This window comes from Pseudothauera rhizosphaerae (genome assembly GCF_004801305.1).
Classification (GTDB): Bacteria; Pseudomonadota; Gammaproteobacteria; order Burkholderiales; family Rhodocyclaceae; genus Pseudothauera; species Pseudothauera rhizosphaerae.
Map to the genome: position 1 here is coordinate 114848 of NZ_SSOD01000010.1, position 43479 is coordinate 158326.

At 69.3% G+C, this 43479-nt stretch carries 36 protein-coding genes and 1 tRNA gene (1 of these 37 running past the window's edge); 16 read left to right on the forward strand and 21 right to left on the reverse strand.

The features are described 5' to 3' along the window. Window positions 1-552, reverse strand: partial view of a TIGR03013 family XrtA/PEP-CTERM system glycosyltransferase gene (locus E6O51_RS13640; RefSeq protein ID WP_136385545.1) — the beginning only. The gene continues 834 nt to the left of window position 1, outside the view; the window shows 552 of its 1386 coding nt (coding positions 1-552); its start codon is at window positions 550-552; the stop codon falls past the left edge of the window. A gap of 290 nt (window positions 553-842) precedes the next feature. Between E6O51_RS13640 and E6O51_RS21895 the strand changes: the two genes are divergently transcribed. From E6O51_RS21895 to E6O51_RS13675, 8 genes are all read left to right on the forward strand, one after another. Beyond that, on the forward strand, window positions 843-1001 hold the full coding sequence (locus E6O51_RS21895) for a hypothetical protein (protein WP_168735275.1): 159 nt from the start codon (window positions 843-845) through the stop codon (window positions 999-1001). Window positions 1002-1166: 165 nt separating this feature from the next. Further along, window positions 1167-1257, forward strand: a tRNA-Ser gene (locus tag E6O51_RS13645). Window positions 1258-1567: 310 nt separating this feature from the next. After that, window positions 1568-3496, forward strand: a complete 1929-nt coding sequence (locus E6O51_RS13650; RefSeq protein WP_136385546.1) for a DUF47 family protein — start codon at window positions 1568-1570, stop codon at window positions 3494-3496. Beyond that, window positions 3493-5115 (forward strand): PEP/pyruvate-binding domain-containing protein, encoded by a 1623-nt coding sequence (locus E6O51_RS13655; RefSeq protein ID WP_136385547.1) that lies wholly within the window; start codon window positions 3493-3495, stop codon window positions 5113-5115. The genes E6O51_RS13650 and E6O51_RS13655 overlap by 4 nt, the downstream gene beginning before the upstream one ends. A 103-nt stretch (window positions 5116-5218) precedes the next feature. Further along, entirely contained in the window at window positions 5219-6394 is a 1176-nt protein-coding gene (locus E6O51_RS13660) for an acyl-CoA dehydrogenase family protein (RefSeq protein ID WP_136385548.1), read from the forward strand. Beyond that, window positions 6391-7623 carry a CaiB/BaiF CoA transferase family protein gene (locus tag E6O51_RS13665; protein WP_136385549.1) on the forward strand — a complete coding sequence of 411 codons (1233 nt, stop codon included), beginning with the start codon at window positions 6391-6393 and terminating at the stop codon, window positions 7621-7623. The genes E6O51_RS13660 and E6O51_RS13665 overlap by 4 nt, the downstream gene beginning before the upstream one ends. 318 nt (window positions 7624-7941) lie before the next feature. Beyond that, entirely contained in the window at window positions 7942-8952 is a 1011-nt protein-coding gene (locus tag E6O51_RS13670) for an ABC transporter substrate-binding protein (protein ID WP_136385550.1), read from the forward strand. Between the two features lie 14 nt (window positions 8953-8966). Then, window positions 8967-9908, forward strand: a complete 942-nt coding sequence (locus E6O51_RS13675; protein WP_136385551.1) for a hydroxyacid dehydrogenase — start codon at window positions 8967-8969, stop codon at window positions 9906-9908. A 19-nt stretch (window positions 9909-9927) separates the two neighbouring features. On the opposite strand, the gene E6O51_RS13680 is transcribed toward E6O51_RS13675, so the two are convergent. Both E6O51_RS13680 and asd read right to left on the reverse strand, forming a co-directional pair. Continuing rightward, on the reverse strand, window positions 9928-10530 hold the full coding sequence (locus E6O51_RS13680; protein WP_136385552.1) for a class I SAM-dependent DNA methyltransferase: 603 nt from the start codon (window positions 10528-10530) through the stop codon (window positions 9928-9930). Between the two features lie 31 nt (window positions 10531-10561). Further along, the gene (gene asd / locus E6O51_RS13685; protein WP_136385553.1) at window positions 10562-11413 is read right to left on the reverse strand and encodes an archaetidylserine decarboxylase; all 852 of its coding nucleotides are present in this window, start codon (window positions 11411-11413) and stop codon (window positions 10562-10564) included. Window positions 11414-11609: 196 nt separating this feature from the next. On the opposite strand from asd, the gene E6O51_RS13690 reads away from it, so the two are divergent. Then, entirely contained in the window at window positions 11610-12224 is a 615-nt protein-coding gene (locus tag E6O51_RS13690) for a hypothetical protein (RefSeq protein ID WP_136385554.1), read from the forward strand. A 7-nt stretch (window positions 12225-12231) separates the two neighbouring features. On the opposite strand, the gene E6O51_RS13695 is transcribed toward E6O51_RS13690, so the two are convergent. Continuing rightward, window positions 12232-14430 carry a putative bifunctional diguanylate cyclase/phosphodiesterase gene (locus E6O51_RS13695; protein WP_136385555.1) on the reverse strand — a complete coding sequence of 733 codons (2199 nt, stop codon included), beginning with the start codon at window positions 14428-14430 and terminating at the stop codon, window positions 12232-12234. A gap of 215 nt (window positions 14431-14645) precedes the next feature. Between E6O51_RS13695 and E6O51_RS13700 the strand changes: the two genes are divergently transcribed. The 3 genes from E6O51_RS13700 to E6O51_RS13705 are packed head-to-tail and all read left to right on the forward strand — an operon-like array spanning window position 14646 to window position 16935. Beyond that, window positions 14646-15056, forward strand: coding sequence for a response regulator transcription factor (locus tag E6O51_RS13700; RefSeq protein ID WP_211091404.1), 411 nt, complete (start codon window positions 14646-14648; stop codon window positions 15054-15056). Window positions 15057-15082: 26 nt separating this feature from the next. Continuing rightward, window positions 15083-15250 (forward strand): hypothetical protein, encoded by a 168-nt coding sequence (locus E6O51_RS21900; RefSeq protein WP_168735276.1) that lies wholly within the window; start codon window positions 15083-15085, stop codon window positions 15248-15250. Next, entirely contained in the window at window positions 15250-16935 is a 1686-nt protein-coding gene (locus E6O51_RS13705) for a GspE/PulE family protein (protein ID WP_136385556.1), read from the forward strand. Before E6O51_RS21900 ends, E6O51_RS13705 begins: the two co-directional genes overlap by 1 nt. A 9-nt stretch (window positions 16936-16944) precedes the next feature. On the opposite strand, the gene E6O51_RS13710 is transcribed toward E6O51_RS13705, so the two are convergent. Continuing rightward, a complete protein-coding gene (locus E6O51_RS13710; protein ID WP_136385557.1) occupies window positions 16945-18432 on the reverse strand; it encodes a sensor histidine kinase in 1488 nt (495 codons plus the stop codon). A 276-nt stretch (window positions 18433-18708) separates the two neighbouring features. Between E6O51_RS13710 and E6O51_RS22100 the strand changes: the two genes are divergently transcribed. Continuing rightward, window positions 18709-19647 carry a pilin gene (locus tag E6O51_RS22100; RefSeq protein WP_211091405.1) on the forward strand — a complete coding sequence of 313 codons (939 nt, stop codon included), beginning with the start codon at window positions 18709-18711 and terminating at the stop codon, window positions 19645-19647. Further along, a complete protein-coding gene (locus E6O51_RS13720; protein ID WP_136385558.1) occupies window positions 19644-20072 on the forward strand; it encodes a hypothetical protein in 429 nt (142 codons plus the stop codon). The genes E6O51_RS22100 and E6O51_RS13720 overlap by 4 nt, the downstream gene beginning before the upstream one ends. Window positions 20073-20102: 30 nt before the next feature. Here the strand turns inward: E6O51_RS13720 and E6O51_RS13725 are convergent, their stop codons facing one another. From E6O51_RS13725 to acs, 6 genes are all read right to left on the reverse strand, one after another. Beyond that, the gene (locus E6O51_RS13725; RefSeq protein ID WP_136385559.1) at window positions 20103-22142 is read right to left on the reverse strand and encodes a sodium:solute symporter family protein; all 2040 of its coding nucleotides are present in this window, start codon (window positions 22140-22142) and stop codon (window positions 20103-20105) included. 141 nt (window positions 22143-22283) lie between these two features. Beyond that, window positions 22284-24476 carry a 3'-5' exonuclease gene (locus E6O51_RS13730; RefSeq protein WP_136385560.1) on the reverse strand — a complete coding sequence of 731 codons (2193 nt, stop codon included), beginning with the start codon at window positions 24474-24476 and terminating at the stop codon, window positions 22284-22286. Between the two features lie 3 nt (window positions 24477-24479). Continuing rightward, the gene (locus E6O51_RS13735) at window positions 24480-24851 is read right to left on the reverse strand and encodes a response regulator transcription factor (protein WP_136385561.1); all 372 of its coding nucleotides are present in this window, start codon (window positions 24849-24851) and stop codon (window positions 24480-24482) included. Between the two features lie 18 nt (window positions 24852-24869). Continuing rightward, window positions 24870-27638, reverse strand: coding sequence for a sensor histidine kinase (locus E6O51_RS13740; protein ID WP_136385562.1), 2769 nt, complete (start codon window positions 27636-27638; stop codon window positions 24870-24872). Between the two features lie 13 nt (window positions 27639-27651). Next, the gene (locus E6O51_RS13745) at window positions 27652-27849 is read right to left on the reverse strand and encodes a hypothetical protein (RefSeq protein WP_136385563.1); all 198 of its coding nucleotides are present in this window, start codon (window positions 27847-27849) and stop codon (window positions 27652-27654) included. A gap of 249 nt (window positions 27850-28098) precedes the next feature. Then, window positions 28099-30069, reverse strand: a complete 1971-nt coding sequence (gene acs / locus E6O51_RS13750; protein ID WP_136385564.1) for an acetate--CoA ligase — start codon at window positions 30067-30069, stop codon at window positions 28099-28101. 252 nt (window positions 30070-30321) lie between these two features. Between acs and E6O51_RS13755 the strand changes: the two genes are divergently transcribed. Further along, window positions 30322-31854, forward strand: coding sequence for a fumarate hydratase (locus E6O51_RS13755; protein WP_136385565.1), 1533 nt, complete (start codon window positions 30322-30324; stop codon window positions 31852-31854). On the opposite strand, the gene E6O51_RS13760 is transcribed toward E6O51_RS13755, so the two are convergent. The 9 genes from E6O51_RS13760 to E6O51_RS13800 all read right to left on the reverse strand — a co-directional run bounded on the left by E6O51_RS13760 (window position 31841) and on the right by E6O51_RS13800 (window position 41113). After that, entirely contained in the window at window positions 31841-32734 is an 894-nt protein-coding gene (locus E6O51_RS13760; RefSeq protein WP_136385566.1) for a hypothetical protein, read from the reverse strand. The genes E6O51_RS13755 and E6O51_RS13760 overlap by 14 nt on opposite strands. Next, on the reverse strand, window positions 32731-33909 hold the full coding sequence (locus E6O51_RS13765) for an MFS transporter (RefSeq protein ID WP_136385567.1): 1179 nt from the start codon (window positions 33907-33909) through the stop codon (window positions 32731-32733). The genes E6O51_RS13760 and E6O51_RS13765 overlap by 4 nt, the downstream gene beginning before the upstream one ends. Window positions 33910-33955: 46 nt before the next feature. Continuing rightward, window positions 33956-34345, reverse strand: coding sequence for a VOC family protein (locus tag E6O51_RS13770; protein WP_136385568.1), 390 nt, complete (start codon window positions 34343-34345; stop codon window positions 33956-33958). A gap of 114 nt (window positions 34346-34459) precedes the next feature. Next, window positions 34460-35488 (reverse strand): TRAP transporter substrate-binding protein, encoded by a 1029-nt coding sequence (locus E6O51_RS13775; RefSeq protein WP_136385569.1) that lies wholly within the window; start codon window positions 35486-35488, stop codon window positions 34460-34462. Window positions 35489-35540: 52 nt separating this feature from the next. Next, window positions 35541-36389 carry an HpcH/HpaI aldolase/citrate lyase family protein gene (locus E6O51_RS13780; RefSeq protein WP_136385570.1) on the reverse strand — a complete coding sequence of 283 codons (849 nt, stop codon included), beginning with the start codon at window positions 36387-36389 and terminating at the stop codon, window positions 35541-35543. Beyond that, window positions 36389-37588: a CaiB/BaiF CoA transferase family protein gene (locus E6O51_RS13785; protein ID WP_136385571.1), complete on the reverse strand. Its 1200-nt coding sequence runs from the start codon at window positions 37586-37588 to the stop codon at window positions 36389-36391. Before E6O51_RS13785 ends, E6O51_RS13780 begins: the two co-directional genes overlap by 1 nt. Before the next feature lie 19 nt (window positions 37589-37607). After that, window positions 37608-38969, reverse strand: a complete 1362-nt coding sequence (locus E6O51_RS13790; RefSeq protein ID WP_136385572.1) for an MmgE/PrpD family protein — start codon at window positions 38967-38969, stop codon at window positions 37608-37610. Window positions 38970-38989: 20 nt separating this feature from the next. Next, window positions 38990-40156 carry an acyl-CoA dehydrogenase family protein gene (locus E6O51_RS13795; protein ID WP_211091406.1) on the reverse strand — a complete coding sequence of 389 codons (1167 nt, stop codon included), beginning with the start codon at window positions 40154-40156 and terminating at the stop codon, window positions 38990-38992. Window positions 40157-40255: 99 nt separating this feature from the next. Then, on the reverse strand, window positions 40256-41113 hold the full coding sequence (locus E6O51_RS13800; protein WP_136385573.1) for an FAS1-like dehydratase domain-containing protein: 858 nt from the start codon (window positions 41111-41113) through the stop codon (window positions 40256-40258). Window positions 41114-41314: 201 nt separating this feature from the next. Between E6O51_RS13800 and E6O51_RS13805 the strand changes: the two genes are divergently transcribed. After that, window positions 41315-42247, forward strand: coding sequence for a LysR family transcriptional regulator (locus E6O51_RS13805; protein WP_136385574.1), 933 nt, complete (start codon window positions 41315-41317; stop codon window positions 42245-42247). 213 nt (window positions 42248-42460) lie between these two features. Here the strand turns inward: E6O51_RS13805 and E6O51_RS13810 are convergent, their stop codons facing one another. Next, window positions 42461-43405, reverse strand: a complete 945-nt coding sequence (locus E6O51_RS13810; protein WP_136385575.1) for an electron transfer flavoprotein subunit alpha/FixB family protein — start codon at window positions 43403-43405, stop codon at window positions 42461-42463. Window positions 43406-43479 lie beyond the last annotated feature (74 nt).

Genomic DNA, 43479 nt, shown 5'->3' on the forward strand with positions numbered 1-43479 from the left:
CGCCGGGTCCACCTGCGGTGCATCCCCGGCGTTGGGCAGATAGAAGCCCACCAGCTCCACGCCGCTGTCCGCCGGGCTGCTCAGAGCCTCCTCGACCGACAGCGCATCGGACCCGCCGCCCACGACCAGCGCGCGGCGCGTGAACAGCGCGTTGGCCTGGCGCCGGTTGAGCGCCCCGCGCATCGCCAGAACCGCGCCGAGCAGCAGCAACACCGTGACCTGGATCGCTTCCGAGGCGAAGTAATCCCACGGCAGCACATGGAACACGCCGTACGCCACCGGCACGCTCACCACCACGCCCAGGATCACCCGGATCAGCCAGTCGCGCGAAGAACCGCCCGCCGGCGAGCGATACAGCCCCAGCACGCTGTTGAGCGCGATCATCGTCACCGCGAACAGCATCGCCGAAGGTATCACCAACGGCCAGTCGGTCGTCCGGGCATCGAACTGGAAGGCGATGGCCAGAATGACGGCAAGGCAAAGCAGCACCGCGTCCGTGAGGACCTGGAACAGCGTATGCGATGGAAAATAATGGCTGAAGACCTTCAGCATGGCCCCCCCTCTCCGACCTGCAGCCTTGTGCCGTCGTCTGAACGTGAATGGCAACCCGATTGCCGACACCTTATATGACGCACTGCGGCGCCGATGTTAAACCCGTCACGGCCCGTCTCAGCCTTTGCAGGACACCCGGACGCAAAGCATCGCTACCCACATCGGGTAATTTCGCATACCCCTTTTCGCCGACTTGCGGACAGGTCGATTACTGTATATTCTTACACCACATCGGACGCCTGCTGCGCAGCGCCCGCAAACCTGGCTGACTCGATACGGAACCCCCCATCATGGAACGCTGGATCAATCCCATCCTCATGTCCTGCGGCTCGGCCTCCGGCCTGCTGTTCGGCACCGGCGAGACCGCCGCAGGCATCATCCTCGCCGCCGCGGGCATCGCCTTCGCCTGGGCCCTGCGTACCCAGCAACAGTGCGCGCCGGACACCTGAACGGCACGCACATCACGCCGTCCGGTCATTCTTGATAGCCGCTGCAGCGCGGATTGTCCCGCCCGAAACATCCGCCGCCGACAACACGGTCCGCCGCGCCTGCCCCGCAGCGGCCCTCAGGGCTTCCACTGGACAGGCTTTGAAGCTAGAATGCGCGCCTTCCACGGAGAGGTGGATGAGTGGTTTAAGTCGCACGCCTGGAAAGCGTGTTCAGGGTAATACCCTGACGCGGGTTCGAATCCCGCCCTCTCCGCCAGAACACCAGCATGAACGCGCCGCCCGGCGCGTTTTTCGTTTTCGGCCCACAACGCGTTTTCGGCCCACAACGGCCCGGGCGACATGGCCACGGCGGCCTCCGAAAGCTCTCGGCGAATCAGGACTCGAGCACGTAAGTCCCCGGCGCGGGGCTTGAGCCAGCCCATCCATTCCTCCCTCCAACTTCCGGTGTAGAGCCGAGCACGCTCGCGCCACTGGCCGGGCGGTCGGTGCGGTGGGCGGCGGCCCGGTTTGTGACATGCCTGTCACATTGGCCTTCGACAATGGGAAAAACGGCGCGGGAGTCCGCTGTGGAAAAAGTCGATGCGCTCGCCACCCTGGGGCAGGACGAACTCCTGAAACCGGCACGGGTCAAGGCCGCGCTGGCGGCCAACGACCGTCTCAAGCTCTACCTGAGCGTGCTGCAGGCCGCCGGCGAGCGTGCCGACAAGGCCGACGCCCCGCCCCTGGATCTCTCCTGCGAGCTCGCCGCCGCGGGCGTGAACGCGCCCTGGCTCGCCAACCTGCCGGCCGCCGCCTACCGGGAAGGCCGCACGCTGCACATCCCCGAACTCGCCCGCCTCGCCGGACTGCTGCGCGAGGACCTGCACACCATGGCGCGGCCGCTGGAAGGCGACGCGGACTTCGATACCCGCCTCGCCCACTGGACCGGATGGGTGGACGGACTGGCGCCGAACGAACTCTCCCCCGAGCAGTTGCACGCGCTGGTGAGCGGCAAGCGCGGCAAGAACGACAGCGTCCACCTGCTGATCATGGACCTGCACAAGGCGCTCAACCGCATGGCCGCCCGACTGTCCAGCGAGAACATCGACGGCGCCCACGTGTGGCAACTGGACGAGGCCGACCGGCCGCGGGTGGCCGCCTTCATGCGCGGCGTCAATGCCACGCGCGCCCTCAAGCTCGACCACCCCGGCCTGGATACCGCCGCCACCCGCGACGGCGTGCGCCTGCTGCTGCAGAACGACATCGGCACCAACGACGCCCACGTGCTGGTGATCCAGGTGGAGGACCTGCACGTCAGCCTCACCTATTCCGACCTGCACCGGCGCCGTTTCGACTTCTTCCGCACCCTGCTCGAAGCGGTCGGCGCGGAGTGGACCGAACCCCGGGCACGCGTCACTGCCGGCCTCAACGCGGGCGATGCCTACTACGTGGGCGTGGCCACCTTCGCCTGCGCCGACGAGGAACTGCTGGGGGCAGTACTCGAAGGCATAGGCGAGCGCATCGTGTTCCTGATCGACTGGAACCGGGCGCGCAAGCGGCTGGAACTCTTCGTGGGCAGGCCCGCCGCGCTGGAGGTGCTGACCGAGGCCGCCCGGCGCCGGATCGGCCACATGAGCTGGCTCACGGCCGGCGGCGAGAAGCTGGTCTTCGGCGCCATGGAGGCGCTGGGCCCGGACTACTTCCATCTGGGCGACCGCCTGGACGACGTCATGGGCGCCGAGCGGGCGGTGGAATTCCTGCTCGACGCCTTCGCGCTCGCCACCAAGGCCATGCAGCAGCATCAGCCGGCCGCGCTGATCGCCGACGACACGCGCCTGCTGCTGGCGCGTTACATGAGCCGCCACGACGAGTTCGACCTGCTGGCCGAACACGCCGCCTACTGCCACGCCCTGGCCGAAGGGCTGCGGGATGCGCTCGCCCACGGCCACGAGCGCGACCGGGAAGCCGCCCGCAGCTTCGCCGAGCGCGCCAAGGACTGGGAGCGCCGCGCCGACCAGTTGGTGATGGACGCCCGCGCCCGCGCCGAGGCCCGCCCGCGCTGGACCGGCTTCGCCAGGCTGGTGGAGGGTGCCGACGACGTGGCCGACGCGCTGGAGGAGGCCGCCTTCCTGCTGTGCCTGATCGCCGCCGGCCACCATCACGGCTGGCGCGGAGAAGTGCACCAGTCCATGCGCCTGCTGGCCGACGCCGTGCTCGGCGCGGTGCAGGACCACGTCAAGGCGCTGGCCATCGCCCGCAGCTTCGGCGAGGGCAGTTGCGCCGAGGACCACGAGGAGTTCGTCGCCGCCCTGTGGCGCGTGCTCAACGCGGAACGCCAGAGCGACATCCTGCTGCGGGAGGTGCGCCGCGCGCTGGCCGAACACGTGAGCGACGCCGCCACGCTGCAGTTGAGCACCGACTTCGCCCAGGCGCTGGAAGCGGCCACCGACGCCCTGCTCGCCACCGGCTACGGCCTGCGGCGGCTGGCCTTCAGCCGCGCGGGGGCGGGCGAATGAAGAAAGTCCCGGCCCCATCGCCTTCCGGCGCAGCCGAGACGCGCCGGACCGTACGCCTGATCCACGCGGACCATCCCCTCACCGCCACTGCAGGCCCGCAGGAACTCGGCTTCAAGGCCTGGAACCTGGCGCGCATGGCTGCCCTGGGCCTGCCGGTGCCGCCCGCCTTCGTGCTCGGCACGGGCTGGTGCGCACAATCCGCCGCAGTGGAGCGGGAGTGCTGGCTCCCCGCGCTGGTGGAACTGGAGCGGCTGACCCGGCTGCGCCTGGGCGACGTGCGCCATCCCCTGCTGCTGTCGGTGCGCTCCGGCGCGCCGGTATCCATGCCCGGCATGATGGACACGCTGCTCAACATCGGCCTCACCGCCGCCACCCTGCCCGGCTTCATCCGCATCGGCGGCCAGCCGCGCCTCGCCTGGGACGCCTACCGCCGCCTCATCAGCGGCTTCGGCGAAGTGGTCGCCGGCGTGGACGCGGGCCACTTCGAGGCGGATCTGGACAACCTGCGCGGCGATGCCGACGAACGCAGCCTGGACTTCGCCGACCTGCGCACGCTGGCCGCGCGCCACCTGGAAACCTACCGCCGCGAGGCCGGCGAGGCCTTCCCCCAGGACGCCCACGCCCAGCTCGAAATGGCCATCGCCGCCGTGTTCGCCTCCTGGAACGCCCCCAGGGCGCGCACCTACCGGGAACTGCACGGCCTGCCCCACGACCTGGGCACCGCCGTCACCGTGCAGGCCATGGTGTTCGGCAATGCGGGCGGCCTGTCGGGGGCGGGCGTGGGATTCACACGCGATCCGAGCAGCGGCGAAGCGAAGCCCTGGGTCGATTTCCTTTTCAACGCCCAGGGCGAGGACGTGGTCAGCGGCCGCCGCAGCGCGCTTGGACACGAGGAACTGGCCGCCGTCGCGCCCCACGTGTGGGAGGCCCTGCTGCAGGCCGCCGACCGGCTGGAACGCGCCTTCGGCGACATGCAGGACTTCGAGTTCACCGTGCAGGACGGCCGCCTGTACCTGCTGCAGACGCGGGAAGGCAAGCGCACGCCGCTCGCCGCCGCACGCATCGCCCTCGACCTGTACGAGGAAGGCCGCATAGATGCCCGCACCGCCCGCGAACGCACCGCCGGGCTGGACGCCCAGTCCCTGACCCAGCGCCGAATCACCGCCGCCGACGGGGCCGTGCTCGTGCCCCTTGCCCACGCGCCCAGCGCGGCGAGCGGCGTGGCCTGCGGCGAGATCGCCCTCGACGAGGCCCGCGCCCGCGAGCGCACCCGCGCCGGCGCGGCCGTCGTGCTGGTGCGCAACGACGCGGAGACGCGGGACATCGCCGCCCTCGACCTCGCCGAAGGCTTGCTGACGCGGCGCGGGGCGCGCACCTCCCACGCCGCGGTCGTCGCCCGCCAGCTCGGCAAGGTCTGCCTGGTCGGCTGCGACGGCCTGCAGATCGACGAGGCCGCGCGCACCATCCGGCTGGGCGACACCACGCTGCGCGAGGGCGACCTGCTGACCCTGGACGGCAACACCGGCACCCTCTACGCCGGCCGCGCCCAGGTCGTGGAGACGGTGCCCGAGGCGCTCATGGAACGGCTCCGGGCCCTGCGCACGGCCGAACGGGCCTGAACGCCCATCCGCGTTTTCCCGATAAGGTACGAAGAAAAGCATCGTTCGCATTCCCTGCCCCGCTTCATAGACTTCCCGGTTTTTCTACCGGGAAGGGCCGGACATGGATTTCAGCCTGAGCAGCGAACAGCAGGTCCTGGTGGAGCTGGCCGACCGTCTGGGGCGCGAGGTCTTCGCGCCCAAGGCGGCGCGCTGGGACCGGAACCACGAATACCCCCACGAGAACGTGGAGGTGCTGCGCCAGGCCGGCCTGCTGGGCATGACCATCCCGCGCCGCTTCGGCGGCCAGGAACGCCCGCTGATCGACGTGGCGCTGGTCATCGAACAGATCGCCCGCTACTGCGGTGTCACCGCCCGCATCGTGGTGGAGACCAACGTGGGCGCGCTGGGCTGCATCATGGCCTACGGCAGCGAGGCCCAGCAGCGCGAGACCGCCCGCCGCATCCTCGAAGAGGGCGACAAGCCGGTCATCGCCATGACCGAGCCCGAGGCGGGCACGGACCTGACCGCCCTGCGCACCACCGCGGTGGAGCAGGACGACCACTACGTCATCCACGGCACCAAGCACTGGATCACCGGCGGCGGCATCGCCCGCACCAACTTCGTCTTCGCCCGCATCGTGGACCGCGGCGGCCGCGACCAGGGCATAGGCGGCATCCTGGTGGACAAGGGCACGCCGGGCTTCCGCTTCGGCCGCGTGGAGGACGCCATGGGGCTGCGCGGCATCCCGGAGACCGAGCTGATCTTCGAGAACTGCCGGGTACCCAAGGAAAACCTGGTGCCGGCCGACCCGCGCGACCGCTTCAAGAAGCTGATGAACGGCTACAACGCCCAGCGCATCGGCGCCTCCTGCGTGGCCCTGGGCATCGCCCGCGGCGCCCACGAGCTGGCGGTGGACTACATGCAGCAGCGCACTTCCGGCGGCCGCAAGCTGGCCGACTACCAGGGCCTGCGCTGGATGGCGGCCCACGGCGAGGCCAGGCTGCAGGCCGCCCGCCTGCTGATCCACCGCGCCGCCTGCAACGCCCGCCACCTGCCCAACAACGTGATGCTGCCGGACATGGAGGAAGCCTCCATCGCCAAGGTGTTCACCGCCCACAACGCCTTCGACGTGGTCAGCGAATCCCTGCAGATGTTCGGCGCCGCCGGCTACTCGCGGGACCTGCCGCTGGAACGCATGCTGCGCGACGTGCGCATGTTCCAGATCGGCGGCGGCACCTCCCAGGCCCAGCTCAACATGATCGCCCGCTGCATCTTCCCCGACGCGGGGCGCCCGTGAGCGGCGGGCCGCTGGCGGGCGTCCGCGTCCTCGACCTGTCGCGCATCCTGGCTGGCCCGAACTGCGCCCAGTTGCTGGGCGACCTGGGCGCGGAAGTGATCAAGGTGGAAAAGCCCGGCGAGGGCGACGACACCCGGCGCTGGGGGCCGCCCTTCGTGCGCGACCGGCACGGCAAGCCCACCGGCGAGAGCGCCTACTATCTGTGCGCCAACCGCAACAAGCGCTCCATCGCCGTGGACCTCTCCCGCCCCGAAGGCCAGTCCCTGGTCCGCCGGCTGGCCGCGCGCAGCGACGTGCTGATCGAGAACTACAAGGTCGGCACGCTGGGACGCTACGGCCTGGACTACGCCAGCCTGCACGAGACCCTGCCCGGGCTGATCTACTGCTCCATCACCGGCTTCGGCCAGACCGGCCCCTACGCCACGCGCAGCGGCTACGATTTCCTGATCCAGGGCATGGGCGGCATCATGAGCCTGACCGGGGAACCGGACGGCCCGCCCATGAAGACCGGCGTGGGCATCGCCGACGTCATGACCGGCATGTACGCCGCGGTCGCCATCCTCGCCGCCCTGCGCCACAAGGAGCATACGGGCGAAGGCCAGCACATCGACCTGGCCCTGTTCGACACCCAGCTCGCCTGGCTGGTGAACGCCGGCACCAATTACCTGCTCTCGGGCCGCGACCAGCCCCGACTGGGCAACGCCCACCCCAACATCGTGCCCTACGAGGTCTTTCCCGCCCGCGGCGGGCATTTCATCCTGGCGGTGGGCAACGACGGCCAGTTCCGCCGCCTGTGCGGCCTGCTGGAACGGCCCGGACTGGCCGACGATCCGCGCTACGCCACCAACCCGGCGCGCCTGGAGCACCGGGACACGCTGATCCCGCTGCTGAAGGACCTCACCCGCCGCCGGGAACGCAGCCACTGGCTCGGCCAGTGCGAAGCCCTGGGCATTCCCGCCGGCCCGGTGAACACCGTGTCCGAAGCCTTCGCCGACCCGCAGGCCCGTTTCCGCGGCGCCCGCGTGGACCTCGCCGACGAGGAGGTGGAAGGCGGCAGCGTGCCCCTGGTCGCCAACCCCATCCGGCTCAACGCCACGCCGGTCACCTACCGCCGCGCCCCGCCCCGCCTGGGCGCCCACAGCCGGGAAATCCTCGCCGAAGTGCTGGAACTGCCGCCGCAGGAGATCGACGCGCTGATCGCCGCCGGGGTCGTCGCCGAGGGGGCATGAAGCCTGCCCGCGCAGCAAGGGCTGAAATGAAACACACCATGCCTGCACCGTGCGCAAGCCCCTCTCCCCTCGCGGGAGAGGGGTTGGGGAGAGGGGGCTGGGACGGGCGCCGTGCCTGCATCGAGCGCCCCCTCTCCCCGGCCCTCTCCCGCGAGGGGAGAGGGAGCACAGCCACCCCGTTTCATGCGTCGTGGGTCGCGCCGGGCGCGGTGGAGCAACTGATATGCAAATCCGAATTTCTCGGTTCCCGTCCTCCCGCCCCCTCCCTAGACTGCCGCGGGCATCGCCGACCCCGCCATCCCGAAAGGAACACCGATCATGAAGCGTTTCCTGCGTCACACCGCCGCCCTGGCCGCCGGCCTGGTCCTGGCCGCGGGCAGCCTGTCCGCCCAGGCCGAAGGGCGCATCCGCATCGCCCAGCAGTTCGGCATCACCTATCTGGTCCTGGACGTGCTGCGCGACCAGCAACTGGTGGAAAAGCACGGCCGCAAGGCGGGGCTGGACATCCAGGTGGAATGGGCCAAGCTCTCCGGCGCCACGGCCATGAACGAGGCCCTGCTCTCCGGCAATCTGGACATCGTGTCCGCCGGCGTGCCGCCGGCCCTGGTCCTGTGGGACCGCACCCGCGGCAAGCAGAACGTCAAGGCCGTGGCGGCGCTGGGTTCGCTGCCCAACTACCTGCTCACCAACAACCCGAACGTCAGGACCCTGACGGACTTCGGCGACAAGGACCGCATCGCCGTGCCGGCCGCCGGCGTCGGCTTCCAGTCGCGCACGCTGCAGATCGAGACGGCCCGCCTGTTCGGCAAGGAAAACTTCAACCGCTACGACCGCATCTCCGTCAGCCTGCCCCACCCGGAAGCCACCGCGGCGCTGATTTCCGGCGGCCTGGACGTGAACGCGCACTTCTCCAGCGCGCCCTTCTACTACCAGGCCCTGGAAGCCAACCCGAACATCCGCAAGGTGCTCAGTTCCTACGACATCCTCGGCGGCCCGGCCACTTTCTGCGTGCTCTACACCACGGAGAAATTCCGCGGCGAGAATCCCAAGACCTACAAGGCGTTCTACGACGCCCTCGTGGAAGCCTCGGAATGGCTGCGCCACAACAAGGCGGAAGCCGCCCGCCTCTTCATCCGCCAGCAGAAGTCCAGGCTGTCCGAGGAATTCGTCCGCAAGATCCTGGACGACCCGGAGAACGACTTCACCATCGTGCCGCAGCAGACCTTCGTCTATGCCACCGAACTGCACAACATCGGCGTGCTGAAGAACAAGGCCGGCTCGTGGAAGGACTACTTCTTCGAGGAAGCCCACAGCCTGCCGGGCAGTTGAGCGCCGGACGCGCCATGCCCAGGCCCTTCGTGCTGATCGCCGAGTACATGGACGACGGCGGCGTCCGCGCGCTGCAGCAGGACTTCGCCGTCCACTACGACCCGGACCTGTTCGAATCGCCCGCGGAACTGCACCGCCTGATCGGCGGCGCCCGGGCCCTCATCGTGCGCAACCGCACCCAGGTTACGGCCGAACTGCTGGCCCGGGCCCCGGCACTGCGGGTCATCGGCCGGCTGGGCGTGGGACTGGACAACATCGATCTGGACACCTGCCGCACACGCGGCATCGCCGTCCATCACGCGCCAGGCGCGAACGCCCAGGCCGTGGCCGAATACGCCCTGGCCATGACCCTGGTCACGCTGCGCGGCAGCTACGGTGCCACCGCGGAGGTGGCGGCGGGCGCCTGGCCCCGTGCAGCCCTGGGCAACGGCGGCGAGGCCGCGGGCAGGACGCTGGGCCTGGTGGGCTTCGGCGACATCGGCCAGCGCACGGCGCGGCTGGCGCGCGCCATCGGGCTGGGGGTCGTCGCCTACGATCCCGCCCATGGCCCCGACGCCCCCGTCTGGCAGTCCTCCGGCGTGGAATGCGTGGATCTGCCCACGCTGCTCGCGCGCGCCGATGCCGTCTCCCTGCATCTGCCGCTGAATCCCGCCACCCGGGGACTGTTCGGCCGCGACACACTGGCCCGCATGCGCCCCGGTGCCGTGCTGATCAACACCGCCCGCGGCGGCATCGTCGACGAGGCGGCACTCGCCGACGCACTGCGCCGCGGCCACCTGAGCGGGGCTGCGCTCGACGTCTTCGCCCACGAACCGCTGCCGTCCGGCTCGCCGCTGGCGGGCCTGCCCAACGTGTGGCTCACGCCCCACGTGGCCGGCCTGACCCGGGAAGCGAACCGGCGCATCGGCACCCAGGTTGCCGAACAGGTGCGCAACAGCCTGTCGAGCCCGGCCTGACCGTCTGCCGGAACCGCGGCTAGGGCCGCTGCGCCACCATCAGGAACACCGGGTAGCGCCGCCCCGCTTTATCGATGTGGAACACGGTGTCGAAACGCACCGAGGCGAAACCGGCCGCCTCCGCAAGCCCGCCCAGGGACTCCCGGCCGAAACCGCAATGCCCGTCGAAGCCTTCGCCGTGGAAGGAGCCGTCCTCGGCGTCCAGGTCGGCGATGCACAGATGGCCGCCCGCCGCGAGCAGGCCGTGCAGATCGGCCAGCGCGCGCCGCGTGTCGGCGACGTGGTGCAGGGTCATCAGCGAGAACACCAGGTCGTAGCCCGCGGTGGACGCATCGTCCGCACCGAGTTCGAAGCGGATGGGCGTCATGTTGCCGATGCCCGCGGCAGCGATCTTGTCACGCAGCACCGCCAGCATGCCCGCGGAGTTGTCCGCCAGCGTGACGTGCCCCAGATCGGCCTGCAGCGCGAAGCCGAGCAGGCCGGTGCCGCAACCGAATTCGAAGCCGCGCGTGGCCGGGCCCAGCGGCACCCGGGCGCGGATGGCGTCGGCCACCGCATGCGCGCGCTCGCGCTTGGCGGGGTCGTCGTCCCAGCTCGCGGCCTTGTTGTCGAACGTGTTCATCGTGCTCAACTCCTGTGGTCTGGCCGGCACGTCAGGCGCCGGGACGTTCGCCCATCGCCTCGCCCATGCGGATCGCCGCAGCGGGCTGCCAGGCGGGATTGAAGGCGATGGTGCCGCGCGGGAAGAGCATCACCACGGTGGAGCCGAGCAGGAAGCGGCCCATCTCCGCGCCCTTGTCCAGCTCCACCGGAGTCTCGTCGTAGCGCCATTCCCGCAGCGTGCCCGAGCGGGGCGGATTCACCACGCCGTGCCACACCGTGGCCATGCTGCCGACGATGGTGGCGCCCACCAGCACCAGCGCGAAGGGGCCGGATTCCCCTTCGAACACGCACACCACCCGCTCGTTGCGCGCGAAGAGACCCGGCACGCCGCGGGCGGTGGCCGGGTTCACCGAGAACAGCGCCCCTGGCACGTGGATCATGCGCTTCAGCCGCCCGGCGCAGGGCATGTGGATGCGGTGGTAGTCGCGCGGGCTCAGGTACAGGGTGGCGAAGCTGCCGTCCTGGAAACGCGCCGCGAGTTCGGCATCGCCCCCCAGCAGCGCGGCGGTGGAATAGCGGTGGCCCTTGGCCTGGAAGATCTGGTCGCGCTCGATGGCGCCGAACTGGCTGATCGCCCCGTCCACCGGGCACAGGAAATCGGCCTGCGCCGGCGGCCGGGCGTCGTCGCGCAGCGGCCGGGTGAAGAACTCGTTGAAGCTGCGGTAGGCGCCCACGTCCGGCTCGGCCGCTTCGGCCATGTTCACCCCGTAGCGGCGCACGAACCAGCGGATCACCGCGGTGGTGACGGCCCCGCCCTGCCAGCCGGCGAAACGCCCGGCGAGTCCGGTCAGCGCCTGTTTGGGCAAGAGGTATTGCAGCAGCACGGCGAGGCGTTCGGGCACGTTGTCGATCCGGGAGGTGGGGAGCGCCGGATTATACCGGCAGCGTGCGCCGCACCGGCGCAACGGGATGCAAGCGGCAAAGCCGGAGGTGTACAAGGCCGGCCTTGCCGCGCAAGGCAGTGCCGGCCTGATGGGCGGACATGCGCAATGGGGACTAGAATCCAGCGATGCCCGCCAACACCCAGGGAGAATACCGATGGAACACAAATCGCCCGCCTCGGAATCCGCACCTGAACCTCTTCCGCTCCCGCCGCGCAAGCGCGGCGCCTCCCTCGCCCGGCTGAACGAGATCAAGCTGCCCCTGTGGGTCAGCCTGGCACTGCTGGTGCTGCTCCTGCTCGTGTTCGCCTGGAAGAGCTTTTCGGTGGCCACCGTGGAACGCGGCGTGGAGGCCGAGCGCCAGGCCCTGATCGGCCAGCGCACCGCCGCCGAAGAGGAAGCGCGCAGCGCCGTGCTGCGCACCAGCGACGCCACCCATGCCCTGTTCGGCACCGCGCTGGCTTGGGCCGTGCGCGGCGACATGATCCGCAACAACCTGGACCAGATCGACCAGTACTTCAACGAACTGGTCAAGGCCGAGCGCATCCGCCTCGTCCTGCTCGCCGACCCCGCCGGCAAGGTGCTGGTCTCCAGCGACCGCGCCTTCGTCGACGCCCCGCTCCCGCCGGCCTTCCCCGCCAGCCTGCTGGAAGTGCCCGACGTCACCGTGCAGCCCGCGGCCGCCCCGGCGGAGCGGCAACTGGTGATCCCCATCCAGGGCCTCAACACCCGCCTGGGCACGGTGATCCTGGTGTACGGGATGGAAGGCTGAAGCCTGTCTATGCCCGCGCGGCCGTGCGCTCCGGCAGCCCGATCCCGAAGACGTCGGCGAACTCCAGCGCGGGAAGCGGCCGGCCGAACAGGTAGCCCTGCCCCTCCTCGCAGCCGAAGCCGTGCAGATGGCTGCGCTGGGGCTCGTACTCGACCCCCTCGGCGATGGTCTCCAGGCCGAAGCTGCGCGCCATGTCGAGGATGGCGCGCACCACGGAAGCATCCCGCTCCGATTCATGCATGCCCTGCACGAACGAGCGGTCGATCTTGATCCGGCTCAGCGGGTAGTGCTTGAGCAGGCTGAGCGAGGCGTAGCCGGTGCCGAAATCGTCGAAGGCGATGCCGACGCCGAGCGCCCGCAGGCGGTGCAGCGCATCCAGCACGAGATCGTCGTGATCGAGCACGATGTTCTCGGTGATCTCCAGTTCCAGCGCCTGCGGCGGCAGGCCGTGCCGTTCCAGGGCCGCGACGACCTCCGCGACCAGATCGCTCACGCGGAACTGCGCGCCGGACAGATTGACCCCCATGCGGAAGTCCCCGGCCCCCTGCCTGCGCCACAGCGCCGCCTGGGCACAGGCTTCGTCGAGCACCCAGAAGCCGACCACCGCGGCGAGCGGCCCGCTTTCCAGGGCAGGCAGGAAAGCGGCCGGCGACAGCAGCCCGCGCTCCGGGTGCCGCCACCGGATGAGCGCCTCCGCGCCGGTGAGCGAACCGTCCGCCAGGCGGACCTGGGGCTGGTAGAACAGCACGAACTCGCCGTCGTTGACCGCCCGGTGCAGTTCGATGTTGTAGAGCCGGCGCGCCACGGCCTCCATGCGCAGCGCCGTGACGAAGACGAAGGCCTGTCCGCGGCCGACGCATTTGGCCTTGAACAGGGCGAGATCCGCATCGCCGACCAGTTCCAGCGCCTCCTGCGCGTGGACGGGCGCAACCGCCACGCCGCAACTGGCCGCCACGCGCACCTCGTGCCCGTCGATGGCGATGGGCTCCGCCACCCGGGCGATGGCGAGGCGGGCGAACTCCGCGGCCCGCTCCGGGCTCGATACGCCGGGCAGCAGAATGGCGAACTCGTCCCCGCCGATCCTCGCCACCACGCCATCCGGTCCGGCCGCCCGCTCGAGGCGGCGGGCGACTTCGCGCAGGATGCCGTCGCCCACCGCGTGGCCCAGCGTATCGTTCACGTCCTTGAAGTGGTCGAGATCGATCATCAGGGCCGCGGCCGCCGACGGGCGCATCAGCGTTTCCTCCATGCGCCGGTAGAAACTCGCGCGGTTGGCGAGCCCGGTGAGGATGTCGGTATTCGCCATCCGGTGCAGTTCCTCTTCCTTGCGGCGGCGCGCGGTCAGATCCTGCAGGTGGGCATTGAAGGTCAGGCGCCCCTGGTCGCGCCAGCAGAACAGGGACAGGCCGAGCAGGAACTCCGTGCCGTCCCTGCGCAGGCCGTGCAGCCCTTGCGGCATGACCAGCCCATCCACCGAACCGGCCGCCACGGCGCGTGCGATCAGATCGCCCAGCGCGGGCCGGTCGCGCGCGGCGACCAGCGTTTCCACCGCCCTGTCCGCGCCTTCGTCCGCGCCGTAGCCGTACAGCGCAGCCGCCGCATCGTTCCATGCCACCACACGCCCGCGCTCATCGAACCATATGACGGCGGTCGGCGAATTCCGCGCGAACTCGTCGAAAGGCGGCTTGGCCTGCTCGGTCGAAATCTCCACGCGGCGCAGTTCCAGCCGGTCGGCGGCCATCCTGGCGAGATCGCGCAGGCGTGCGCGGTCTTCCGGCGAGAAATCGTCATGGGGCCTGCCGTCGATCACGCACAGCGCCCCCAGGGCATGCCCCTCCGGCGAGCGCAGCGGCACCCCGGCATAGAAGCGCAGGTTGGCCGACCCCGTCACCAGCGGATTGTCGTGGAAGCGCTCGTCCAGCCTCGCGTCGGGCACCACCATCACCTCGTCCTGAGTGATGGCATGGGCACAGAACGACACGTCGCGGCCCATGTCGACCGTCGCCCCCTCCAGCCCGGTGCTGGCGGCGAAGAAGACGTGATCGCTGCCGATCATGTTCACCGCCGCCACGGGCATGCCGAACATCCGTGCGGCGATCTGGACCACCGGGTCCAGGCTGGGCAGGGGCCGGTCGCTGCCCAGCCCGTAGGCGGACAGGGCTGCCAGCCTTTCCTTCTCCGTGGCCAGTTCAGGGGGACACTTCATGGCCGTCTCCTCCGGTGTTCGCTCTGGGCGGCGAATGGCTGGAAGGTTAACAAACCTCCGATGCCGGCATCGTGACCGATTTCTTCTTCGAAAGCGGACGGGGATACTCCTCTGAAGGCCGGGGCGGCCGGAGGTTCCGGAACCCGGCGGCTCGGGAAGAGAACCTTGTTCATCCATGTACTATGCTGGGATGGATATTACCGGGCACCATCCTCGTGGAGGGGACGAACATCGAATCGCGCAAAGTCCGTGTCCTGCTGGCGGATGACGAAAGGCACATCCGGCAGCTCATCAAGGCGGTCCTGACGACGCTCGGCGCCGACGTGGCCGGCGAGGCCGAGAACGGCGCCGAAGCCGTGCTGCTCTACAAGGAGCAGCGGCCGGACGTCGTCCTGCTCGACGTGAACATGCCGGTGAAGGATGGCCTGGCGGCGCTGCGCGAGATCAAGGCTTTCGACGGCGGCGCGGTGGTCGTCATGCTGACTTCCCTGTCCGACATGGGGACGATCGAATCGGCCCTCGAGCTGGGCGCGGCGCAGTACATCCGGAAGGACACACCCGTTGCGGAACTGAGGAAGCTCCTGGTGGAGACGTGGCGCGACCACGTGGACCCGCACCGGGAGTAACCCCCTTTGCAGGAGCCTGCCCTGTGATGGAGAAGCAGCACGACGACGAGTCCCGCATCGATTTCCGGCAGATGCTGGAAGAACTCGAATCGGAGGGTGCCAAGCCGGTTCTGAAGGACGTCAGGCAGGACGACATCTCGCAGCTCTTCAAGAAGAAGAAGCGCGCCGAACCCCCGGACAGCGAGTCTCAGTGATGGCCGCAACCCCTTTTCTACGCGCCCTGATCGATGCCGGACTGGTCGACGAGATCGACGCGCAGGCGCTGCTCCAGGAAACGGGCGGGAGGGACTTCGACGTCGCGAAGCGGCTGTTCGAGATTCTCGCGATCCCCGCGGACAGGCACGCACTGGCCAAGCTGTACGGCGACACGCTCGGCAAGGCCTACGTGCCGCTCGAGAAGACCTTGTTCGAGCGCGAGGCGCTGGACAGGCTGCCGCCGGAGATCGCGCGCCGGCAGTACTGCATTCCCGTCTACGTGATGGGCGAGGCCCTGACCCTGGCGATGGCGCATCCGGAGGATGCCCAGCTCATCTCCCACCTGGAGAAGCTCATGGGCTGCCCCGTGAGCGCGGTGTTCGCCTTCCCGCAGGAGATCGAGAACAGCATCGACATCCATTACGGCAGCGGCGACACGCTGGTGAAGCTCTCCGATCAACTGGCCTTCGATGCGGGCGCGGGCGAGGAGATGAGCACCGAGCACCTGCAGCGGGTGGCGAAGTCGGCCGATGCCGTCGAACTCGTCCGCGGGCTGCTCCTCTACTGCATCCAGCACAATGCGAGCGACATCCACGTCCAGCCCATGGCGAAATCCCTGGATGTCCGCCTGCGCATCGACGGCCAGTTGCAGACGCTGCTCAGACTCAACAGGAAGGCCATTCCGCCGGTCATTTCGCGGCTGAAGATCATGGCCAATCTCGACATCAGCGAGCGCCGGCAGCCCCAGGACGGCCGGGTTTCCCTGGTGCTGCGCCACCGCAGCTTCGATTTCCGCCTGTCCACGGTGCCGACCGTGTTCGGGGAAAAGGCCGTCATCCGCGCCATCGGCTCTTCGGATCAACTGGCCAGGCCCTTCGACCAGCTCGACCTGTCCACACGCAACCGGCAATTGCTCAACCGGCTCATCAAGCGTCCCAACGGCGTGCTGTTCGTGACCGGCCCCACCGGTTCCGGCAAGACGACCACGCTGTACTCGGCACTTTCCGCGATCAACCGCCCGGAGATCAACATCGTCACGGTCGAGGACCCGGTGGAGCTGCGGATCGACGGCCTCACGCAGATCCAGACCAACGCCGGGATCGGCCTGGACTTCGCCAAGGTGCTGCGCGCCATCCTGCGCCAGGACCCGCAGGTGGTGCTGATCGGCGAGATCCGCGATCTGGAGACGGCACGGATCGCGGCCCAGGCCGCCCAGACCGGCCACCTGGTGATGGCGACCATGCACGCCAACAACGCGCTGCAGGCCGTGAGCCGCTTGATCGAGATCGGCGTGGACCCGTTCCTGGTGGCGCCGGCGGTCATCGGCGTGCTGGCGCAGCGTCTGGTGCGCAGGGTTTGCGAGCACTGCAAGGAGCGCTACGAACCGTCGGAGGAAGTGCTGGACCGGATCTTCTACAACCGCTCGCACGCACCGGTCTACTTCTATCGCGGCAGGGGCTGCACGCATTGCAACCACACGGGCTATGCCGGACGGGTTGCGATCCACGAGATCTTCATCCTGACCGACCTCATCCGCGAGTTGATCACCAGCCGGGCGCCGTTCCTGGAGATGCAGCGGGAAGCCGTGCGCCAGGGCTTCAGGTCGATGCGCTACGACGGCATCATGAAGGCCATGCAGGGACTGACAACGGTCGAAGAGGTGGACCGGGTCACGGCCGAATAGGCCCTGCCGTCAGTTCCTGGGCAGGCGGGCCCAGAAGTAGGCGCCCTCGCCGAGCCGGCTGTCGCAGCCGACCGTGCCCTGGTGAAGCTCGATGATGGTCTTCACGATGGACAGCCCGAGGCCCGTCGAGGACTCGCCGCCGGTCGGCTTCGCGCTGAGCTTCCGGAACTTGCCGAAGAGCTTGGCCTTGTCGTCGTCGCTCAGGCCCGGGCCCTGGTCCCGCACGCCGAACTCGACCTGCGCCCCGTCGGCCACGGTCGCCAGCGTGACCTCCACCGTCTTGTCCGGCGGCGAATACTTGATGGCGTTGCTGACGTAGTTGTCGAGCGCCTCGCGCAGCCGGGTCGCGTCGCCCCGGACGACGATGTCCGGCTGGATGTCGCCCACCAGGCGGATGCGCTTGCGCTTCGCCATGCTCTGGCTGTAGCGGACCAGTTCGGTACCCAGCGCGCTGAGGTCGACGCCCTTTTCGTCGAAGGCGAGCCCCAGCTGCTCGATGCCCTCGCTTTCCAGAATGCCCTTGACGACCTCCGACATGTGGTTGGAAGCGTCGTAGATGTTCTGCAGGAACTCCAGATCCTGCTGCGACGCCGTCGGCTCGCCCTTTTTCATCTCCAGCAGGATCTCGGCCAGGCCGGCGATCGCCGCCAGCGGATTCTTCAGGTCGTGGCTGGCGATGGCGAGCAGTTCGCCCTTGGCCTTGTAGGCGGCCTCCGCGGCCTCCTTCTTGGCCCTCAATTCTTCCTGCACCCGCCGTGCCGTGATGTCCACGACGGACGCCAGGGCGACCACGCCGCCTTCCGTCTGGATCGGATTCAGCCCGACCTCCACCGGGAACACCGTGCCGTCCTTGCGCCGGGCCAGCAGGTCGCGCCCGGAGCCCATGTAGCGCGTCTGCGGATTCGCGAAGAACGAGTCCCGCAGCGCGCCGTGGTGGCCGCGCAGTTCATCGGGCAGCAGAATCTCCACGGGCTGCCCGAGTATCTCGCTCTCCGCATACCCGAAAAGCGTGACAGCCTGCTGGTTCACCAGGGTGATGAGGCCGTTCTGGTTGACCAGGATCATCGCGCTGGGTGCGGACTCCACCACCTTCCGGAAGCGCGCCTCGGCCTGCTTGCGTTCGGTGATGTCGATGATGGTCGCCAGGATCCAGATGCCGTCCACCAGCACCAGCGGGTTCAGGCCGATCTCCACCGGGAACTCCGTGCCGTCCTTGCGCAGGGCGAACAGTTCGCGGCCGATGCCCATGCTTCTCAAGGTCGGCGCCCGTGCATAGGCAGTGCGCAGCGCACCATGCCCCTGGCGGAACCGCTCGGGGATCAGTTCCTCGACAGGCTTGCCGATCAGTTCTTGAGCGCTGTAGCCGAACAGGTTCTCGCACTGCCTGTTGACATAGGCGATCAATCCCTCGCCGTTGACCAGCACGATCGAGCCGGGCGCCGAATCGACGATGAGCTGGAACGTGATCTCGGTGAGCTTGTTCTGTGCCAGGTCCATGCCTCGTACCTCGGTTGACCCGCATCGAACCGGCGCCAGCCTTCGCGGCCGCCGCCGGTTTCCGTATGCGGTCGGTTCCGCCCGCGGGACGCCGCTTCATGGGAACAATGGGGCCTTCATATGGGCGTGTTCTTTTTATAGATGGATACGTTTCGCAGGTGTACTACACTTTTTCCAGAAGACCGCCCCGCGCCGACCGGTCTTCGCGGGGGCAAGGGTGCATCCCGGCCGCGGCCGGGTGCAGGGCGACGTCCGGCAATGGGGAACGGTGGCTCCATGAGCACGTACCGGGGCTTCACGCTGATCGAGTTGCTGATGGTGATCGCCATCATGGGCATCCTCGCCGCACTGGCGATCGGCGCCTACGACATCTACGTGATCCGCGGCCAGATCGCGCAGACGCTGACCGACTACGGCCACATCCGCATCGTCGTCGGCATCGAAACCTGGGCCGGCGGCCGCACCGAACTGCAGGCGGGCAGCGTCCCCGGCGAGGTGCCGCCGGCGCTCGCCACGCTGCTCAGCCGCTCCGAGTTCAACCAGCTCGACAACACGACGCTGCAGTTGGTGAAGGCGCCGGCCGGCACTTTCGCAGGCTTCCCGGACCGGGACGTCTACGCGCTCATCGCAGCCGCCGGCAACGGGCGGGGGCAACGCCGCCTGCGCATGCTGCGTATCATGTTGCCGCACAGAGAAGGCGACAAGATCTGGCTGGCGGAGAACATGCTGTATTTCCCGCTGGATGTCGGCCCCGGCGGGGACGCGGCGGCGCCCGTACCACCCCCCGGGACGATCACGGAACCCCCCGTTGCCCCGCCCGTGCCGCCCGCCGCCGGCGACAAGACGACAGGCTGGGACAGCGCGGAAGCGACGCAGCAGGGCTCGGGCTGGGAGGCCGAGGCGCGCGTATGCCTCGGCGGCAGCGACGGCAAGCCGCTGGCGAGCGACCTCAATGCGCAGGTGCAGATCCGCGTCGTGCAGGAAGTGCGCACCTGGGACGGCCAGACCACCGAGCGCTCCTGGCTGACGCAGGTACCCATCGTCGACGGCTGCGCGACCTTCTCCCTCTCCGGCCTGCCGCTGGCCGGCCCAGGGGTCGAGGGCGTGACGGCGACGCGCTTCGAAGTTGCCGATGTCTTCTACTACTGGCCCACGGATCCCGCGGTCAAGTGGGACGGGGTGAAGCCGGTGCAACGGATCCCCGCGCCATCATGAGCACGAAGCCCACCGAGGACTGGAACGATCTCACCGTCGAGGCCAGGGACGAAACGCCTGGCCTCGAACTGCCGCCGGCCCGAAAGCCGCCGCAGCGCCTGCTGCTGCCGGTCCTGCTCGTGCTCAGCCTGGCCGCGCTGGCGGGCGGCTGGCTCAGCCCCTTCAATCCGTGGCCGTCGGGGCCGAGCGAGGCCGACCTGGCGCAAGGGCGCGAGGCCATCCTGCGCCTTGCCGACAACGCGGTGCGCGACTACGCGCGCCGCAACGGCCGCTACCCGGCCAGGCTGGACGACGCCATCGTCCTCCCGGCCGGGCTGCAGGTGGAGTACGTTGCGCACCCGTCGGATTTCGAGCTGCGCATCGCGGACGACGACGGGCTCGAAGCCGGCCCGCGGCCGGAGCCTTCCCAGCCTCGGCCCCGGTAGCAACGGACATCGGTCCGATTCGCCGCGCCGTCAGTGCTGTTCGCCCCCCGGCAACTGCGGATAACGCACGAAATCCACCAGATCCTGGATTTCCTTCGGCGGCGGCGCGGTGACGAGGCTGACGGCGATGATGGTCGCAAACCCCAGCGGCACGCCGAAGACGCCGGCGGCGATGGGAGCGATGCCGAGCCAGGCGTTGTCCATGGAGCCGCCGAAGAAACTGTGGGTGGCGGCGACGTAGTAGAGGGTGATGCCGAGGCCGGCGAGCATGCCGCAGGCGGCGCCGGCGCGGTTGGCGCGCTTCCAGAAGATGCCCAGCACCAGCGCGGGGAAGTACGCCGCGGCGGCGATGGAGAAGGCAAGACCGACCATGAACAGGATGTTGTCCGGGCGCAGCGACGCCACCCAGGCGGCGACCACCGCGGCCACCAGCAGTTGCGACTTGGAAATGAGGAGCCGCCGGTGGGTGGAGGCGCGGGGATTGATGATCTTGTAGTAGAGGTCGTGTCCCAGCGCGTTGGAGATGGTGAGCAGCAGTCCGTCCGCAGTGGATAGTGCGGCGGCCAGGCCGCCGGCAGCCACCAGGCCCGCCACCACGTAGGGCAGGCCGGCGATCTCCGGGGTGGCGAGCATGATGACGTCGGTGTCGATGGTGAGTTCGGCCAGTTGCAGGATGCCGTCGCCGTTCAGGTCCTCGATGGCGACCATGCCGACCTTGCCCCAGGAAGCGACCCAGTTGGGCAGGTCGGTGAGGCTGGAGCCCACCAGGTTGCTGTACACCTCCCATTTGGCGAACACCGCGTAGGCCGGCGCGGTGACGTAGAGCAGGAAGATGAAGAACAGCCCCCACAGCACCGAACGGCGCGCGTCCGCCACGGTGGGCGTGGTGTAGTAGCGCATCAGGATGTGCGGCAGCGCGGCGGTGCCGACCATGAGCACGAAGACCAGGGCGAGGAAGTTGTTGCGCGCGATGGCGGATTCCTCGGGGGTGTCGCCGGGATGCGCCTCGGCGTGGCGCGGCGGCGGGCGGGCGCGTTCGAGCGCGGCGACGCGGTCCTTCTCCCAGCGCGCGCGGGCGTCCTCGGCGGTGCGCGGCAGGTCGCGCAGCATGCGTTCGGTGTGGGCGATGTCGCGCGCGGGGGCGTTCTCCCGGCGCTGGGCGTTGAGCCGTTCGATGAGGGCGGTGCGCTCGGCGTCCAGCGACAGGGGCAGTTGGGCGATCTTGCGTTCGTAGTCCGCGGCGCGGTGGCCGTACTGGCGGCGTACCTCGATTTCGCTCTTCTCGACCAGCAGTTCTTCCTCGCGCTCGCTGATCTTGCTCAGCACGGTGCCGTAGACCGCCTGCGGCACCGGGATGCCGGTGACCTTGTAGGACAGGATCACCACCGGCACCAGGTAGGCGATGATGAGGATGACGTACTGGGCGACCTGGGTCCAGGTGACGGCGCGCATGCCGCCGAGGAAGGAACACACCAGCACGCCGGCCAGCCCGGTGAAGAGGCCGATCTCGAACTCCACACTGACGAAGCGGCTCACCACCAGGCCCACGCCGTAGATCTGCGCGACGAGGTACACGAAGCTCGCCAGCACCGCCACACCCAGCGCGACCAGGCGGGCGAAGTTGCCCTGGTAGCGTTCGCCGAGGAAGTCGGGAATGGTGTACTGGCCGAACTTGCGCAGGTAGGGCGCGAGCAGCAGCGCCACCAGCACGAAGCCGCCGGTCCACCCGGTGACGAAGGCCAGCCCTTCGAAGCCGGCGAAGTACAGCGTGCCCGCCAGGCCGATGAAGGAGGCCGCGCTCATCCAGTCGGCGGCGGTGGCCATGCCGTTGAACATCGCCGGCACGCGGCGCCCGGCCACGTAGTACTCGGACACGTCCGAGGTGCGGCTCATGACGCCGATGCCGGCGTAGATGACGATGGTGGCGAACAGGAAGACGTGGCCGATGGCCGCCTGGGACATGCCCAGGTACTCGCCGATGGCGAGCATTATGATGAAGAGCACGAAGCAGCCGGTGTACCAGATGTAGTACCGGCGCAACTGGTGCGAGAACTGCGAGCCGCTACTCATCGCACTCCGCCGAAAAATGCCGATCCGCTCCCAACCGTTCGGGCTGAGCCTGTCGAAGCCCTTCGGCAGCCGGGAAACGCCCTTCGACAAGCTCAGGGCGAACGGAGTCGTTTGGCGCTTCCCTGAGCGTAGGCACCGGCATCAGTATTTGAGCCTCGCGTAGTAGGTCTTCTCGGCCGCTTCGCGCGCGTCGCGCAGGGTGCGGATACCCCGCTCGGCGAGCAGCGGGATGAGCTTGATCAGCACTTCCGCGGTGACCACGGCGTCGGCCAGCGCGGTGTGGCGGCCGTCGTTGGTGAGGCCGAAGCGCTGGGCGATGGCGTCCAGGCTGTGGGATTCCTGGTTGGGATGCACCACCGCCGACAGCAGCAGGGTGTCGATCACCGGCTGGTCGAAGGCGAGCCCGGTGATGCCTTCCTTCAACTGCAGGAAGCGCATGTCGAAAGCGGCGTTGTGCGCCACCAGCACGGTGTCCGCAGCGAAGGCGTGGAAGGCGGGCAGCACCTTCTCGATGGGCGGCTGGCCGCGCAGCATGTCGGGGGTGATGCCGGTGATCTCGGAGGCCGGGCGCGGCATGGGGCGGCGCGGGTCCACGAGCTGCTCGAAGGATTCCTGGCGCAGCAGCTTGCCGTTGAGCACGCGGGTGGCGCCGATCTGCACGATCTCGTCGCCTTCCGAGGGGTTGAGCCCGGTGGTCTCGGTGTCGAACACGGTGTAGGCCAGCTCGGCGAGCAGGCGGTCGTCCAGGGCATGGGCGCGGTCGGCCCAGGAGAACAGGTCGAAGTCGTAGTACTCGGGCCGGCTCTCGCTCTTGAAACCGGCGCCCAGGTCGAGCTCCTCGCGCGGCACCGCGGCCGGCAGCAGGATGCGGAAGAAGGCGCGGTGGCGCACCTTCTCGCGCTCCAGCCACATCTCGCCGCCGTGGCGGTCGATGACGTCGCGCACCGCCAGCGGGCTGTTCTCGCCGGCGATGCGCATGGGCTCCAGCTCCCAGCTCATCACGGTTTCGGTGCTCATGGCCTGGCCGGACCAGATCAGGTCCAGGTGCACCAGGCGGCCCGAGCCGGAGAGGCGGAAGCGCACTTCGCGCACCTCGAACTCGTCCGAGAGGCGGCTGGCGAGATAGGTGAGCGCCTGCAGCAGGGAGAAGCTGTCCACCTTGATCCACAGGCAGGGGTCGACCTCGTCCTCCTTGGTGGGCAGGCCCAGCAGGGTCTCGATGCGGCGCTGCGCGGCGGCCACCAGGTCCGCGCCCAGCATGTCTTCCAGCGGCCAGCGGGACTTGAGGGCGTCGGCGAACTCGGTGGCCGCGCCGTCCAGGCGCGCGCTCATGGACTGCACCTCGTCGCGGATGACCTTGCTGAATCGTTCGCGCAGCTCGCCCTGCAGGTCGGGGTAGTCCAGCATTTCGGCCGCGGCGCGCACGTTGGCGAGCGACGCCCGGTTGCCCTCGGTCAGCGTGTGGATCATCTGGTCGCGGCGCGATTCGCTTTCGAAGTCGCGGGTGATGTTGTCCAGCAGCAGGATGAAGCCGGTCGCCACCCGTTCGCTGCCCTCGCCGCCCTCCCCGCCTTCGGCGGGCGCTTCCGGCGCGGACAGCACCGGCGACATCTGCACGCGGATCAACTGGCCGCTGCGGGTGGTGGTGACGAAGTTGGACACTGGCTGCACCGCATGGCGGCGCAGGCGCTGCTGGATGGTTTCCAGCGCGTGGGCGATCAGGTTGCGCTCGAACACGGTGTAGATGGACCGTCCCAGGCCGATCAGTTCGCCGCCGCCGGCCACCCCCGGCGCCTCGGAGAGCGCCCGGAACTGGGCCCGCGCGCGGTTGTTGTAGAGCAGGATGCGGCCGTCCAGATTGCACACCACCACGCTCTGGGTGAGCTCGGACATGAGCGCCGCGAGGCGGTTCTTCTCTTCCTCGACGCGGGCCTTGGCGCGCTCGATCTGCGCCTCCACGTCGTCCATCATCACGTCGCGCTGCTGGGCGAGTTCGTTGGCGACGCTGATCACGGCGCGCACTTCGGGCGGGCCGGACGGTTCGACGCGGAAGTTGCGGTTGGTGCCGAGCATCAGGCGCAGTTGCTCGCCCAGGCGCTCGAATCCCTGCACGTACTGGCGGAACAGGTTGCGCACCACCACCACCCCCAGCGCGTAGCCGGCGGCGGTGATCAGAGTGCCCAGCGGCAGGTGGGGGGCGATGGTCTGCAGCAGCGCGTCGCGCCCGGCGCCCTCGGTCTCCGCCCAGATCAGCGCGGCGGTGAGCAGGAAGGGGCCGGTCATCAGCAGCCCGAGCACCACCACCGCGAGGATGAAGCGGGAGCGCGCCGGCATGTATCAGCGCTCCGACAGCATGGCGCGCACCTTCTCCACCAGTTCCTTGGTGGAAAACGGCTTGGTCATGTAGGCATCCGCCCCCATCGCCAGGCCCTTGGCCACCTCGGTGTCGCGCCCCTTGGCGGTGAGCATCAGGATGCGCACCGCCTTGAGCGCCGGATCGGACTTGATCTCCTGGCAGACTTCGAAGCCGCTCTTCCTGGGCATCATCACGTCGAGCAGGACCAGGTCCGGTTCCTCGCGGCGGATGCGGGCCACCGCCTCCTCGCCGTCGCCGGCGATGGAGACCTCGTAGCCCTCGCGCTTCATCAGGAATTCCAGCGAAATGACGATGTTCTGCTCATCGTCGACGATCAGTATTTTCTTGGTCATGTGCCTCTCTCCCGCCTGCTATTCTATTTCATTGTGGGCTGCGGCTGCGGATTCCGCCGCCCCTTCGGCCAGCGGCAGGACGAAGGAGAAGGTGGCTCCCTCGCCCGGGCTGGACGTCACCCACAGGCGCCCGCCGAAGTGCTCCACGATCTGCTTGCTGATCGGCAGCCCCAGCCCGGTGCCCTGCGGGCGCGAACGCTGGTCGCCGCCCTGACGGAACTTCTCGAAGATCACCGCCGCGGATTCGGGCGGAATGCCGGGGCCGTTGTCAGCCACGTCCACGCGCAGTTCGCCGCCGCCGTGGGTCAGCGCGACCTTGACCCTGCCCTCGCCCGCCGGCACGAACTTGGCCGCATTGGAGAGCAGGTTGAGCATCACCTGCACCATGCGGTCGTGATCGGCGCGCAGCAGCGGCACCGCATCCGGCAGACTCAGCTCCACCGCCGCGCCGCGGTCGCGGAACAACTGGGCGGTGGTGCCCACCGCGTGTTCCACGAGCTGGCGCATGTCGATGTCGGTATTGTGCCACTCGGCATGGCCCGACTCGATCTTGGCCATGTCCAGCACCTGGTTGACCAGCCGGGTCAGGCGCGCGGTTTCCGACACGATGATGCCGAGGAAGCGCGTGCGCTCGGCCAGATCGATCCTCGGGTCGTCGTGCAGCATCTCGGAGAAGGCGCGGATCGAGGTCAGGGGCGTGCGCAGTTCGTGGGTCACCGAGGACATGAAGTCGTCCTTGAGGCGGTCCAGTTCCTTCAACTGCTCGTTGGCGCGGCGCAACTCGTCGGTGGCGGCCTGCAGCGCGCGGGACTTCTCCTCCAACTGGTGGGAATAGGCGCGCACCTGGGAGGCCTCGTCCAGGATGTTCATCACCTCGTCCAGCCCCAGCGGCTCTTCCTGCACCACCGACGACACCATGACCCGCGCCGAGGCGCTGCCGATGGCGCCGGCCAGCAGGGTTTCGGCGAAATGCACCAGGCCGGCGTCGGCCTTCAGTTCCTGCACGTGCGCGACGCCGCGGGTACGGGCGTAATCGTTGAAGGCATCCATCGCCCGCCGCGTGCCGAGGAAGCGCGCCACCAGCGGCAGCAGATCGGAGACTTCCGCGCTGCCGCGCCAGAAGCTCGCCGGCATCGCGGTCTGGCCGCGGCGGAAGACGTCCACGAAGAGCGTGGCCTGGCTGGCCTCCTGCCCGGTGGGCGAGCGCAGCACCGAGACCAGCACGTAGCAGCCGATGTTGGCGGCCATGCTCCAGAACAGCGCGTGGCTGATGTTGTCCAGCCCCTGCAGGCCGAACAGTTGCTCCGGCTTGAGCCAGGCCAGGCCGAACAGGCCGTGCTCCAGGAAGGCGGGATCCAGCCAGCCGGACTTGGCGAAGGATGGCAGCAGCAGGGTGTAGGTCCACAGCAGGAAGCCCCCTGCCAGCCCGGCCAGCGCCCCTTCGCGCGTGCCGCCGCGCCAGTACATGCCGCCCAGCATCGCCGGGGCGAACTGGGCCACGGCAGCGAAGCTGATGAGTCCGATGGCCACCAGCGCATAGGCCTCGCCGGCGAGGCGGAAATAGACGTAGCCGAGCAGCAGCACCAGCAGGATGGCGCCGCGGCGGATGGCGAGGAGCAGGCCGGTGAGGTCCGGCGAGGCGGCCTGCTTGAAGCGGGAGAGGCGCAGCAGCAGCGGCATCACCAGGTCGTTGCACACCATGGTGGACAGCGCGATGGTCTCGACGATGACCATGCCGGTGGACGCCGACAGGCCGCCGACGAAGGCCAGCAGCGCGAGCCACTTCTGGCCGTGCACCAGCGGCAGCGTGAGCACGAAGGTGTCCGGGTCCACCGCGCCCTGGCCGAACAGCAGCAGCCCGCCCAGCGCGATGGGCAGCACGAACACGTTGATGGCCAGCAGATAGGCGGGAAAGAGCCAGGTGGCGCGGCGCAGGTGCTGCTCGTTGACGTTTTCCACCACGGTGACCTGGAACTGGCGCGGCAGGAAGATCACCGACAGCATCGCCAGCAGCGTGAGCGCGAACCAGCCGCCATAGCTGCCCCCTGCCCCGTCCAGCGTGAACAGCCCCGCGAGGTCGGCGTCGGCGTAGGCGCGCGCGAAGATGTCGCCGAAACCGTCGAAGAGGCCGTAGGTGACGAACAGGCCCACCGCCAGGAAGGCCACCAGCTTGACCACCGACTCGAAGGCGATGGCCGCCACCATGCCCTCGTGGCGTTCGGTGGCGTCCAGGTGGCGGGTGCCGAACAGCACCGTGAACACCGCCAGCAGCAGCGCGATGTAGAGCGTGCTGTCCTGCAGCCAGGAACCGGCGTGGATGCTGCGGTAGGCGGCGTCGTGCTCGCCGATCAGCAGCGCGTAGCCGCTGGAGATGGCCTTCAACTGCAGCGCGATGTAGGGCACCGTGCCGACCACCGCGATGATGCTGACCAGCCCGCCGAGCAGGTGGCTCTTGCCGTAGCGCGAGGCGATGAAGTCGGCGATGGAGGTGATGCGGTAGGTCTTGGCGATGCGGATCATCTTCAGGATGACCAGCCAGGACAGGGCGAAGCCCAGCGTGGGGCCGAGGTAGATGGGCAGGAACCACACCCCGCCCGAAGCCGCCCGCCCCACGCTGCCGAAATAGGTCCACGCCGTGCAGTACACCGCCAGCGACAGGGCGTAGGTCCACGGGTTGGCGATGATGGACCGCCCCTGGTCCGCGCGCCGGTCGCCGAAGTAGGCCACGGCGAAGAGCAGCAGCAGGTAGGCGAAGGAAACGCTGACGATCAGCCCGCCGGAGAGCATCCTGGTGCGTCCCTCAGCGCGCGCCGCGTTCCACGACCCAGGCGATCAGCGCGATCAGCACCGCCCAGGCCGCGAACACGTACACGTACAGCAGCGGCAGGCCGAACGCCGTTTCGAGCCGGTCGAACAGCGACAGCACGGGGTAGTTGAACAGCAGCGTGCCGGCGAGGAATGCCGCAACCAGCCGCTGCCCTGCAAGCCCTCTGCGCATCGGTTGCCTCCATCATCGGGCGCAAGCCACGGCGGGCATGCTGGAAAGCACAGCCCTCGGCGCGATTGCGGGTTCCCGGATTATAGCGATTGCGCGCAAGCGCCCGGGCGTGCGCGGTTCCGCACAGCGGAAAAAAAGGGCGCGTCTTGCGGCGCGCCCTTCTCCTCCCACTGCCGGCAGGAACCGGCGTGCCTCCTTCTGTTCCGCCGGGCCGGCCTCTGGCGGGCCGGTCACCGGAAACTCCGCTCTTTAGACGGAGTGCTTCAGTTGATCCAGGATCGCCGGATTCTCGAGGGTCGACGTATCCTGGGTGATCTCCTCACCCTTGGCCAGCTGACGCAGCAGGCGCCGCATGATCTTGCCGGACCGGGTCTTGGGCAGATTCTCGCCGAAGCGGATGTCCTTGGGCTTGGCGATGGGGCCGATCTCGTGGCCGACCCAGTTCTGCAGTTCCTTGACGACGGCCGCGGCGGCTTCGCCGGTGGGGCGCGCGCCCTTGAGCACGACGAAGGCGACGATGGCCTCGCCGGTCAGGTCGTCCGGGCGGCCCACCACGGCGGCTTCGGCCACCTTCTCGTGGGCGACCAGCGCGGACTCGATTTCCATCGTGCCCATGCGGTGGCCGGAGACGTTGAGCACGTCGTCGATGCGGCCGGTGATGGTGAAGTAGCCGGTGTCCTTGTCGCGGATGGCGCCGTCACCGGCCAGATACAGCTTGCCCTTGAAGTCGTCCGGGTAGTAGGACTTCCTGAAGCGCTCCGGATCGCCCCAGATGGTGCGGATCATGGACGGCCACGGACGCTGGACGACCAGGATGCCGCCCTGGCCGTTGGGCACTTCGGTACCGGTCTCGTCCACCACCGCGGCCTGGATGCCCGGGAAGGGCAGCGTGCACGAACCCGGCACCAGCGGGGTCGCGCCCGGCAGCGGAGTGATCATGTGGCCGCCGGTCTCGGTCTGCCAGAAGGTATCGACGATGGGACAGCGGCTGCCGCCGACGTTCTCGTAGTACCACTCCCAGGCCGCCGGGTTGATCGGCTCGCCCACGGAGCCGAGCAGGCGCAGGCTGGTGAGGTCGTAGTTCTTCGGATGCGCCGCCGGGTTGGCGTCGGCAGCCTTGATCAGCGAGCGGATGGCGGTCGGCGCGGTGTAGAACACGGTGACCTTGTGGTCCTGGATCATCTTCCAGAAGCGGCCGGCGTCCGGGTAGGTGGGCACGCCCTCGAACACGATCTCGGTGCTGCCGGTGGCGAGCGGACCGTAGGTGATGTAGGTGTGGCCCGTCACCCAGCCGATGTCGGCGGTACACCAGAAGACATCGTCCGGCTTGATGTCGAAGGTGTACTGCATCGTCAGGATGGCATGCAGCAGGTAGCCGCCGGTAGAGTGCTGCACGCCCTTGGGCTTGCCGGTGGAGCCGGAGGTGTAGAGCAGGAACAGCGGGTGTTCGGCTTCGACCCACTCCGGTTCGGAAGTCTCGGGCTGGTTGGCGACGACCTCGTGGTACCACAGGTCGCGGCCGGCCACGAAGCTGGCATCGCCGCCGGTGCGCTTGACGACGATGACGTTCCGGATGGTCTCGCAGCCGCCCAGGGCCAGCGCTTCGTCGGCGATGGGCTTCAGCGGCAGGGCCTTGCCGCCGCGGAACTGGCCGTCGGCGGTGATCAGGGTCACCGCGCCGGCATCGTTGATGCGGTCGCGCAGGGCGTGGGCGGAGAAGCCGCCGAACACCACCGAGTGGGTGGCGCCGATGCGCGCGCAGGCCTGCATGGCGACCACGCCTTCGATCGACATGGGCAGGTAGATGACCACCCGGTCGCCCTTCTTGACGCCCAGCGAACGCAGGGCGTTGGCGAACTTGCTCACCTTGGCGAGCAGCTCCTTGTAGGTGACGCGGGTGATGTGGCCGTCGTCCGCTTCGAAGATGATGGCGACCTTGTCACCCAGGCCCTTCTCGATGTTGCGGTCGAGGCAGTTGTAGGAGACGTTGAGCTTGCCGTCGGCGAACCACTTGAAGAAGGGGGCGTTGCTTTCGTCCAGCACCTGGGTGAAAGGCACCTTCCAATCGACCAGTTCGCGCGCCTGGCGGGCCCAGTAGCCTTCGTAGTCCTGTTCGGCCTCCTTGACCAGCGCGTTGTAGGCGTCGATGCCGGAAACCGCGGCGTTCTTAACCACCTCTGCGGACGGGTGGTACACACGAGTTTGTTGCTCGTTGGACATGCTTTCCTCTCCTAACCGTTCATCAGGTTGATTTTGTCCCGTTGTCTGACGGGTTGCTGGTTGGACCAGTCTTGGATCGACTTCGCCTGCTGCCGCGAACTGGGCACTATTGAAGAATATGTATCTTACACACGACTTACAGGGCCGCATCTGCAGCATAGCCCGGTGCGGGGCCGGTGCAGTGCTAGAATCCGGCGCTTCGATGCGCCCCTACCGGGGGCCGGCCCGCCCTTCACTACGGAGAACCTCGCCATGACCGTGATTCGCGAAGAAGACCTGATCCAGTCCATCGCGGATGCCTTCCAGTACATCAGCTACTACCACCCGCTCGACTACATCAAGGCGCTGGGGGAGGCTTACGAACGGGAGGAAAGCCCGGCGGCGAAGGACGCCATCGCCCAGATCCTGACCAACTCGCGCATGAGCGCCGAAGGCCACCGCCCCCTCTGTCAGGACACGGGCATTGCGGTGGTCTTCCTCAAGGTCGGCCAGAACGTGCAGTGGGATACGAAACAGAGCATCCAGGAGCTGGTGAACGAGGGCGTGCGCCGCGCCTACAACCACCCGGACAACAAGCTGCGCGCGTCCGTGCTGCTCGATCCGGCCGGCGCCCGCAGGAACTCGAAGGACAACACGCCGGCCGTGGTGCACTACGAGATCGTCCCCGGCGACCACGTGGAAGTCATCTGTGCGGCCAAGGGCGGCGGCTCGGAGAACAAATCCAAGTTCTACGCGCTGAACCCGTCCGACTCCATCGTCGACTGGGTGCTGAAGACCGTGCCGACCATGGGCGCGGGCTGGTGTCCGCCGGGCATCCTCGGCATCGGCATCGGCGGCACGCCGGAAAAGGCCATGCTGCTCGCCAAGGAAGCCCTGATGGCGCCGGTGGACATCCACGAACTCAAGGACAAGGCCGCTTCCGGCGCCGCGCTCACCCGCGCCGAGGAACTGCGCCTGGAGCTTTTCGAGAAGGTCAACGCGCTCGGCATCGGCGCCCAGGGCCTGGGCGGGCTGACCACCGTGCTCGACGTCAAGGTGCTCGACTACCCCACCCACGCCGCCAGCCTGCCGGTGGCGATGATCCCGAACTGTGCGGCGACCCGCCACGTGCATTTCCACCTCGACGGCTCCGGCCCGGCCAAGCTGGAAACGCCCAAGCTGGAAGACTGGCCGCAGGTCACGTGGAAGGCGGACACCAACGTCGCCACCCGCGTCAATCTGGACACGCTCACCAAGGAAGAAGTCGCCTCCTGGAAGCAGGGCCAGACCCTGCTGCTCAACGGCAGGATGCTCACCGGCCGCGACGCCGCGCACAAGCGCATTCAGGACATGCTGGCCAAGGGCGAGAAGCTGCCGGTGGATTTCACCAACCGCGTCATCTACTACGTCGGCCCGGTGGACCCGGTGCGCGACGAAGTCGTCGGCCCGGCCGGCCCCACCACCGCAACCCGCATGGACAAGTTCACCCGCATGATGCTGGAGAAGACCGGGCTGATCTCCATGATCGGCAAGTCCGAGCGCGGCCCGGTCGCCATCGAGGCCATCCGCGACAACAAGTCGGCCTACCTGATGGCCGTGGGCGGCGCGGCCTACCTGGTCTCCAAGGCCATCAAGGAAGCCAAGGTCGTCGGCTTCGCCGACCTGGGCATGGAAGCGATCTACGAATTCACCGTGGTGGACATGCCGGTGACGGTAGCGGTGGATTCCACCGGCGCCAACGTGCATGAAACCGGGCCCAAGGAATGGCAGGCCCGCATCGGCAAGATTCCGGTCACGGTCGCCTGAGCGTCCGCAACACGGCGCCGTCGATCTGCGGATCCCGGCCCGAGCCCCGCAGGGCCTGGACGATCGAACCGAGGCCGGGCGGCGAGGCGGGTCCGCCCGCCGCCTCCAGCACGCCGTCCACCACGTCGCAGCCCGCCTCCACCGCGGCCAGCACTGAAGCAATGTCGCCTGCACTGCGGGCGCGGAAGCGCAGCGGCAGCCCCACTTCCCCCTTGAGCGCGCGCACCAGCGCGCCGATGGCGCGTGGGCACGCGGTGCCGGCCGCGTCCTCGATACCGACGACGTGGGCGCCGGCCTGCTCCAGTTGCCGGGCCAGGCCGGCCCAGTACCCGAGTCCGCCGTCGCGGACGTCCGCGCCGTAGCGGAGCACGCCCTCGCACAGCGCGCCGCCGTCCACCGCCGCTTCCATCGCGGCGCGCATGCCGCCGATCCGGTTCGACGGATCGGACACGCGGAACAGATCGACGCCGTTCTCCACCGCCTGCACCACGACGCGGCGCACCGCGCCGCCGACACGGTCCGGGCCGCACAGGGGCATCTGGAAGAGGATGCCGGGGATGGCCGCACGCAGTTGCCGCAGCCGTATCCACACGTCGCCTTCGGGACCGCGCCGCGCGCCGCCGGAGGCCGCCCCGCCCCGGCATTCGAGCGAGAAGAGCTGCGGCGCCAGGCGCGCATAGTGGGGTGCGACCGCCCGCACGCCGTGGATGCGCGCCGCATCGCCCAGGGAGGTATCGGTGAGCAGCACGCCGGGCTTGCTCAGCATCCACTCCACGAAGTTCCAGGGGCCGAGCGACTTCAGGCGGTCGCGCGTGCCGGGCGGGACCGGGACCGCAGGCACCGGGGAGACGCGGCAGGGGACGGCCGCTGCGGCGCTCATGCCCTGCCCTTCGCCACTGCGCGCAGCAAGGCCGCGCCCACCGCCAGCAGCACCGCGCCGATGCCCGCATAGCCGGCGGCGAAGGACCCCGTGGCGGACACCAGGGCGGCAAAGGCCGGCGGCCCCAGCACGACGCCGAAGTAGGTGAAGAACAGCGTGCCGCCCGTCAGTTGCCCGGCCTGGCCCGCCGGCGCGAGCTGCGCGACGCGGGCCAGATAGACGCCGTTCCAGCCGATGGCCGTGGCGCCGAACAGCATGCTGACCAGCACCACCGCCACCAGCGGCCAGTCCGGGTCGAAGAGCGCCGTGGCCATGGCGGCCGCCGCCATGCCGAACGCCAGCAGGCTCAGCACCAGGTTCGGCGCCAGCCACCGGTCGGCCACGTAGCCCCACAGCAGGCGCCCGCCCACCCCCGCGGCCTGCGCCAGCGCAAGGACCAGGCCGGCGGTCACCAGGGGCGCGGCGTATTCATCGGTCAGGTAGGTCACCAGATAGGTGGTCAGGCACAGCTGCATCGCGCTTAGGAAGAAGGTGCACAGCGCCAGGTCGCGGATGTCGCGGTGGGCGAAGACCAGGCCGAGCGGACGCAGCACCCCCGCCGGGGACACCCGGTGCCGGGGGTTCCTGTCCGCGTCGAAGCCGTGCCGCACCCCCTGGGCGATCGCCGCCATCAGCGCGCATGCCGCGCCCACGGCGAGCGCCGCGCCCTGCCATTGCCACAGCAGGACGAGGCTGGGCACGACCAGCCCGGCGAGCCCGCCGCCCAGCGGCACGCCGGTCTGCTTGAGCGAGAACGTGATGCCCATGCGGTGCGCGGGCGTGCTGCGGGCGAGGATGTGGGAGCTGGCCGGCGTCACCGGCCCGTAGCCGCAGCCGATCAGCAGCGCGCTGGCGGCCATCGACCACGCCGTGCCGCCCGCCGCGAGCGCCAGCCCGCCGCCGCACAGCAGCAGGCAGGCCTGGCTGACGCGGATCGCGCCGTAGCGCGCGACCAGACTGCCGCTCGCCAGCGAGGAGGCCATGGCCGCCCCATAGACCAGCGCGATGAACACCCCGACCAGCGTGGCCGGGATGCCCGTGCCCGCCGCCGCGGCCGGCGCCAGTACCGGAACGGTGAGCGCCGCCATGGTGGCGAGCACCTGGATGGCGAGGGTGATCGCCAGCGAAAGGATCATCGGCGGCCTCCCCGCGCGGCGCGGGAGCGGGTGGATGCGGCCATGCTCAGGCCATGCGCGCCGGATTGGCGATCTCGACGAGATTGCCATCCGGATCGCGGCAATAGACGGAGCGGATCGGTCCGGTGGCACCGGTGCGCGGCACCGGCCCTTCCTCGACGGCCACGCCGCATGCTTCGAGCTGCGCGGCGACCTCCTCCAGCGGGGTCGAGGTCAGGAAGCACAGATCCGCCGAGCCGGCCAGCGGCCGGCGCGCGTGCGGCCGGATCGGCGCGCTCGCGGGGTGGAGGTTGATCTTCTGCCGGCCGAACACGAGGGCCCGCCGCCCTTCCCCGAAAGTGATCGCCTCCATGCCCAGCACCTGCGTGTAGAAGGCGATGCTGGCGTCCAGGTTCTCCACCGTGAGGACCAGATGGTCCAGGCTGTCGATTTTCATGCAACGGTCTCCTTCGCCGGTCGATAGGGCTGTAACAAGGCCGGAGCCGATGATGGTCCATTCCGGGAAAAACTGCCCGTCGGCGTGCCGGCGGGCGGTTTCGCGGTTTGCGGCTCAGAACGCGGCCGGGTCGAAGCCGGTGGCTTCGTAGATCGACTTGATGGTGGCGGTTCCCACGCGCGATTCCATCTTTTTGTGCACCGGCAGCAGCGCCTTGATGAAGGCCTTGCGCTCGGCCTCGGTAGGCGTGCGGATCTCGGTCCTGCCCGAAGCGCGCACGGCTTCCAGCGCCTTGTCGTTCTCCTCCTGGGCGATGCGGTTGGCGTAGACGGTGGCCTCGCCCATGGCCTGGTCCAGCCGGGTGCGGATCTCGACGGGCAGGCCGTCCCAGAACTTCTTGTTGGTGATCACCGCGTAGCCGATGTAGCCGTGCTCGGTCAGCGTGATGTGCTTCTGCACCTCATGCACCTTCTGCGTGTAGTAGTTGGAGACCGTGTTCTCCGTGCCATCCACCACGCCGGTCTGCAGCGCCTGGTACACCTCGGAGAAGGCCATGACCTGGGGCAGCGCCTTGATCTCGCGGAACTGCTCTTCCAGCACCTTGGAGGACTGGATGCGCATCTTCTTGCCGCGCAGATCGTCCGGGCTGCGGATCGGAGCGTTGGCGCTCAGCACCTTGAAGCCGTTGTCCCAGTAGGCCAGCCCCTTGATGCCCTTCGGATCGAGCCTGGCGAGGAAGGCCGCGCCCACCGGCCCCTCGGTGACCTTCCTGAGCGCGTCGCTGCCGTCGAAGATGTAGGGCAGATCGAAGACCTCGAACTCGCGCACGCCCAACGGACCGAACTTGGACAGGGACGGCGCCAGCAACTGCACGGCCCCCAGTTGCAGCGCCTCCAGTTCCTCCTTGTCCTTGTAGAGCGTGCTGTTGGCATAGACCTCGACCTTCACCGCGCCGTCGGTATAGCGTTCGGCCAGCTCCTTGAACTTGAGCGCGCCCTTGCCCTTGGGCGTGTCGTCCGCCACCACGTGGCTGAACTTGAGCACGATCGGGTCGGCCGCGAGCGCCGGCGCTGCCAGGGGCGCGAGCGCCAGCGCCAGGGCGCCGCCGATCAGGGCGCGGCGGATGCGGGAATGTTCTTTCATGGTGTCTCCTCCTTTTGTGTGTGTACAACGCTTGCAAGAAACCTGTGCCGGCTCACGGCCCGAATGCCGCGGCCACGGCGAGAATGCGTTCCGCCCGCGCGATGACCGGCGCGTCGATCATGCGTCCGTCCACCACGGCCGCCCCGCCCCCCGCCGCGGCGGCCGCGCGCCGCACGGCCTGCGCCCATTCCACGTCCTGCGCCGAGGGGGTGAAGGCCGCCGCGGCCGCGGCGACCTGGGCCGGATGGATCAGCAACTGGCCGCCGAAGCCGTGCCGGCGCGCGCGGGCGGCGTAGCGGCCCAGCGCCGCCTCGTCGCCGATCGCGGTGAACACCCCGTCCACCGGCGCCGGAAGGCCGGCGCGCCGGCTGGCGAGCACCAGCAAGGCACGCCAGGGCAGGAACACGAGTTCCTCCGGGTCGGCTTCGTCGGGCACCAGGTCGAGTTCCACGGCCAGGTCCAGCTTGCCGAAGACCAGGCGGGCGCAGCCCGGCGCGCGGGCGATCTGCGGCAGTTCCTCGATGCCCAGGGCGGTCTCGACGATGCACAGCACCGGCTTGCCGCCGGCCGCGTGGGCGTGCGCCACCTGCGCCGCGCCGTCCGCCTTGGGCAGCATCACCCCGGCGACGCCCGCATGGCGGCAGGCGGCGAGGTCTTCCTCGTGCCAGGCCGTGCCCGCGGCGTTGATGCGCACGGTGACGCGCTCATCCAGGTGGGCGTCGAGCCAGTCCAGCAGCGCCCGCCGCGCTGCGGGCTTGTCCGCCGGCGCCACCGCGTCCTCCAGGTCGACGACCACCGCGTCAGTGCCGGTGGCCAGCGCCTTGGCGATGCGCTCCGGGCGGGTGGCGGGCACGAACAGGAAGGTGCGCGCCCGGGCGAGATCGATGTGCCGGGCCGCCATCACACCACCTTCCCGTCGCGCAGTTCGGCGGCGCGGCCGCCGTAGCCGAGTTCGGCCAGAATCGCATCGGTATGGGCGCCGAGGGCCGGCACCGGCCCCATGCGTGCGGGGTGGTCGCCGCCCATGCCCGGCGGCTGCAGCACGGGCAGCGGCCCCGCGGGCGAATCCACGCTCGTCCAGCGCCCGCGTGCTTCGAGCTGGGGGTGGCGCCAGAGGTCGTTCATGGTGCTGACGTGGGCATTGGCGATGTCCGCCGCGTCGAGCCGGGCGATGACCTCTTCCGCCGACAGATCGGCGAAGGCCCGCTCGATCATGGCGCGCACGGCGTCGCGGCTGGCCACGCGCAGGGCGTTGCTGGCATAGCGCGGGTCGGCGGCCAGGGCGGCGTCGCCCAGCACCTTGTCGCAGAACACCGTCCATTCCCGTTCGTTCTGCAAACCCAGCATCACGGTGCGCCCGTCGCCGGCGCGGAACGGGCCGTAGGGGTAGATGGTGGCGTGGGAGGCGCCGCTGCGCCGCGGCGGCTCCTGGTCCTTGTAGGCGTAGTAGAGCGGGAAGCCCATCCACTCCACCATGGCGTCGATCATGGCGATCTCGATGCGCCGGCCGCGCCCGCTGCGGCCGCGTTCGATCAGCGCGCCGAGGATGTTCGAGTAGGCGTACATGCCGGCGGCGATGTCGGCGATGGAGATGCCGGCCTTGACCTGCTCCTCGGGCGTGCCGGTGATGGACAGGAAGCCGGATTCGCTCTGGATCAGCAGGTCGTAGGCTTTCTTGTGGGTGTAGGGGCCGCCGTCGCCGTAGCCGGAGATGTCGCACACGATCAGCCCGGGGTTGCGCGGCGACAGGGCCTCGAAGGACAGGCCCAGGCGCGCCGCGGCGCCGGGGGCGAGGTTCTGTACCAGCACGTCGGCCCTGCCCAGCAGTTCGTGCAGGATTTCCTGCGCCTCGGGCCGCTTGAGGTCGAGGGTGAGGCTTTCCTTGGAGCGGTTCACCCACACGAAATGGGAGGCCAGCCCATCCACGCGGTGGTCGTAGGCGCGGGCGAAATCGCCGACGCCGGGGCGCTCCACCTTGATGACGCGCGCGCCCAGGTCGGCGAGGTGGCGGGTGGCGAGCGGCGCCGCGATGGCGTGTTCGAGCGAGACGACGGTGATGCCGTCGAGGGGCAGCGGGGGGTTGGGGGTGGGGCGGTTCATGGATGGGCTCCGGGACGGGTCACAGGAGGGCCGCTACGCTGGCGGCGTCGTGCAGGTTCCAGGCGCGCCCGATCAGGGCGGCGATTTCCGCTTCGTCTGCGGCGCCCGAGAAGCGCGCGAGGCGGTGCGCCTTGTCCTCGATTTCGGCGCGCGCGAGGGTGTTGCCGGGGTCGCCCTTGGGCTCGTCGATGGCGCCGTGGAACACCGCGCCGGCATGCGTCGTGACCTCGACGCGACCGAGCCAGCGCCGGGGATAGGCGGCGTCCACCTCGGGGTCGAGCACCATGCGGACCTTGCCGCGGAAGGCGACCACGGCCGGATCGGTGAGCGCGAAATCGCGGAATTCCTCCAGGCCCGCCTTGCCATGCACGGCGATCAGGCCCAGCACCGTGCCCATGGAGAACTTGGCCTGGTGCACGGTGGCCGGCACCCCGACCGCGCCGAGCACGTCGATGGCGCCCTGATGCACGCGGGTGACCACCGAGGCGACGTCCGCATGGGCGAGCCGCTCCCGCTGCAGCACCGCCAGCAGCGCGTCCGCGGCCGGGTGGGTGTGGCGGCAGGAGGCGTGGAACTTGAACGAGGTCTCCAGCAGCGCCCAACGGCTGCCGAGGCGGTCGGTGAGGTGGGCGGCGTCGGCATCCGCGGACATGCCGGCGGCCAGGCCCTGGGCGCCGTCGAGGATGCGCCGCGCGCCGGTGACACCGCCGCGGGCGAGATAGGCGGCGGCCAGCCCGCTGGCGGCGGCGTGGGCGGTGTGGAGCTGCTTGGAATCCGCCGCGTCGCGCAGGAATTCCCACAGCCCCGCGGCCTGCGTGCCGGCCGAGCCGAGGGCGTTCACCATCTGCACCGGCGTGAGCCCCAGCACGCGGCCGGCGGCGACCGCGGCGGCGAGCGTGCCCACCGTGGCGGTGGTGTGGAAGATGCGGTAGTGGGAGCGGCCGAGGAATTCGCCGATGCGGATGCCGGCCTCGTAGCCCGCCACCGCCGCCGCGATCAGCTCCGCGCCGCTCGCCCCGGTATCCTGGGCCGCGGCGAGCGCCGCCGGGAATACCACGGTGGCCGGGTGCAGCACGGAACTGTTGTGCAGGTCGTCCTGCTCGACGAGGTGCGAGGACGCGGCATTGACCCACGCGGCGAAGTAGGCGGAACTCCGCCTGCGGCTCACGAGGATTTGGGCCCTGCCGTCGGCCGGCCCCATGGTGCGCGCGAAGGCTTCGAAATGCGGAACCGGATGCAGGCCCCTGGCGGCGAGCGCGCAGGCGGCCCAGTCGAGGAACAGCTCCTCGGTGCGCGCCACCACCGCCGGCGGCAGGTCCTCGAAGCGCAGCGCGGCGGCGAAGGCGCACAGCGCGGCGCCCGGATCGTTCGGCGTCGTCATGTCGTCGTTCTCCCCGGCGCTCAGAACGAGCGCGGCAGCCCGAGCAGGTGCTCGGCCACGTAGGCGTAGATCAGGTTGGTGGAGATCGGCGCCACCTGGTACAGGCGGGTTTCGCGGAATTTGCGCTCGATGTCGTACTCGTTGGCGAAGCCGAAGCCGCCGTGGGTCTGCATGCACACGTTGGCCGCCTCCCAGGACGCCTTGGCGGCGAGGTACTTGGCCATGTTGGCCTGCGCGCCGCAGGGCTGGTTCGCGTCGAAAAGTTCGCACGCCTTGAAGCGCATCAGGTTCGCCGCCTCGATCTCGATGAAGGCGTCGGCGATGGGGAACTGCACGCCCTGGTTCCTGCCGATGGGGCGGTCGAACACCACGCGCTCGTTGGCGTAGCGGGTGGCGCGCTCGATGAACCAGTAGCCGTCGCCGATGCATTCGGCGGCGATCAGCGTGCGCTCGGCGTTGAGGCCGTCGAGGATGTACTTGAAGCCCCTGCCCTCCTCGCCGATCAGGTTCTCCTCGGGAATCTCCAGGTTGTCGAAGAAGAGTTCGTTGGTCTCGTGATTGACCAAGTTGGGGATGGGCCGCACGGTGAGGCCCCGGCCGATGGCGTCCTTCAGTTCGACGATGAAGATCGACATGCCCTCGGATTTCTTCTTCACCTCGGCCAGCGGCGTGGTGCGGGCGAGCAGGATCATCAGGTCGGAGTGCTGCACGCGGGAGATCCACACCTTCTGGCCGTTCACCACGTAGCGGCCGTCCTTCTTCACCGCGGTGGTCTTGATCTTGGTGGTGTCCGTGCCGGTGGTGGGCTCGGTGACCGCCATGGACTGGATGCGCAGCTTGCCGGCGGCGATGCCGGGCAGGTACTTCTCCTTCTGCGCCCTGCTGCCGCTGCGCAGCAGCGTGCCCATGTTGTACATCTGGCCGTGCACCGCGCCGGAGTTGCCGCCGGAGCGGTTGATCTCCTCCATGATCACCGACGCCTCGGCGAGCCCCAGGCCGGAGCCGCCGTATTCCTCCGGGATCATCGCGGCGAGCCAGCCGGCGCCGATCAGGGCGTCCACGAACGCTTCCGGGTAGGCGCGCTGTTCGTCCACCTTGCGGAAGTACTCGTCCGGGAATTCGGCGCACAGGCTGCGCACGGCGTCGCGGATTTCCTGGTATTCGTCGGGGGTGTTGAGCATGGTCATGGGGTCTCCTGTTGCATTGCGGGTCCGCGCGGGCGTGGCGGCGCCCCTGGCGCCGCCATCGGGAGCGCCATCGCGGCAATCGGCAAGGGTTGGGGTGGGTCAGTCGAAGACGACGTCGGCCTTCATGGTCAGACGCCCGTCGCAGTCGGTCCACAATTCGGCGGCGCCGGGTCCGCTCAGGCGGCCGCAGACGTCGAAATCCGTGGTGTCGAACAGCGGCCCGACCGCGCGGAAGGCGAAGCGCCGCACCACCTTGTCCGGGTGCGCGGCCCGGAAGGCTCCCAGCAGCAGCGTGGCGGTGAGCGGGCCATGCACGACCAGGCCGGGATAGCCCTCTTCCCGTGTGACGTAGGGATGGTCGTAGTGGATGCGGTGGCCGTTGAAGGTGAGCGCGGAGTAGCGGAACAGCAGCACCGGATCGGGGTGGACGCGCTGGCGGAACTCCGCCCGGGCCTCGACCGCTTCGCCGGCGAGCGGGCCGCCCCGCGGCGACGGCTGGCGATAGACGATGTCGTGCTCTTCCACCAGCGCGACGCCGCGCTCGCCCGACAGGGTGTGTTCCACGGTCACGAACACCAGGTCGCCGCTGCGCCCGCTCTTGCGTTCGCAGCGCACGATGCGCGAGATGCGCGTGACCGCCTCGCCCACGCGCAGCGGCTGGCGGAAGCCCAGGCGGCCGCCGGCCCACATGCGGTTGGGCAGTTCCACCGGCGGCAGGAAGCCGCCGCGCTGCGGATGGCCGTCGGGGCCGATCTCGCTGCGCCGCGCGTTGGGGGTGAAGTACACCCAGTGCCACAGGGGCGGCAGTTCGGCGCCCGCCTTCATCCCGTCCGGGTCGAGGTCGAGCGTGGCCGCCAGCGCCTGGGCGATACGCGGATCGATGCGGTCGGCACGCAGTTCCTCGCGGCCGATCCACTGGGTCAGGTCGGGCCCGGAAGCCCCGACGCGGTCGTTCATCGTCATCTCCTCCGTCGCGTGTTCTGGTGTCCGCGACCTGGGCACATGCTCCCTCCGCGCCCGGAGCGCGACAATTCGCGATTTCTGTACCCGGCCTTCACCTGTGCTTAACTGCGTGGAAATCGGGGCCGGGCGTGGCACGATCGCAGACCGGAGCGCCGCGCCGCTGCGGCAACAACAACTACATCGGAGACCGGACGCATGCACATCGACCTGCGCGATCTGAACCTGTTCAGCCTGATCGCCGAAACCAAGAGCCTCACGCGCGCCGCCGAGCGCAACCACCTCTCGCTGCCCGCGGTCAGCGCACGCATCAAGGATCTGGAAACCGAAGCGGGCGTGCGCCTGCTCTACCGCGCGCCGCGCGGCGTGGCCCTGACCCCGGCCGGCCAGAGCCTGCTGCGGCACGCGCGCACCATCCTGAGCGAGATCGAGCACATGAAGTCCGAGTTGCAGCGCTACGGCGAAGGCGTGCAGGGCAGCATCCGCGTGTTCGCCAACACCACCGCGGTCACCGAGTTCATGCCGGAAGTGCTCGCCACCTTCCTCGCCGCCCACCAGAAGGTGGACGTGGACCTGCAGGAGCGCCCCACCGCGGAAATCATCCGTGGCGTGCTGGACGGCATGACCGACCTGGGCATCACCTCCGGCCCGATCGCCGCCGACGGGCTGGAGGTGCACACCTTCAGCTCGGACCGGCTGGTGCTCGCGGTCGCCCCCGGGCACCCGCTGGCGCCGGCGGCGGCCGTCCGCTTCAGCGACGTCATCGACCACGACTACATCGGCCTGCACGAAGGCAGCACCCTGCAGCAGTTCGTCGATCAACTGATGCAGAACGCGCGCCGCCGCCTCCACATCCGCGTGCAGGTGAGCAACTTCGAATCCGTGTGCCGCATGGTCGAGGCCGGCGTGGGCGTGGGCATCGTGCCCGAATCGGCCGCCCTGCGTCACCGCCGCACGATGAAGATCCTCATCAAACAGCTCGACGAGGACTGGGCGCTGCGCGAACGGCACGTGCTGGCCCGGCGCGGGGAGGCGCTGCCGAGCTACACCCAGGCGCTGATCGACAGCATCATGAATCACCCGGGGCACGCGGCAAGCCGCGCCAGGAGCCGGAAGCGCGGCGCCCATTGACCCGGTGGTCAAGCAGGCGCCCCGTTCGCCCTGGGTCAGCCCAAACGGGTATTGGGTTGCCGGCAAAGCCCCTCTCCCCTCGCGGGAGAGGGGTTGGGGAGAGGGGGCTGCGCCAGCCAGACCGCTATGAACTGTCTTACACCCTGCGGGGCGCCCCCTCTCCCCGGCCCTCTCCCGCAAGGGGAGAGGGGGCAGGAAGTCGATGCGGCTTGCTTAACTGAACCGTATTGGATCCAGCGCGCGGGTCAGCTCCGGCACGACCTCGAACAGATCGCCCACCAGGCCGTAGTCGGCCACCTGGAAGATGGGCGCCTCCGGGTCCTTGTTGATCGCCACGATCACCTTGGAGTCCTTCATGCCGGCCAGGTGCTGGATGGCGCCGGAGATGCCCACCGCCACGTAGAGCTGCGGCGCGACGATCTTGCCCGTCTGGCCCACCTGGTAGTCGTTGGGCACGTAGCCCGCATCGACCGCGGCACGGGAGGCGCCCAGCGCCGCGCCCAGCTTGTCGGCCAGCGGTTCGAGCAGGGTGTGGTAGTTCTCGCCGCTGCCCAGGCCCCGGCCACCGGAGACGATGATCCTGGCCGCACCCAGTTCGGGACGCTCGGACTTGGTCAGTTCGCGGCCGACCAGCCGGGACAGGCCCAGGTCGGCTCCGGCGGCGATGTTCTCGACCGGGGCAGCCCCGCCCTCGCCCGCCGCCTCGAAGGCGGTGGTGCGCACGGTGATCACCTTGACGGGGTCGGCGCTCTTGACCGTGGCCAGGGCGTTGCCGGCGTAGATGGGGCGTACGAAGGTGTCCGCGCTGTCCACGGCGACGATGTCGCTGATCTGCGCCACGTCCAGCAGGGCCGCCACGCGCGGGGCGACGTTCTTGCCGAAGGAGGTGGCCGGGGCCAGGAGGTGGCTGTAGCCGCCGGCGTTAGCCACCACCAGCGCAGCGACGTTCTCGGCCAGTTGGGCTTCGTAGTGCGGGGCTTCGGCCAGCAGCACCTTGGCGACGCCGGCAAGCTTCGCGGCGGCAGCCGCGGCGGCCGCGGCGCCGTTGCCGGCCACCAGCACGTGGATGTCGCCGAGCTTGGCCGCGGCGCTCACGGTGTTGAGCGTGGCCGCCTTCAGGCTGGCGTTGTCGTGTTCAGCAATGACCAGGATCGCCATCTCAGATCACCTTCGCTTCGTTCTTGAGTTTGTCGATGAGTTGCGCCACGTCGGCCACGCGTACGCCGGCGCTG

Bases quoted from the DNA above. Each gene is read 5' to 3' on its own strand.
- E6O51_RS13765 (WP_136385567.1), bottom strand. From the start codon at position 33,909: ATGATCCTTTCGCTGGCGATCACCCTCGCCATCCAGGTGCTCGCCACC.
- E6O51_RS13675 (WP_136385551.1), top strand. From the start codon at position 8,967: ATGCCCAGGCCCTTCGTGCTGATCGCCGAGTACATGGACGACGGCGGC.
- E6O51_RS13695 (WP_136385555.1), bottom strand. From the start codon at position 14,430: ATGAAGTGTCCCCCTGAACTGGCCACGGAGAAGGAAAGGCTGGCAGCC.
- E6O51_RS13800 (WP_136385573.1), bottom strand. From the start codon at position 41,113: ATGAACGACCGCGTCGGGGCTTCCGGGCCCGACCTGACCCAGTGGATC.
- E6O51_RS13730 (WP_136385560.1), bottom strand. From the start codon at position 24,476: ATGCCGGCGCGCTCCCGCTTCATCCTCGCGGTGGTGGTGCTCGGGCTG.
- E6O51_RS13780 (WP_136385570.1), bottom strand. From the start codon at position 36,389: ATGGCGGCCCGGCACATCGATCTCGCCCGGGCGCGCACCTTCCTGTTC.
- E6O51_RS13795 (WP_211091406.1), bottom strand. From the start codon at position 40,156: ATGACCATGCTCAACACCCCCGACGAATACCAGGAAATCCGCGACGCC.
- E6O51_RS22100 (WP_211091405.1), top strand. From the start codon at position 18,709: ATGAGCACGTACCGGGGCTTCACGCTGATCGAGTTGCTGATGGTGATC.
- E6O51_RS13740 (WP_136385562.1), bottom strand. From the start codon at position 27,638: ATGCTCTCCGGCGGGCTGATCGTCAGCGTTTCCTTCGCCTACCTGCTG.
- E6O51_RS13705 (WP_136385556.1), top strand. From the start codon at position 15,250: ATGGCCGCAACCCCTTTTCTACGCGCCCTGATCGATGCCGGACTGGTC.
- E6O51_RS13660 (WP_136385548.1), top strand. From the start codon at position 5,219: ATGGATTTCAGCCTGAGCAGCGAACAGCAGGTCCTGGTGGAGCTGGCC.
- E6O51_RS13720 (WP_136385558.1), top strand. From the start codon at position 19,644: ATGAGCACGAAGCCCACCGAGGACTGGAACGATCTCACCGTCGAGGCC.
- E6O51_RS13790 (WP_136385572.1), bottom strand. From the start codon at position 38,969: ATGACGACGCCGAACGATCCGGGCGCCGCGCTGTGCGCCTTCGCCGCC.
- E6O51_RS13755 (WP_136385565.1), top strand. From the start codon at position 30,322: ATGACCGTGATTCGCGAAGAAGACCTGATCCAGTCCATCGCGGATGCC.
- E6O51_RS21895 (WP_168735275.1), top strand. From the start codon at position 843: ATGGAACGCTGGATCAATCCCATCCTCATGTCCTGCGGCTCGGCCTCC.
- E6O51_RS13690 (WP_136385554.1), top strand. From the start codon at position 11,610: ATGGAACACAAATCGCCCGCCTCGGAATCCGCACCTGAACCTCTTCCG.
- E6O51_RS21900 (WP_168735276.1), top strand. From the start codon at position 15,083: ATGGAGAAGCAGCACGACGACGAGTCCCGCATCGATTTCCGGCAGATG.
- E6O51_RS13710 (WP_136385557.1), bottom strand. From the start codon at position 18,432: ATGGACCTGGCACAGAACAAGCTCACCGAGATCACGTTCCAGCTCATC.
- E6O51_RS13775 (WP_136385569.1), bottom strand. From the start codon at position 35,488: ATGAAAGAACATTCCCGCATCCGCCGCGCCCTGATCGGCGGCGCCCTG.
- E6O51_RS13805 (WP_136385574.1), top strand. From the start codon at position 41,315: ATGCACATCGACCTGCGCGATCTGAACCTGTTCAGCCTGATCGCCGAA.
- acs (WP_136385564.1), bottom strand. From the start codon at position 30,069: ATGTCCAACGAGCAACAAACTCGTGTGTACCACCCGTCCGCAGAGGTG.
- E6O51_RS13670 (WP_136385550.1), top strand. From the start codon at position 7,942: ATGAAGCGTTTCCTGCGTCACACCGCCGCCCTGGCCGCCGGCCTGGTC.
- E6O51_RS13810 (WP_136385575.1), bottom strand. From the start codon at position 43,405: ATGGCGATCCTGGTCATTGCTGAACACGACAACGCCAGCCTGAAGGCG.
- E6O51_RS13770 (WP_136385568.1), bottom strand. From the start codon at position 34,345: ATGAAAATCGACAGCCTGGACCATCTGGTCCTCACGGTGGAGAACCTG.
- E6O51_RS13760 (WP_136385566.1), bottom strand. From the start codon at position 32,734: ATGAGCGCCGCAGCGGCCGTCCCCTGCCGCGTCTCCCCGGTGCCTGCG.
- E6O51_RS13745 (WP_136385563.1), bottom strand. From the start codon at position 27,849: ATGCGCAGAGGGCTTGCAGGGCAGCGGCTGGTTGCGGCATTCCTCGCC.
- E6O51_RS13735 (WP_136385561.1), bottom strand. From the start codon at position 24,851: ATGACCAAGAAAATACTGATCGTCGACGATGAGCAGAACATCGTCATT.
- E6O51_RS13655 (WP_136385547.1), top strand. From the start codon at position 3,493: ATGAAGAAAGTCCCGGCCCCATCGCCTTCCGGCGCAGCCGAGACGCGC.
- E6O51_RS13680 (WP_136385552.1), bottom strand. From the start codon at position 10,530: ATGAACACGTTCGACAACAAGGCCGCGAGCTGGGACGACGACCCCGCC.
- E6O51_RS13725 (WP_136385559.1), bottom strand. From the start codon at position 22,142: ATGAGTAGCGGCTCGCAGTTCTCGCACCAGTTGCGCCGGTACTACATC.
- E6O51_RS13785 (WP_136385571.1), bottom strand. From the start codon at position 37,588: ATGAACCGCCCCACCCCCAACCCCCCGCTGCCCCTCGACGGCATCACC.